The 54,174-nt window shown below is 63.9% G+C and carries 62 protein-coding genes, 2 tRNA genes and 2 pseudogenes (1 of these 66 only partly in view); 28 read left to right on the forward strand and 38 right to left on the reverse strand.

All coding sequences use genetic code 11. The annotated features are described in order from the left end of the window. Positions 1-48 precede the first annotated feature (48 nt). Both N5C28_RS22710 and N5C28_RS22715 read left to right on the forward strand, forming a co-directional pair. A complete protein-coding gene (locus N5C28_RS22710) occupies positions 49-249 on the forward strand; it encodes a hypothetical protein (protein ID WP_279825648.1) in 201 nt (66 codons plus the stop codon). Further along, positions 242-538: a LasR-specific antiactivator QslA gene (locus N5C28_RS22715; protein ID WP_279825650.1), complete on the forward strand. Its 297-nt coding sequence runs from the start codon at positions 242-244 to the stop codon at positions 536-538. The genes N5C28_RS22710 and N5C28_RS22715 overlap by 8 nt, the downstream gene beginning before the upstream one ends. Positions 539-655: 117 nt before the next feature. Here the strand turns inward: N5C28_RS22715 and N5C28_RS22720 are convergent, their stop codons facing one another. Further along, positions 656-2,182 (reverse strand): MFS transporter, encoded by a 1,527-nt coding sequence (locus N5C28_RS22720; RefSeq protein WP_279825651.1) that lies wholly within the window; start codon positions 2,180-2,182, stop codon positions 656-658. Positions 2,183-2,438: 256 nt separating this feature from the next. Here N5C28_RS22720 and N5C28_RS22725 point away from each other — a divergent pair, with 256 nt between their 5' ends. Then, on the forward strand, positions 2,439-2,735 hold the full coding sequence (locus N5C28_RS22725; protein ID WP_279825652.1) for a LasR-specific antiactivator QslA: 297 nt from the start codon (positions 2,439-2,441) through the stop codon (positions 2,733-2,735). A 57-nt stretch (positions 2,736-2,792) separates the two neighbouring features. Here the strand turns inward: N5C28_RS22725 and N5C28_RS22730 are convergent, their stop codons facing one another. Continuing rightward, positions 2,793-3,656, reverse strand: coding sequence for a LysR family transcriptional regulator (locus N5C28_RS22730; protein WP_279825653.1), 864 nt, complete (start codon positions 3,654-3,656; stop codon positions 2,793-2,795). Between the two features lie 116 nt (positions 3,657-3,772). Between N5C28_RS22730 and N5C28_RS22735 the strand changes: the two genes are divergently transcribed. Genes N5C28_RS22735 through N5C28_RS22745 form a run of 3 tightly spaced genes read left to right on the forward strand, consistent with a single transcriptional unit; the run spans position 3,773 to position 5,944 of the window. Next, positions 3,773-4,195 (forward strand): VOC family protein, encoded by a 423-nt coding sequence (locus N5C28_RS22735; protein WP_279825655.1) that lies wholly within the window; start codon positions 3,773-3,775, stop codon positions 4,193-4,195. A gap of 19 nt (positions 4,196-4,214) precedes the next feature. Further along, positions 4,215-5,222, forward strand: coding sequence for a homoserine dehydrogenase (locus N5C28_RS22740; protein ID WP_279825657.1), 1,008 nt, complete (start codon positions 4,215-4,217; stop codon positions 5,220-5,222). A gap of 17 nt (positions 5,223-5,239) precedes the next feature. Next, entirely contained in the window at positions 5,240-5,944 is a 705-nt protein-coding gene (locus tag N5C28_RS22745) for a glutamine amidotransferase (RefSeq protein ID WP_279825658.1), read from the forward strand. A gap of 130 nt (positions 5,945-6,074) precedes the next feature. Here the strand turns inward: N5C28_RS22745 and N5C28_RS22750 are convergent, their stop codons facing one another. Beyond that, positions 6,075-6,857 (reverse strand): MetQ/NlpA family ABC transporter substrate-binding protein, encoded by a 783-nt coding sequence (locus N5C28_RS22750; RefSeq protein WP_279825659.1) that lies wholly within the window; start codon positions 6,855-6,857, stop codon positions 6,075-6,077. A gap of 332 nt (positions 6,858-7,189) precedes the next feature. On the opposite strand from N5C28_RS22750, the gene N5C28_RS22755 reads away from it, so the two are divergent. Beyond that, a tRNA-Ser gene (locus N5C28_RS22755) sits at positions 7,190-7,279 on the forward strand. 88 nt (positions 7,280-7,367) lie between these two features. Here N5C28_RS22755 and N5C28_RS22760 read toward each other — a convergent pair. The 7 genes and pseudogenes from N5C28_RS22760 to dapA all read right to left on the reverse strand — a co-directional run bounded on the left by N5C28_RS22760 (position 7,368) and on the right by dapA (position 12,315). Further along, a pseudogene (locus N5C28_RS22760) lies at positions 7,368-7,651 on the reverse strand (type II toxin-antitoxin system RelE/ParE family toxin). Beyond that, entirely contained in the window at positions 7,648-7,926 is a 279-nt protein-coding gene (locus tag N5C28_RS22765) for an antitoxin of toxin-antitoxin stability system (RefSeq protein WP_279825660.1), read from the reverse strand. The pseudogene N5C28_RS22760 and the gene N5C28_RS22765 overlap by 4 nt, the downstream one beginning before the upstream one ends. 389 nt (positions 7,927-8,315) lie before the next feature. Next, a complete protein-coding gene (locus tag N5C28_RS22770) occupies positions 8,316-8,780 on the reverse strand; it encodes a hypothetical protein (protein WP_279825661.1) in 465 nt (154 codons plus the stop codon). A gap of 96 nt (positions 8,781-8,876) precedes the next feature. Further along, positions 8,877-9,218: a VOC family protein gene (locus N5C28_RS22775; RefSeq protein ID WP_279825663.1), complete on the reverse strand. Its 342-nt coding sequence runs from the start codon at positions 9,216-9,218 to the stop codon at positions 8,877-8,879. 135 nt (positions 9,219-9,353) lie between these two features. Beyond that, the gene (locus N5C28_RS22780; protein ID WP_279825664.1) at positions 9,354-10,223 is read right to left on the reverse strand and encodes a phosphoribosylaminoimidazolesuccinocarboxamide synthase; all 870 of its coding nucleotides are present in this window, start codon (positions 10,221-10,223) and stop codon (positions 9,354-9,356) included. A gap of 83 nt (positions 10,224-10,306) precedes the next feature. After that, entirely contained in the window at positions 10,307-11,419 is a 1,113-nt protein-coding gene (gene bamC / locus N5C28_RS22785) for an outer membrane protein assembly factor BamC (RefSeq protein ID WP_279825665.1), read from the reverse strand. Positions 11,420-11,436: 17 nt separating this feature from the next. Continuing rightward, entirely contained in the window at positions 11,437-12,315 is an 879-nt protein-coding gene (gene dapA, locus N5C28_RS22790; RefSeq protein WP_279825666.1) for a 4-hydroxy-tetrahydrodipicolinate synthase, read from the reverse strand. 226 nt (positions 12,316-12,541) lie between these two features. On the opposite strand from dapA, the gene N5C28_RS22795 reads away from it, so the two are divergent. After that, complete coding sequence (locus N5C28_RS22795; protein WP_279825667.1) at positions 12,542-13,099, forward strand: glycine cleavage system protein R; 558 nt, start codon at positions 12,542-12,544, stop codon at positions 13,097-13,099. Between the two features lie 10 nt (positions 13,100-13,109). Then, complete coding sequence (locus tag N5C28_RS22800; RefSeq protein WP_279825668.1) at positions 13,110-13,583, forward strand: peroxiredoxin; 474 nt, start codon at positions 13,110-13,112, stop codon at positions 13,581-13,583. Between the two features lie 45 nt (positions 13,584-13,628). On the opposite strand, the gene N5C28_RS22805 is transcribed toward N5C28_RS22800, so the two are convergent. Continuing rightward, entirely contained in the window at positions 13,629-14,696 is a 1,068-nt protein-coding gene (locus tag N5C28_RS22805) for an AI-2E family transporter (RefSeq protein ID WP_279825669.1), read from the reverse strand. Positions 14,697-14,739: 43 nt separating this feature from the next. Continuing rightward, positions 14,740-14,991 carry a sulfurtransferase TusA family protein gene (locus tag N5C28_RS22810; RefSeq protein WP_279825670.1) on the reverse strand — a complete coding sequence of 84 codons (252 nt, stop codon included), beginning with the start codon at positions 14,989-14,991 and terminating at the stop codon, positions 14,740-14,742. Positions 14,992-15,098: 107 nt separating this feature from the next. Here N5C28_RS22810 and N5C28_RS22815 point away from each other — a divergent pair, with 107 nt between their 5' ends. Further along, positions 15,099-16,532: a M48 family metalloprotease gene (locus N5C28_RS22815; protein ID WP_279825672.1), complete on the forward strand. Its 1,434-nt coding sequence runs from the start codon at positions 15,099-15,101 to the stop codon at positions 16,530-16,532. On the opposite strand, the gene N5C28_RS22820 is transcribed toward N5C28_RS22815, so the two are convergent. Together N5C28_RS22820 and nadA are read right to left on the reverse strand one after the other, a co-directional pair. Continuing rightward, a complete protein-coding gene (locus tag N5C28_RS22820; protein WP_279825674.1) occupies positions 16,510-16,698 on the reverse strand; it encodes a hypothetical protein in 189 nt (62 codons plus the stop codon). The two genes, N5C28_RS22815 and N5C28_RS22820, sit on opposite strands and share 23 nt — an antisense overlap. 255 nt (positions 16,699-16,953) lie before the next feature. Further along, positions 16,954-18,012: a quinolinate synthase NadA gene (gene nadA, locus N5C28_RS22825; RefSeq protein ID WP_279825676.1), complete on the reverse strand. Its 1,059-nt coding sequence runs from the start codon at positions 18,010-18,012 to the stop codon at positions 16,954-16,956. A 241-nt stretch (positions 18,013-18,253) separates the two neighbouring features. Here nadA and N5C28_RS22830 point away from each other — a divergent pair, with 241 nt between their 5' ends. The 4 genes from N5C28_RS22830 (at position 18,254) to N5C28_RS22845 (ending at position 24,664) form a co-directional block, all read left to right on the forward strand. After that, complete coding sequence (locus N5C28_RS22830; RefSeq protein ID WP_279825678.1) at positions 18,254-18,760, forward strand: RNA polymerase sigma factor; 507 nt, start codon at positions 18,254-18,256, stop codon at positions 18,758-18,760. Beyond that, on the forward strand, positions 18,757-19,698 hold the full coding sequence (locus N5C28_RS22835; RefSeq protein WP_279825680.1) for a FecR family protein: 942 nt from the start codon (positions 18,757-18,759) through the stop codon (positions 19,696-19,698). Before N5C28_RS22830 ends, N5C28_RS22835 begins: the two co-directional genes overlap by 4 nt. Before the next feature lie 128 nt (positions 19,699-19,826). After that, positions 19,827-22,253 (forward strand): TonB-dependent receptor, encoded by a 2,427-nt coding sequence (locus tag N5C28_RS22840; RefSeq protein ID WP_279825682.1) that lies wholly within the window; start codon positions 19,827-19,829, stop codon positions 22,251-22,253. Positions 22,254-22,441: 188 nt separating this feature from the next. Next, positions 22,442-24,664, forward strand: a complete 2,223-nt coding sequence (locus N5C28_RS22845; RefSeq protein ID WP_279825684.1) for an acylase — start codon at positions 22,442-22,444, stop codon at positions 24,662-24,664. A 138-nt stretch (positions 24,665-24,802) separates the two neighbouring features. Here the strand turns inward: N5C28_RS22845 and N5C28_RS22850 are convergent. The 15 genes from N5C28_RS22850 to aspS form a co-directional block, all read right to left on the reverse strand. After that, positions 24,803-24,878: transfer RNA gene (locus N5C28_RS22850), tRNA-Lys, on the reverse strand. Between the two features lie 58 nt (positions 24,879-24,936). Then, a complete protein-coding gene (gene queC / locus N5C28_RS22855; RefSeq protein ID WP_279825686.1) occupies positions 24,937-25,611 on the reverse strand; it encodes a 7-cyano-7-deazaguanine synthase QueC in 675 nt (224 codons plus the stop codon). Between the two features lies 1 nt (position 25,612). Beyond that, positions 25,613-26,260, reverse strand: a complete 648-nt coding sequence (gene queE, locus N5C28_RS22860) for a 7-carboxy-7-deazaguanine synthase QueE (RefSeq protein ID WP_279825688.1) — start codon at positions 26,258-26,260, stop codon at positions 25,613-25,615. A 121-nt stretch (positions 26,261-26,381) separates the two neighbouring features. Continuing rightward, positions 26,382-27,206: a tol-pal system protein YbgF gene (gene ybgF / locus N5C28_RS22865; protein WP_279825690.1), complete on the reverse strand. Its 825-nt coding sequence runs from the start codon at positions 27,204-27,206 to the stop codon at positions 26,382-26,384. A 6-nt stretch (positions 27,207-27,212) separates the two neighbouring features. After that, entirely contained in the window at positions 27,213-27,710 is a 498-nt protein-coding gene (pal, locus tag N5C28_RS22870; protein WP_279825692.1) for a peptidoglycan-associated lipoprotein Pal, read from the reverse strand. Between the two features lie 48 nt (positions 27,711-27,758). Further along, positions 27,759-29,057 carry a Tol-Pal system beta propeller repeat protein TolB gene (gene tolB, locus N5C28_RS22875; protein ID WP_279825694.1) on the reverse strand — a complete coding sequence of 433 codons (1,299 nt, stop codon included), beginning with the start codon at positions 29,055-29,057 and terminating at the stop codon, positions 27,759-27,761. Next, complete coding sequence (tolA, locus tag N5C28_RS22880) at positions 29,054-30,007, reverse strand: cell envelope integrity protein TolA (protein ID WP_279825696.1); 954 nt, start codon at positions 30,005-30,007, stop codon at positions 29,054-29,056. Before tolA ends, tolB begins: the two co-directional genes overlap by 4 nt. Beyond that, a complete protein-coding gene (gene tolR / locus N5C28_RS22885; RefSeq protein ID WP_279825697.1) occupies positions 30,007-30,459 on the reverse strand; it encodes a protein TolR in 453 nt (150 codons plus the stop codon). The genes tolA and tolR overlap by 1 nt, the downstream gene beginning before the upstream one ends. A gap of 32 nt (positions 30,460-30,491) precedes the next feature. Next, positions 30,492-31,187 carry a protein TolQ gene (gene tolQ / locus N5C28_RS22890; RefSeq protein WP_279825698.1) on the reverse strand — a complete coding sequence of 232 codons (696 nt, stop codon included), beginning with the start codon at positions 31,185-31,187 and terminating at the stop codon, positions 30,492-30,494. 2 nt (positions 31,188-31,189) lie between these two features. Beyond that, positions 31,190-31,642 (reverse strand): tol-pal system-associated acyl-CoA thioesterase, encoded by a 453-nt coding sequence (ybgC, locus tag N5C28_RS22895; protein WP_279825699.1) that lies wholly within the window; start codon positions 31,640-31,642, stop codon positions 31,190-31,192. A gap of 49 nt (positions 31,643-31,691) precedes the next feature. Beyond that, on the reverse strand, positions 31,692-32,747 hold the full coding sequence (gene ruvB, locus N5C28_RS22900; protein ID WP_279825700.1) for a Holliday junction branch migration DNA helicase RuvB: 1,056 nt from the start codon (positions 32,745-32,747) through the stop codon (positions 31,692-31,694). Positions 32,748-32,753: 6 nt separating this feature from the next. Continuing rightward, positions 32,754-33,359, reverse strand: a complete 606-nt coding sequence (gene ruvA, locus N5C28_RS22905; protein WP_279825701.1) for a Holliday junction branch migration protein RuvA — start codon at positions 33,357-33,359, stop codon at positions 32,754-32,756. 21 nt (positions 33,360-33,380) lie between these two features. Next, the gene (ruvC, locus tag N5C28_RS22910; RefSeq protein ID WP_279825702.1) at positions 33,381-33,905 is read right to left on the reverse strand and encodes a crossover junction endodeoxyribonuclease RuvC; all 525 of its coding nucleotides are present in this window, start codon (positions 33,903-33,905) and stop codon (positions 33,381-33,383) included. A 172-nt stretch (positions 33,906-34,077) separates the two neighbouring features. Beyond that, positions 34,078-34,827 (reverse strand): YebC/PmpR family DNA-binding transcriptional regulator, encoded by a 750-nt coding sequence (locus N5C28_RS22915; protein WP_279825703.1) that lies wholly within the window; start codon positions 34,825-34,827, stop codon positions 34,078-34,080. Between the two features lie 74 nt (positions 34,828-34,901). Then, a complete protein-coding gene (aspS, locus tag N5C28_RS22920; RefSeq protein WP_279825704.1) occupies positions 34,902-36,677 on the reverse strand; it encodes an aspartate--tRNA ligase in 1,776 nt (591 codons plus the stop codon). A gap of 411 nt (positions 36,678-37,088) precedes the next feature. On the opposite strand from aspS, the gene N5C28_RS22925 reads away from it, so the two are divergent. The 4 genes and pseudogenes from N5C28_RS22925 (at position 37,089) to N5C28_RS22940 (ending at position 39,491) form a co-directional block, all read left to right on the forward strand. Continuing rightward, positions 37,089-37,559, forward strand: a complete 471-nt coding sequence (locus N5C28_RS22925; protein WP_279825705.1) for a DNA starvation/stationary phase protection protein — start codon at positions 37,089-37,091, stop codon at positions 37,557-37,559. Between the two features lie 108 nt (positions 37,560-37,667). Then, complete coding sequence (locus tag N5C28_RS22930) at positions 37,668-38,735, forward strand: GGDEF domain-containing protein (protein ID WP_279825707.1); 1,068 nt, start codon at positions 37,668-37,670, stop codon at positions 38,733-38,735. Between the two features lie 153 nt (positions 38,736-38,888). Beyond that, positions 38,889-39,209, forward strand: a pseudogene (locus N5C28_RS22935) (cold shock domain-containing protein membrane protein); the annotation flags it as partial. A 24-nt stretch (positions 39,210-39,233) separates the two neighbouring features. Then, positions 39,234-39,491 (forward strand): cold-shock protein, encoded by a 258-nt coding sequence (locus N5C28_RS22940; protein ID WP_279825761.1) that lies wholly within the window; start codon positions 39,234-39,236, stop codon positions 39,489-39,491. Positions 39,492-39,544: 53 nt separating this feature from the next. Here N5C28_RS22940 and N5C28_RS22945 read toward each other — a convergent pair whose 3' ends face one another. Then, the gene (locus N5C28_RS22945) at positions 39,545-39,751 is read right to left on the reverse strand and encodes a SlyX family protein (protein WP_279825709.1); all 207 of its coding nucleotides are present in this window, start codon (positions 39,749-39,751) and stop codon (positions 39,545-39,547) included. Next, on the reverse strand, positions 39,752-40,180 hold the full coding sequence (locus N5C28_RS22950) for an HIT domain-containing protein (RefSeq protein ID WP_279825762.1): 429 nt from the start codon (positions 40,178-40,180) through the stop codon (positions 39,752-39,754). A gap of 674 nt (positions 40,181-40,854) precedes the next feature. Here N5C28_RS22950 and N5C28_RS22955 point away from each other — a divergent pair. Then, complete coding sequence (locus tag N5C28_RS22955) at positions 40,855-42,159, forward strand: OprD family porin (RefSeq protein ID WP_279825711.1); 1,305 nt, start codon at positions 40,855-40,857, stop codon at positions 42,157-42,159. 77 nt (positions 42,160-42,236) lie between these two features. Here N5C28_RS22955 and N5C28_RS22960 read toward each other — a convergent pair whose 3' ends face one another. Then, a complete protein-coding gene (locus N5C28_RS22960; RefSeq protein WP_279825763.1) occupies positions 42,237-42,644 on the reverse strand; it encodes a PaaI family thioesterase in 408 nt (135 codons plus the stop codon). Between the two features lie 107 nt (positions 42,645-42,751). Between N5C28_RS22960 and N5C28_RS22965 the strand changes: the two genes are divergently transcribed. Genes N5C28_RS22965 through N5C28_RS22975 form a run of 3 tightly spaced genes read left to right on the forward strand, consistent with a single transcriptional unit; the run spans position 42,752 to position 46,025 of the window. After that, positions 42,752-44,467, forward strand: a complete 1,716-nt coding sequence (locus N5C28_RS22965; protein WP_279825713.1) for a proline--tRNA ligase — start codon at positions 42,752-42,754, stop codon at positions 44,465-44,467. 26 nt (positions 44,468-44,493) lie between these two features. Continuing rightward, positions 44,494-45,447, forward strand: a complete 954-nt coding sequence (locus N5C28_RS22970; RefSeq protein ID WP_279825715.1) for a hypothetical protein — start codon at positions 44,494-44,496, stop codon at positions 45,445-45,447. A gap of 5 nt (positions 45,448-45,452) precedes the next feature. Next, positions 45,453-46,025: a lytic transglycosylase domain-containing protein gene (locus tag N5C28_RS22975; RefSeq protein WP_279825716.1), complete on the forward strand. Its 573-nt coding sequence runs from the start codon at positions 45,453-45,455 to the stop codon at positions 46,023-46,025. A gap of 9 nt (positions 46,026-46,034) precedes the next feature. Here N5C28_RS22975 and N5C28_RS22980 read toward each other — a convergent pair whose 3' ends face one another. Together N5C28_RS22980 and N5C28_RS22985 are read right to left on the reverse strand one after the other, a co-directional pair. Then, on the reverse strand, positions 46,035-46,310 hold the full coding sequence (locus N5C28_RS22980) for an acylphosphatase (protein WP_279825717.1): 276 nt from the start codon (positions 46,308-46,310) through the stop codon (positions 46,035-46,037). A 2-nt stretch (positions 46,311-46,312) separates the two neighbouring features. Further along, positions 46,313-46,795, reverse strand: a complete 483-nt coding sequence (locus N5C28_RS22985; protein ID WP_279825719.1) for a TlpA disulfide reductase family protein — start codon at positions 46,793-46,795, stop codon at positions 46,313-46,315. 30 nt (positions 46,796-46,825) lie between these two features. Between N5C28_RS22985 and N5C28_RS22990 the strand changes: the two genes are divergently transcribed. Together N5C28_RS22990 and N5C28_RS22995 are read left to right on the forward strand one after the other, a co-directional pair. Continuing rightward, positions 46,826-48,235 (forward strand): PilZ domain-containing protein, encoded by a 1,410-nt coding sequence (locus N5C28_RS22990; RefSeq protein WP_279825722.1) that lies wholly within the window; start codon positions 46,826-46,828, stop codon positions 48,233-48,235. 124 nt (positions 48,236-48,359) lie between these two features. Continuing rightward, entirely contained in the window at positions 48,360-48,752 is a 393-nt protein-coding gene (locus tag N5C28_RS22995) for a hypothetical protein (protein ID WP_279825723.1), read from the forward strand. Between the two features lie 52 nt (positions 48,753-48,804). On the opposite strand, the gene N5C28_RS23000 is transcribed toward N5C28_RS22995, so the two are convergent. Further along, positions 48,805-48,990, reverse strand: coding sequence for a hypothetical protein (locus N5C28_RS23000; RefSeq protein ID WP_279825724.1), 186 nt, complete (start codon positions 48,988-48,990; stop codon positions 48,805-48,807). Between the two features lie 154 nt (positions 48,991-49,144). Then, on the reverse strand, positions 49,145-50,365 hold the full coding sequence (locus tag N5C28_RS23005) for a virulence factor BrkB family protein (RefSeq protein WP_279825726.1): 1,221 nt from the start codon (positions 50,363-50,365) through the stop codon (positions 49,145-49,147). A gap of 122 nt (positions 50,366-50,487) precedes the next feature. Here N5C28_RS23005 and arsC point away from each other — a divergent pair, with 122 nt between their 5' ends. From arsC to N5C28_RS23025, 4 genes are read left to right on the forward strand one after another with little or no spacing between them, the layout of a single operon-like run. Continuing rightward, positions 50,488-50,841, forward strand: a complete 354-nt coding sequence (gene arsC, locus N5C28_RS23010) for an arsenate reductase (glutaredoxin) (RefSeq protein ID WP_279825728.1) — start codon at positions 50,488-50,490, stop codon at positions 50,839-50,841. Next, the gene (gene wrbA / locus N5C28_RS23015; RefSeq protein ID WP_279825729.1) at positions 50,838-51,443 is read left to right on the forward strand and encodes an NAD(P)H:quinone oxidoreductase; all 606 of its coding nucleotides are present in this window, start codon (positions 50,838-50,840) and stop codon (positions 51,441-51,443) included. Before arsC ends, wrbA begins: the two co-directional genes overlap by 4 nt. Then, positions 51,436-51,846, forward strand: coding sequence for a DUF2069 domain-containing protein (locus N5C28_RS23020; protein WP_279825731.1), 411 nt, complete (start codon positions 51,436-51,438; stop codon positions 51,844-51,846). The genes wrbA and N5C28_RS23020 overlap by 8 nt, the downstream gene beginning before the upstream one ends. Next, entirely contained in the window at positions 51,846-52,544 is a 699-nt protein-coding gene (locus N5C28_RS23025) for an alpha/beta fold hydrolase (RefSeq protein ID WP_279825733.1), read from the forward strand. Before N5C28_RS23020 ends, N5C28_RS23025 begins: the two co-directional genes overlap by 1 nt. Positions 52,545-52,555: 11 nt before the next feature. Here N5C28_RS23025 and hda read toward each other — a convergent pair whose 3' ends face one another. Both hda and N5C28_RS23035 read right to left on the reverse strand, forming a co-directional pair. After that, positions 52,556-53,260 carry a DnaA regulatory inactivator Hda gene (gene hda / locus N5C28_RS23030; protein ID WP_279825735.1) on the reverse strand — a complete coding sequence of 235 codons (705 nt, stop codon included), beginning with the start codon at positions 53,258-53,260 and terminating at the stop codon, positions 52,556-52,558. Continuing rightward, on the reverse strand, positions 53,257-54,174 hold the 3' portion of the coding sequence (locus N5C28_RS23035) for an AI-2E family transporter (RefSeq protein WP_279825737.1). Its footprint extends 174 nt past the window's final position; only the last 918 of its 1,092 coding nucleotides appear in the window; its start codon lies beyond the right edge, outside the window — the gene reads right to left on this strand; it ends in the stop codon at positions 53,257-53,259. The genes hda and N5C28_RS23035 overlap by 4 nt, the downstream gene beginning before the upstream one ends.

Here is a 54,174-nt window from a genome sequence, read left to right on the forward strand (position 1 = left end):
GCCCTGGGCTGCTGGCTGCTTTGTCGACTTCCGCCGTGGAGGTGCTGCATGGCCAAATCTGATCCCGTCGTTATCCCCTTCCCGGCTCCCGCCAGCTCGGCCTCGGCTGATCGCCCCATTCCCGATGCGTTACCCGAGTTGCCGCCCGACTTGTCGTCGGCGCAGCAGGAAGCCGGCAAAGCGCTGCTGCATGACTTGATCCTGCTCTACGGCCAGACCCAGGCCGCAAGGAGGAACGGCCATGAATGAGCGGCTGATGACCCACCTCCCCGCCCACGATGGGCACCCGGCTGCGGCATTCGGGCTGGGCGAGGATTGTCAGGAGAGTTTCGCCCGGGGCGTGCAGCAGGCGCAGGCCTGGCTGGATGCGAAAGACAGCGGTTGGCTGTGGGCCAATCTGTTGCTGGAGCGCCAGTTGTTCCCGCCGGGTGCGCAGCGCCATGCCTTCGAGCTGGGCTTTCTCAGCCGCGTGCACCAGCGCCTGTGTTCGCCGTTGGGTGGCGAGCACGTGGCGCGGCGCACGGCGTTGAGGTTGTAGCGGCTGGCGCCTGGAGGGCTTGCCTGCTGCGGTGCCAGCGGCGGGCAGGCCTTACGCCGTCGCTGGATCGATGCCCTCCCCCCGGCTGCCTGGCGAAAAATAAACCCCTCCCCTTTTCTAAGGGGCGCTCATTGTGCGTTCGTTGGCCGAGGACCTGCGGTAGTTTTTCAGCAGCACGAACACCACCAGTGCAAGCAGTCCCAACAACGCAGCACAGGTACTCAGCAAAACCGACGTGGTGGAGGAAAAGGCAACCTTCGCGCCCTCTATCAGCGCGGCAGCCTGGCCTGCCGGGAGTTCACTGGCCACCAGGTAGCTGTCACCAATCGACGTCACAGCGCGTGCAGCAAGCGTCGGCTCCAGGTCTGGAGGAAGCGAGAGCGAGCGACTGAAGACGCTGGACATGAACACGCCAAAAAAGGTGATGCCCAGACCGGATCCCAGCTCGTACGCCGAGGCCTCGAGTGAACCGGCAGCGGCCCCCTTGCTGGCGTCCACGGCGCCCATGATGGCGATGGACGAAGCGGTCAGCCCGATGCTCAGTGCCAGCCCGAGCAGTGCCAGCAGAAACGGAAGGACCAGGCCCGCCTCGAAGCCCACCAAGGGCAGCAGGGCCAGGGAGCCTGCCGACACGACCAGCGACAGGCTTGCCACCAGACGCAGACCGAGCCGGTTGGACAGAAGACCGGCCACCGGCCCGCCAACGGCGGCTGCCACCATGATGGGAATCATGAAAATACCGGCTTGAAGCGGCGTTCGGTCCAGCACGTATTGCAGTTCCATCGCCAGGGTCAGCTCGACGCCAGCCAGCGCGCCGGTCACGAACAACGCCATGACGATTCCGGCCAGGATGGCTGGATGTGCGAACAATCCCAGATCCAGCATGGGCACGGTCGATTGCAACTGCTTGCGCACAAACACCCCAAGCAGCCCCAGACCGAACAGCATGATCGCGGCGATGACCGGCAGCGATGCCGTCGCGCCAATCCCGGCCTTGACGCCATACACGACGGCGATGACGCCGATGATCAGCATAAGGGCCTGGCCTATCTTCCATTCGCCCGGGTTGATGGTTTCCACGCGGGGCAGCAGTACGCATGCGGCTGGAATAACCACCGCCATCAGCGGCACATTGATCAGGAACACCGACCCCCACCAGAAATGCTCCAGCAACGCACCGCCAACCAGTGGTCCCACGGCAGCGCCTGCTGCGCTGACCGTCCCCCATATGCCCAAGGCCATGGCCCGTTCCTGCTCATCTTCGAAGGTGCGACGGATGATCCCCAGCACGCAGGGCATGATCATCGCCCCACCCAGCGCGAGCAGCATGCGCGCACCGATCAGCATGGCGGGTGTCCGGGAAAACGCGGCCAACAGAGACGCCATGCCGAACACGGCCAAACCGATCAACAACACACGGCGATTACCCAGGCGGTCGGCCAGCGTCCCCATCGGCACCAGCAACCCGGCCATGAGCAACGGATACACATCGATGATCCACAGTACCTCGGTGCTGCTCGCTTTGAGCGCCTGGGTCAGCGACGGCACGGCAATATGCAGGATGGTCATGTCGATCACCACCGGCAGGAACGCCAACATGACGGCAGTGAGGATCAACCAACGGTTGTGGGGGGTGGAGGACATGGCCGCTATCTCAGTTTTAACGAGCGGCGCATGATTCACCAAAGGACCTAATGAGTCAACATTGACTCATTTGAGACAAATCAACCGAATAAAAACCAGTTTCTCGCAGGTGGCTCCCGGACAGATGACCGGCAATGGGCCGATTTATCATGCTTTAGCCGTCACCTGTCTTCGGCGCAGCAGGACGCCGGCAGAGCGCTGCTGCATGACTTGATCCTGCTTTACGGCCAGACCCAGGCCGCAAGGAGGAACGGCCATGAATGAGCGGCTGATTACCCACCTCCCCGCCCACGAAGGGCACCCGGCTGCGGCGTTCGGGCTGGGTGAGGATTGCCGGGAGAGTTTCGCCCGGGGCGTGCAGCAGGCGCAGGCCTGGCTGGATGCAAGCAATAGCGGTTGGCTGTGGGCCACGCTGATGCTGGAGCGCCAGCTGTTCCCACCGGGTGCCCAGCGCCACGCGTTCGAACTGGGCTTTCTCAGCCGCGTGCACCAGCGCCTGTGTTCGCCTCTGGGTGGCGGCCACATGGCGCAGCGTACGGCGTTGAGGTTGTAACGGTCGGCGCGTGAAAGGCCTGCCCCCTGCGGTTCCAGCGGCGGGCAGGCCTGTTCATCACGTGCCCGCCCCCTGCAAACACTCGATAAACCCCGCCGCCGCATGGGAGTGGCTGATCTTGCGGTGCAGCGCGCCGATTTCGCGGTGGGCCTGGGTGGGTTCGAGGGGGATGGCGCGGACGGTGGGTGGCAGCGGCAGGATGGTTTCGGTCAGCGGCACCACGGCCACACCCAGGCCGCTTTCGACCATCGCCACCATGGCCTGGATATCGTCGACCTCGATCCACTCCTGGACTGCCACTGACTCTTCGAGCAGGAAGCGCTCCACCTGGCGCCCGCCGAACGAGGAGCGGCTGTAGCGAATGAAGGGTTGCTCCAGCAGCACCTCTCGCCAGTCATTGCCGTCGATAGCCTGGCCGGCGAGCAGCACATAGGGCTCGCGCACCAGGGGCGTCCACATCAGGTCCCGGGGCGGTTCGAATGCCGGGCGGATGAGGATCGCCAGGTCCAGCTCACCGGCTTCGACCTGGTCCATAAGATGCAACGAAACGTCCGGCGACAGGTGCACCCGGCACTGCGGGAAGCGCTGGCGGAACGGCACCAGCGCGCGCGTAAGGAGGGTGGCCTGCACCGAGGCAATCGCGCCGATCTTCAGCGGCGTGTTCCACTCTTCGTCCTTCAGTGGGTCGCCGAGGGCGTCGAACTCGAGCACCAGCGCTTCGGCCCGGGCCAGGGTGCGCAGGCCGGCGGCATTCAGCGTCGCCGAGCGGCCGGTTCGCTCGAACAGGTCGAAGCCCAGGGTTTCTTCCAGGCGCCGCATGTGGCCGCTGACTGCCGCCTGGGTCAGGCCGATGCGCTCGCCCGCGGCGCGGAAGGTGCCATGGCGCGCCACGGCGATCAGGGTACGCAGTTCAGTGATCATGGCGACTGATAACGCTCCGTTTTACTCACGATCAGAACATATCGTTTTTCGTGATTCTTGTCGCCGACTAGGATGGACCTCGCTGACCCACTCCCGCCCCCAACGAGGAAGCCCCCATGACTGCGCTCTGCCCCTTCCACCTTGCATTTCCGGTTGACGATCTGGCGGCCGCCCGCGATTTTTACGGCAACCTGCTCGGTTGCAGCGAAGGCCGCAGTTCGGCGGACTGGATCGACTTCAATTTCTACGGTCACCAAATCGTCGCGCACCTGGCGCCCGATGAAGCGGGCGCGGTGCCGGTCAACGCGGTGGACGGCCATGGCGTGCCGGTGCGCCACTTCGGTGTCGTCCTGCCGATGCAGGACTGGCAGGCGGCCGCCGAGCGCCTGACCGAGGCGAACGTCGAGTTCATCATCAAGCCCTATATCCGTTTCAAGGGCGAACCGGGTGAACAGGCCACCATGTTTTTCAAAGACCCCAGCGGCAACGCGGTCGAGATGAAGGCCTTTGCCGACATCAACAACCTGTTCGCCAAGTAACCGCGCAAGGACAGAACCCATGCAAACGCTCAAGGTTGCTATCGCCGGCTTCGGCGGCGTGGGCCGCGCAACGGCACAGCTGCTGCTGTCGCGCCGCGAGCGCTATCGCCAGGTGTATGGCGTGGACGTGCGCCTGGTGGCGGTGTGCGGCTCGCGCACCGGCCTGGCCGATGCAGCCGGCCTGGAAGCGGACCGCCTGGATTCCCTCGAAGCGGGCCTGTCGGGGCCGGATTTCATCCAGGCCAGCGATGCCGAGGTGCTGATCGAGGCGGGGCCGAGCGACTTCCGCACGGGCGGGCCGGGCCTTGCCTACCTGCGCGAGGCGCTGGCGACCGGGCGGGACTGCATCGTCATTTCCAAGGGCGCACTGGTGCACAGCGGGCCGCACCTGCGCGACCTCGCCCAGGCGTCCGGGGCGCTGCTCAAGCTCAGTGGCGCGGCCGCCGCCGCCCTGCCGACGCTGGACTTGCTCGAACACAGCTTGGCCGGCTGCCAGGTGTTCAGCGTCGAGGGCATCCTCAATGCCACCACCAACTACCTGCTGGACGCCATGATCAACCAGGGCCTCGGTTTCGACGCCGCGTTGCGCGAGGCCCAGGCCGGCGGCTTTGCCGAAGCCGACCCGCGCAACGACACCGAGGGCTGGGACACCGCCTGCAAGCTGTTGCTGCTCGCCAACTTCGGCCTCGGCGCCGACCTGACGATGGACGACCTGGTGGTCGATGGCATCCAGTCGGTCACCGCCGAACGCATCGCCGCGTGGCGCGCCCAAGGGCTGGTGCCTAAGCTGGTGGGCAGCCTGACCCAGGTGGGTGGGGAGGTCTGCGCCAGCGTCGGCATCAAGACCTATCCCGCATCCGACCCCTTCGCCCAGGTGAACGGCAAGAACAAGGCGATCCGCATCACCACCGATGCCATGGGCGAAACGCTGGCGATCGGCTGCGGCGTGGAGCCGCTGGCCACGGCCGCCGCCGCGCTGAAAGACCTCGAACACATCCTATTGGCCAGGGCCGCTCGGCCCGCCTGACACCCGGAACACTGACCATGACCCAACGCACCCTGCTCGCCATCCGCCACGTCGGTTTCGAGGACCTCGGCAGCTTCGCGCAACCGCTGCGCGACGCTGGCTACCGCATCGATTACATCGAGGCCGCCGAACACGACATCAGCCAGCTCGACCCGCTGGGCCCCGACCTGCTGGTGGTACTCGGCGGGCCGATTGGCGTCTACGACCACGAGGCTTACCCGGTGGTCTCCGCCGAGACCGCCTTGCTGCGCGAGCGCCTGGCGGCCAACCGCCCGACCCTCGGCATCTGCCTCGGCGCGCAGCTGATGGCCGCCGCCCTCGACGCGCGGGTGTATCCCGGCCCGGCCAAGGAAATCGGCTGGTCGGTGCTCGACCTGGCCAGCAACGTCGAGCACCAGCCCCTCGCGGCGCTGCGCAACGTGCCCGTGCTGCACTGGCACGGCGACACTTTCGACCTGCCGGAAGGCTGCGCACGCCTCGCCTCCACTTCGATCTGCCGCAACCAGGCGTTCTCCCGCGGGCCGAACGTGCTCGGCCTGCAGTTCCACCCGGAGGCGCTGGGTGCGCGCTTCGAGCACTGGCTGCTGGGCCATGCCAGCGAACTGGCCACCTCAGGCATCGACCCGATCACCCTGCGCTACGACGCCAAGCGCTACGCCCAGGGCCTGGAACAGGCCAGCGCGACGCTGATCACCGAGTGGCTGGCACGGCTGGAACACTAAAGAGAGCAGGCAAAAAAACGCCGACGCGGCTGGGCCGGTCGGCGCGAAACTGCAAACCTGTTTGCACAGGTTCACCACCGTGGTCGTTGCTCACCAGGCCCCGGTGCGGAGCTGGTGAGGCTGAGGTCGATCAGAACGCCGGGACAACGGCGCCCGAATAGCGCTTCTCGATAAAGGCTTTCACTTCAGGACTGGTCAGCGCGGCGGACAGCTTCTTGATGGCATCGCTGTCCTGGTTGTCCGGGCGGGCCACCAGGTAGTTCACGTACGGGGAGTCACGGCCTTCGATGACCAGCGCGTCCTTACCCGGATCGAGCTTGGCTTCCAGGGCGTAGTTGGTGTTGATCAGCGCCAGGTCGACCTGATCCAGCACGCGCGGCAGGATGGCCGCTTCCAGCTCCTTGAACTTGAAGTTGTGCGGGTTCTCGGCGATGTCCTTCGGCGTCGCCTGGGCGTTGCTCGGGTCTTTGAGCTTCAGCAGACCGGCCTTCTGCAGCAGCAACAGAGCACGGCCGCTGTTGCTGCCCTCGTTCGGGATGGCGATGGTCGCGCCGTCCGGCAGCTCGCTCAGCGCCTTGTACTTGCTGGAGTAACCGCCGAAGGGCTCGACGTGCACGCCCTTGACGATCACCAGGTCAGTGCCGCGGCTGGAGTTGAAGGTGTCCAGGTAAGGCTTGGTCTGGAAGTAGTTGGCATCCAGCTGCTTCTGCTGCACCTGCAGGTTGGGTTGAACGTAATCGGTGAAGACTTTGACATCCAGATCGACCCCCTCCTTCGCCAGCTGCGGCTTGATCAGCTCGAGGATCTCCGCGTGCGGTACAGGCGTGGCGGCCACGACCAGCTTCTCGCCAGCCTGGGCGGCAGAAATCGAAAAGGCAGCCGCGAGGGCGGTCAACAGCAGTGCTTTCTTCATCGTATTGTTCTCGTGTTGGCGACTCTGGCTGGATCTTCAGCCATGAGCAGGGAGTAATGACCCGGCCTGGTGCAGCGGGGTGAGCGCGACATTACGGGGATTTTTTATTCCACAAAAATACTTAATTATTATTTTGTTATTTCTTTTAGAAATATAAAGTGAAGCGCATTAATCCGGAAAACCGGCGATACGCCAGCATCGCGCAGGTGCTACAGCCGGGGCGAACAGGGCAGGAAAAACGACGGGAACGCGCAAGCACCTGAAAGCATGCGAAAAAATTGCGAAACGGGCTTCGCCAAACGCACTTAGGCTGCTATCATGCGCGCCGCCACGGGAAGATGCCGGAGTGGCCGAACGGGACGGATTCGAAATCCGTTGTATCAGCGATGGTACCTAGGGTTCAAATCCCTATCTTCCCGCCATATCGCAAGACTGAAAGCCCCTGAAGCTCGTTGAGTTTCAGGGGCTTTTTGTTTCTATGGCGAACGAAGTGTCGAGGAAAGCCACCACTTAAGGCTGAAGGGACGGCCACATTCTGGCGACGTGCACCAAGGCCAGAATCCATACCGCATCGCTTTCTACCTGATAGACGAGCCGGTAGTTGTCGTGAGGAATCAGCTCGCGGGTACCGGGAGCCGTTCCCAATCTGCCCCTGTCGGGGAAGTCGGCCAGGGCGGCTGCCGCTGCGCTGAACCGCTCATCCATATGGACTGCAGCGCCGGGATTGGCAGCGCTTATGTATTCCCAGATATCCAGACGGTCCGCAGCGATTTAGGGGTCCAGATAACCTTCATTCGTGTCCCTGCGCCTTGGCACGGCGAGCGGCGAACTCGGCCTCTACGTCGTGATTTGAGCGGCCACGGCCGGCCTCGACCGACGCCCTGGCAGCATCAACCTTGTGCTGCACGAACTCGTCATGTGCCATGGCCTGCTGTTGCTGCCGGATGAAATCGCGCATGAGGTCTCGCATGACCTGGGAGGCTGGCAGGTGAACGGCCTGAGCGGCAGCCATGAAAGCCTCCCACAATTCAGGTTCCAGCTTCAGGTTGAAAACGGCTTCTTTGGCCACGGTGATCCCCTCGTGCCTCAACAGGTATTCACAATGCATATACGTTTATGCAGGAGAAGCCAAGCCAGGAGAACGGCAAACCACTGGAACCGCATGACAACTAACGAAGGAGTCAACCTACCGGCGGGCGCCTTCATCGCACGTCTGCCGCTCACTTTTGTGAACTCATTCGGTTACAAAAGGTTGGCACAGTGCCACCAGCGCGTTACCCTCCCCGGCCACTGGGTTAACGAAGTGTGAACCGGCAGGATGCTGACCCCAGTGTCTTCGTTAGCCCAGTGCTTCCCGCACCGGTATTTCAGTCTGCCGCCCCCTCCCCTACGACCACAAAGCCCCGATGCCTGAAACGGTGGCTGGCTGGCGCCTTTTCCTCTTGCTGTTTGTTCGCCTCAAAGCGCCCCGGCGTTCTTGAACACGCGGGCGATCTCGGGGTGCTGGGCGCGTTGGCGGGGCGGCATGGCGATGCTGAGGGCGTTGGCCAGGGTCCAGCGCTGGAGGTTGTCGGTTTCTTCGGTGAATGCCTGGTACAGGGCGGACCAGACCGCTTCGCCGCCATCCTTGACGGTCAGCGCGCGGATGATGCCCTCCCGTATCCGTGGGTGGTGGGGCTGGCGAAGGTGTTCGATCAGCATCGGGTAGGCGCGTTCATACGGGCCAGTGAAGGGGCTGTCGAGCCCGGGCCGCGGGGTGTTGTTGACGAAGTCCCAGACCGACTCGATGGCGTAGCCCAGGGCATTGGCTGCGGCCACGAGCGCCTGTTCATCCGCTGCCAGCGCCTCGGCGCTGACCTTGGTCACCTGTGGCCCCGTCTGTGACAGCAATGTATCCGCAGTGACGGGCTTGCGAGAGCTCATGGGTTGCGTACCTGCATAGTGAGACGGGGTTTCACACTAGCCCATCGGCAGGCGTCTGCACACGGCGGGTCCTCCAGCTGCGAGCGATATCCCGTTTCAACCTGTAATCAGTTGTCGAAACGCCAAGTGGTAGCCATTGCAATCGCGGATGCCGAATTCCCGCCCGCCATAGGGCATGACTTGCAGCGGCCAGGCCAGCGGTACGCGGTCCTTGAGGGCGGCGAACAGAGCATCCACATCCGGCACGCTGAAATAGAAGGTGCCGGTGAACCCAGGCTGGCCGTGCCACAGGTCCTGCTCGGTGAAGATCAGCACACCACCATACTGCTCGACCGTCAGGGTGTCCCCCGCCCGGGCCACGGTAAAGCCAAGCAGCGCTTGGTAGAAGTGGCGGGTGGCGTCGAGGTTGTCGCAACGCAGGAGCACGGTGAGCGCCATGGGCAGGCCTCGTTCATAGGTGGAGGGCCGCCGCCGGCGACCGTCGCCAGAGGCTAGCCCAGCCAGCCGGAAGGCGCATGCGCCACCAACGAAAAGAGGCGCCGAAGCGCCTCTTGGGATCGAGCGTGACCGCGATCAGGAGGTCAGCTTGGTCAGGGCTTCGCGGTACTTGTCGGCGGTCTTCTTCGCGACGTCAGCCGGTACGGCCGGGGCCGGCGGCTCCTTGTTCCAGCCGGTGGATTCCAGCCAGTCACGCACGAACTGCTTGTCGAAGCTCGGCGGGTTCTTGCCTTCAGCGTAGCTTTCGGCCGGCCAGAAGCGGCTGGAGTCCGGAGTCAGCACTTCGTCCATCAGGGTCAGGGTGCCGTCTTCGTCCAGGCCGAACTCGAACTTGGTGTCGGCGATGATGATGCCGCGGGTGGCCGCGTACTCGACGGCCGCGGTGTACAGGGCGATCGAGGTATCACGCACCTTGGCCGCCAGCTCGGCACCGATGATGGCTTCGCAGCGCTCGAAGGAGATGTTCTCGTCGTGGTCGCCAACGGCGGCTTTGGTCGACGGGGTGAAGATCGGCTGCGGCAGCTTGGAAGCTTCCTTCAGACCAGCCGGCAGCTGGATGCCGCAAACGGTGCCGCTCTTCTGGTATTCCTTCCAGCCGGAGCCGACGATGTAGCCGCGCACGATGGCCTCGACTGCCACCGGCTTGAGGCGCTTGGCGACCACGGCACGGCCCTCGACCAGGGGCAGCTCGGCGGCCGACACCACGTCCTCGACCTTGTCGCCGGTGAAATGGTTGGGCACCACGTCCGCCAGTTTGTCGAACCAGAAGTTGGAAATCGCGGTGAGGATCTTGCCCTTGTCCGGAATCGGTTCGGCGAGGATGACGTCGAAGGCCGAGAGGCGGTCGGTGGCGACCATCAGCATGCGCTTGTCGTCCACTTCGTAGAGGTCGCGGACTTTGCCCGAATAGATTTTCTTCAGGCTCAGGTTCGAGGGTGTGGTCATGTCGAGATTTCCGCCTTTAGGAAACGAAACAGGCGAAACCCGGTGGGGTTTCGCCTATTGGTGGTGCGGGTACGCAGCCGTGTTTAGCCGAGGTTTTCCTGGATCAGACCCAGAATCCGGCGCGCCACATCGGACGGTGCTACGGTGTTGAGGTCTTTTTCCACGGTCACCTGCACGCTGTCGCCAACCGGCGTCAGGCGTACCTGGTAGCGCTCGGCACGCGCTTCGATTTCTTCCTTGGTCGGTGCGCTGCCCCACAGACGGCTGAAGAAGCCAGGCTCTTCATCCTTGCGCTGGGCACTTTCGGCCAGGTTGACGTAGTACACGCCCAGGCTGCGGTTGATGTCGTCGATGCGTACATCGGCCATTTCCAGGGAGCGGCCGACGCCGGACCAGGCACGGTCGAAATCGGCGCCCAGGTTCAGCACCGGGTTGCCGTTGCCGTCTTCGGAGAGGCTGACGCGGCTCGGGGCGTCGTAGTCGCGGGCGGCCAGCAGGGACACGGAGCCGCCCTGCTCGGCGCTGCGGGCCAGGCTGGTCAGCAGCTCGTCGAGCAGCGCGGAATCAGCACCGGTGTTGACGCTGTTGGCGGTAAACGCGACATCGGCGGTGCTGCCGGCAGGACGCTCGGCGCTGACCACGAAGATTTCGCTGGTGTTGCGCTGCACGCCCGGCTCGATGCGCACCCGCACGCGGGTCTCGGCATCACCGGAAGTCTCGCCGCTCAGGCGGCGAGCCAGGGCGCTGGACAGTTCATCGGTACGCTGCCAGGCGGTGCTGAATTCACCGGTCTGCGGACGCTCGTCGGCGATGCGGAAACCGTTGTCTTCGAAGAACTGACGGGCGATAGGCCACACTTCGGCCGGTACGCGCTGCGCCACGACCCAGCGCGACTCGCCGCTGCGCTGCAGGCTGAATTCGCTGACGTTGGCGGTCACGGCCAGGGCCTGCGGACGCGGCACTTCGAACTCGCCCTCGACAGCGGTGCTGTCGGCGATGTGCTGCGGCACCGGCAGCAGCGGGTCGAGACGCTTGGAGTCGGCGTCAGGCGGCAATTGCATCGGTGCGGTTTGGCGAGCGTTCAGGTAGTCACCGCCGCGGTCGCGGAAGTAGCCATCTTCACCCCACAGCCAGCCGCAACCGCTGGTGCTGGAGATGATCAGAGCAAGTGCAGAGAGTCCGGCCAGTCGCTTCATGCGCAGTAATTCCTCGATTAAACCAATACGCCGGACTGGCGCAGGGCCTGACGCAGCGGTTCATGACAACGCGGGCTGAGCCAGGTCAGCGGCAGGCGGATGCCGTCGGGCATCTTGCCCATTTCGTGCAGGGCCCACTTCACCGGAATCGGGTTGGATTCGATGAACAGCGCCTTGTGCAGCGGCATCAGACGATCATTGATGGCGCGGGCGATGGCGGCTTCGCCACGCATGGCGGCGGCACACAGATCGCTCATGGCGCGCGGGGCGACGTTGGCGGTGACCGAGATGTTGCCCTTGCCACCGATCAGCATCAGTTCGACGGCGGTGGCGTCATCGCCGGAATACACCAGGAAGTCCTTGCTCACGCGGTCCAGGACTTCCTGGCCACGCTGCAGGTCGCCGGTGGCTTCCTTGATGCCGATGATGTTGTCGATCTTCGACAGGCGCTCGACGGTCTCCGGCAGCATGTCGCACACGGTGCGGCCCGGTACGTTGTAGAGGATCTGCGGGATCGCCACGGCTTCGGCGATGTGGCGGAAGTGCTGGTACAGGCCTTCCTGGGTCGGCTTGTTGTAGTACGGGGTGACCAGCAGGCAGGCGTCGGCGCCCACGTCCTTGGCGGCCCGGGTCAGCTCGACCGACTCGCGGGTGGAGTTGCCACCGGTACCGGCGATCACCGGAATGCGCCCGGCGACCTGGTCGACCACGCGGCGGATCACTTCGATGTGTTCGGACACGTCCAGGGTAGCGGACTCACCGGTGGTGCCGACCGCGACGATGGCATTGGTGCCCTCTTGCAGGTGGAAATCCACCAGTTTGCTCAGGCTGTCCCAGTCGAGACCACCCTGCGCATCCATGGGCGTGACCAGTGCCACCATACTGCCCGCAATCATGCAACCGCTCCTGCCGGAAAAAGAGAGCCGTAATGGTACTGGCGCCACCAGCCTTGCACAAGCGACGCACAAGGCTGCCGGGCAAGAGAACTTTCGTCGCGAATGCAGCAACATTCGCTGCATGAGGCGGTGGCCGGCATTCCCCTGCGCCCTGCTTTTCGCTACCCTTCCGGCTTTGGTCGGCCACGTCGAACCGCGCCGACCGTTCATCGTTTAGGAAGGCTGCATGTCCACCCCCCCAGTTCGCGAACAATTCCTCGTCATCAGTGCGCTCGGCCCCAACGCCATGGAGCTGACCAATGTCCTGTGCCGTGCCAGCCATGAGAACCGCTGCGCCGTGATCAGCACACGCCTGAGTCGCCATGGTGAGTTCAGCGCCCTGGTCCTGCAGATCTCCGGCAGCTGGGATGCCCTGGCCCGCCTGGAGTCGAGCCTGCCGGGCCTGGCGAAGAAGCACAGCTTCTCCGTCAACGTGATCCGCAGCGGCGCCTCGGAAGCCCGTCCGCAGGCCCTGCCGTACGTGGCGTACGTCAGCTCGGTGTACCGCCCCGACATTCTCAACGAGCTCTGCCAGTTCTTCATCGACCACCATGTCGAGCTGGAGAACCTGACCTGCGACACCTACCAGGCGCCCCAGACCGGCGGCACCATGCTCAACGCCACCCTGACCGTGACCCTGCCCGCCGGCACGCAGATCAGTTGGCTGCGCGACCAGTTCCTCGATTTCGCCGACGCCCTGAATCTGGATGCCCTGATCGAGCCCTGGCGCCCGCAAAATCCATAAGGAGCTGTTCATGGCCGTCACCCTCGACCAACCGGTTGCCGACTTCACCGCCGAGGCCACCAGTGGCCAGACCGTCTCGCTGTCCGCCCTCAAGGGCCAGCAGGTAGTGATCTATTTCTACCCCAAGGACAGCACCCCGGGCTGCACCACCGAAGGGCTGGATTTCCGCGCCCGCTACCCCGAGTTCCAGGCCGCCAACACCCAGGTGTTCGGCGTGTCGATGGACAGCCTGAAGAAGCATGAAAGCTTCAAGTGCAAGCAGGAGTTCCCCTTCGAGCTGATCAGCGACCCGGAGCACACCTTGTGCGACCAGTTCGGCGTGTATCAGCTGAAGAAGAACTACGGCAAGGAATACATGGGCATCGTGCGCAGCACCTTCCTGATCGACAAGGACGGCGTCCTGCGTCAGGAGTGGCGTAACCTCCGCGTGGCCGGCCATGTGGATGCGGTGCTGGCAGCCGCCCAGGCGCTGCACAAGGCCTGACCGCCACGTTCAAAAGAAAAGGCCGCCATCGCGGCCTTTTTCGTGTCAGGTGTTCGGCTCCGGCGGGGCCACCCGCGGCCAGGCATCGAGCAGCGCCTTGAACAGGTTCGCCAGGGGGATCGAGAAGAAGATACCCCAGAAACCCCACAGCCCGCCGAACAGCAGCGCAGCGCAGATGATCACGATAGGGTGCAGGTTGACCGCTTCGGAGAACAGCAGCGGGTTCAGCACATTGCCATCGAGGCCCTGGATCACCAGGTAGGCCAGCATCACGTACATGAACTGATCACCGAAGCCCCACTGGAACAGCGCGATCAGCGCCACCGGTACGGTCACCACCACGGTGCCGATGTAGGGCACCACCACCGACAGACCGACCAGCAGTGCCAGCAGCGCCGCGTAGTTCAGCCCCAGGAAGGCGAAGACGACGTAGGACACCACCGCGCAGATGATGATCTCGATGACCTTGCCACGGATGTAGTTGGCCAGTTGCTGGTTCATCTCCTCGGCCACCTGGGTGATCAGGGCGCGCTCGCGCGGCAGGTAGCCGCGCATCCAGTTGCCGATCAGCTCGCGGTCCTTGAGGAAGAAGAACACCAGGATCGGCACCAGCACCAGGTAGATCATCACCCCGATCAGCACCGGCAGGCTCGACAGCGACAGCGACAACACCCACTGGCCGATCTTGCCCGCCTCGCCCCGCACCGTGTCGATGGCCTGCACCACCTGCTGGTCGGTGATCAGGTTGGGGTAGCGCTCCGGCAGCAGGAGCAGCAACGACTGGCCCTCGCCGAGCATCCGCGGCAGCTCGTTGAACAGGTTGATCACCTGCTGCCAGAGCAGCGGCACCAGCACCAGCATGACCAGCACCAGCGCCCCGACGAACAGGGTGAACACCAGCCACACTGCCACGATGTGCGGAATGCGCAGGCGCACGAAGGCATTGACCACGCCCTGCATCAGGAAGGCCAGCACCACGCTGGTCAGCACCGGCGCCAACATGCCACCGAACGTCAGGATCACCGCGAACGCCAGGATCAGCAGCAGGGCCAGTACCACGGCCTGTTCATCGGAGAAGTAGCGGTGTAGCCAGTCGCGCAGCACCTTGAGCATCAGGCGTCCTTTCAGGTCGGTTCAGCGGGCAACACTACCCGCCTCAGGCCTTGCGCAACCAGTAGCGGTAGACACCTGCGTCGGCCTCTTCGTGTAACAGGGCGTGTCCCGCCAGCGAGGCGAAGGCACGGAAATCACGCTGCGAACCGGCGTCCGTGGCGGTGACCTTGAGCACCGCGCCGCTGGCCAGTTTGTTCAGTTCCAGCTTGGCCTTGAGCAGGGGTAGCGGGCAGTTCAGGCCGCTGGCATCCACCTCGGCATCGCACTCGTCCAGCCAGGCTTGCGTATCAGTCATTCGATCACTCCCAAGTAGGCCCCTAGGATACCCAAGGCACCGCAACCCTGGCCAGGCAAGCGCCTGCCCGGCTACAGTAGCGGCTTTGTACGCCACGAGCCCTGTACATGAATGTTCTGCGCCCTACCCTGCTGACGCTCGCCTGCCTGATGCCCCTGCCCAGCCTGGCCAGTGACCTGCCGTCACTCGGCGACGCCAGCTCGGCGCTCGTCTCCCCGCAGCAGGAATACCAGATGGGGCGCGCCTGGCTGAGCCTGGTGCGCGGCCAGGTCGACCAGTTGTCCGACCCGCAGCTCAAGGACTTCGTCGAGACCAGCGTCTACCGCCTCGGCGAGACCAGCCAGGTGCAGGACCGTCGCCTCGAATTCGTGCTGCTCAACAGCCCGCAGATCAACGCCTTCGCCGCGCCCGGCGGGATCATCGGGGTCAACGGCGGGCTGTTCCTCTATGCCCAGACCGAAGCCGAGTACGCCTCGGTCATGGCCCACGAACTGGCGCACTTGTCGCAACGTCACTTCGCCCGCGGCCTGGAAGCCCAGCAACGCATGCAACTGCCGATCATGGCGGCGATGCTGGCCGGTATCGTCGCCGCGGCAGCAGGCGCCGGTGACGCTGGCATCGCTGCCATCGCCTCGACCCAGGCGGCGGCCATCCAGGAGCAGCGCCGCTTCTCCCGACAGAACGAGCAGGAGGCCGACCGCATCGGCCTGATCAACCTGGAGAAAGCCGGCTACGATCCCCGCGCCATGCCCAGCATGTTCGAGCGCCTGATGCGCCAGTACCGCTACGACCGCATGCCGCCGGAATTCCTGCTGACCCACCCGGTGTCCGAATCGCGTATCGCCGACACCCGCAACCGTGCCGAGCAGTACGAGGCCGGCGGTGTGACCGACAGCCTGCGCTACCAGCTGATGCGCGCCCGCGTGCAGTTGATCTACGAAGACACCCCCGGCGTGGCCGCCAAGCGCTTCCGCGCCATGCTCGATGAGAACCCCAAGCTGGACGCGGCACGCTATGGGCTGGCGATTGCCCAGAGCAAGAGCGGCCAGCATGAGCAGGCGCGGGAAAACCTGCGCATCCTGCTGGAAAAGACCCCGGACGACGTGGTCTACAACCTGGCACAGGTGGAGTCGGACATGGCCACCAATCGCCTGGGCGAGGCCCAGTCCCGGCTGGATCGCATGCTCAATCTGTACCCGGGCAACTACCCCCTGCGCCAGGCACGCATCGACCTGCTGATGAAGCAGGGGCGTATCGAACAGGCCGAGCGCGCCCTGGACGAATTGCTGAAAAGCCGGCCGAAAGACCCGGACGTCTGGTACCTGGTGGCCGAGGTGCGTGGCCTGAGCGGCAACACCATCGGCCTGCACCAGGCCCGTGCCGAGTTCTTCTCCCTGGTCGGCGATTACAAGCAGGCCATCGAGCAGCTCGACTTCGCCAAACGCCGCGCCACCAACAACTTCCAGCTGGCCTCGCGAATCGACGCCCGCCAGCGCGAGCTGATCGAAGACCAGCGCATCATCGAGCAGATGCTGCGTTGAGCAGCTGCGCAGCAACCAAAAAAGCCCGGCACACGCCGTAATGCTGTTCATATGAGAAATGCCGTTTTCCTTTCTCCAGGAAAGCGGCATTTTTCTGGGTCTGTATCTGGGGTGCAGGAGCGTCGCCCTCGGCGCGAAACGATTGCAGCCAGTCAACGGAATCCATGTCGTGGCCGCCATTCGCCGCGGGACGCGGCTCCTACAGGCGCCTGGTTGGCGAACCACTTGCGCGACCTGCTCCCCTCTCCCGGCGTTCTTTCAAGTGAACAGCATTACGACACAAGCCGGCTTTTTCCATCCTGACTCCCCCAGTAGCCTGGGTCGAGCGAAGCGATACCCGGGGCGTTCGCACCACGCCCGTCCTGAATGCAAAACGCCCGCTGCATCACTGCACCGGGCGTTTCAAGGACACAGCTGCCGATCAGGCGTTGCCGGACAGTTTCATCCGCGCAGCCTGGGTGAAATCCAGCATGCGCTTGAGCGGGCGAATGGCCTTGGGGATCAGCGACGGGTCGACGAAGATCTCGTTGCTGCCCTGGCGAAGGCACTCGAGGGTGCGCTCCAGGGTGTTCATGGCCATCCACGGGCAGTGTGCGCAACTGCGGCAGGCCGCGCCGTTGCCAGCGGTGGGCGCTTCGACGAAGACCTTGTCCGGGCACAGCTGCTGCATCTTGTAGAAGATGCCGCGGTCGGTGGCGACGATGAAGGTCTTGTTCGGCAGGGTCTGGGCCGCGGCGATCAGCTGGCTGGTGGAGCCCACGGCGTCCGCCAGGTCGATGACCGCGGTCGGCGACTCGGGGTGCACCAGTACGGCTGCGTCCGGGTACAGCGCCTTCATGTCTTCGAGCTGCTTGGCCTTGAACTCCTCGTGGACGATGCAGGCACCGTCCCACAGCAGCATGTCGGCACCGGTCTTGTTCTGGATGTAGCGGCCCAGGTGCTGGTCCGGCGCCCAGATGATGCTCTCGCCGTTGTCCATCAGGTGCTCGACGATCTCCACCGCGCAACTGGAGGTCACCACCCAGTCGGCACGTGCCTTGACCGCCGCCGAGGTGTTGGCATACACCACCACGGTGCGCTGCGGGTGCTGGTCGCAGAAGGCGGAGAACTCGTCCACCGGGCAGCCCAGGTCCAGCGAGCAGGTCGCTTCCAGCGTCGGCATCAGCACGCGCTTTTCCGGGTTGAGGATCTTGGCGGTCTCGCCCATGAACTTGACCCCGGCCACCAGCACGGTCTGTGCCGGGTGCTGATTGCCGAAGCGGGCCATTTCCAGGGAGTCGGACACGCAACCGCCGGTTTCTTCGGCCAGGGCCTGCAGCACCGGGTCGCAGTAGTAGTGCGCGACCAGCACCGCGTTCTGCTTCTTCAGCTCGGCGGCAATCTCGGCGCGGTAAAAAGCTTCCTGCTCGGGAGTCAGCGGCTTGGGCTGCTTGGCATCCAGGTGCGCTTGAACCAGAAGGCGTTCGGAAATCTGCGTCATGTCATCAGGTCTTGTCGAAAGTCTATCGGCACGGCTGGTCGAGCATCGCTGCCCGGCCCGCTCACGGCTCTCCGCAGTCGGGCGCTTTCAGTACGCCCTGTTCTCTAATGGCGGAATTGTACGCGGATCGCCTGCGACGCCGCTATCCGAACCGCAGCCCGCAAGACCGGCGCAACGCGCCAATTGAAAACCATTATCACTTGATATATGTTCGTCGCACTTCGTCCACCCGCCCTCCAGCATGACCACTCCCTCCGATCCCCAGTCCGCCGATGGCCAGTTCCAGCGCCACTCCAGCGAGCTGCTGCGCTTCCTCACCCGACAGGTCAAGTGCGCAGAGCTGGCAGCGGACCTGCGCCAGGAAACCTGGCTGCGCTTCCGGCGCCGCGATCCGGAGCAGGAGATCGGCAACCTGCGTGCATTCCTCTACCGCATCGCGCGCAACCTGGTCATCGACCACCGCCGCCAGCAGGAAACCCGCCCCATGCAGGAGGAGATGACCACCGAGCTGGTCAGCGAACACCCGGGGCCAGAACGGGTCGCCAGCGATGGCCAGCGCCTGGAGCAATTGCAGGCGCTTCTCCAGCAGTTGCCACCGCACCTGCGCCAGGCCCTGCTGTGGAACCGCCTGGACGGTTTGACCCAGCGCGAGATCGGCGAACGCCTGGGTGTCTCGGAAAGTATGGCCGGACGCTATATCCTCAAGGCCCTCGAACACTGCCAGCAGCATATGGATAGCGCACCGTGAGCCATTCCCCTCTTCTCGCCCAAGCCCGCGAATGGCAGGTTCTGCTGAACTCCGGGCGCGCCACGGCGGCCGACCGGGAAAACCTCGACGCCTGGCGCAACGCGGCGCCGGAGCACGAGCAGGCCATGCGCCAGGTGGAAGACCTGTGGGCCCTGCTTGGCCAGGTCCAGCGCCCCGCCGAGCCCGCTGTTGTCACGCCCATCGCCAGCCGCCGCCGAGGCCTGGCGCGCTGGAGCGTACCGCTGGCCAGCGCTGCGCTGTTGCTGCTGGCGCTCTGGCTGCCGCAGGGCACCTGGGTCGGGCTGTACGCCGACATGCACACAGCACCGGGCGAGCGCCGCGAGGTGCAGCTGGAAGACGGCTCGACCTTGACCCTCAACGGCGACACCGCGCTGGACTGGCGCGTTTCTGGCGACCGCCGTGAAGTGCACCTGTACCACGGCGAGGCGGATTTCCAGGTCGCCGCGGACAGCACACGGCCGTTCCTGGTGAGCGCCGGCGCGATGCGCATTCGGGTCACCGGCACCCGCTTCGACGTCAACCACAGCGGCGACCGCGTGGACCTCGCCGTCACCCACGGCCACGTCCAGGTGGGCACAGCGCAGCAACCGAACGCCCTCGCCGTGCAGGCAGGCCAGCAAGTGCAATGGCGCGATGGCGACCTGCAGGCGGTGCAACCGCTCGATGCGCAGCAGCGCCTGGCCTGGCAACGGGGCAAGCTGGTGTTCCGCGACCGCCCGCTGGCCGAGGTGTTCGACGAGCTCGAGCGCAGCCAGGGCGACCGAGTGGTATTCCTCGACGACCAGGCCCGACGCCTGCAGGTGACTGGCGTGTTCCCTCTGGATGACCCGGACGCCGTACTGCGTGCGGTGGCCGACACCCTGCCGGTGCGGCTGGTCCGGCTGCCGGGGCTGATCCTGGTGAGCGCGCGCGACTAGCCGGCACCGCTTTTTTTCATTCAACGAAAATATTTTTGCGGCCGCGGTTCAGAAATGCGCAGCGCTTTCGTCTTCTGTCTGCAAATGCGAATACGTCGCATGAAATCAGCAGAGAACAGGAAACCAGCATGCGGTCGATCTCCTTCCTCATCCCGCCCTTCGCCGCTCTTCCCCTCGCCCTTGCCACCACGAGCGCCCTGGGTATCGAACTCGACGTCCCGGCCCAGAACCTCGACGCCGCGCTGACCTACTTCGCCGAACAGGCCGACGTGCGCCTGCTCTACGACGCCTCCCTGACCCGTGGCGTGGGCACCGCCCCCGCGCTCAAGGGCGATTACTCGGTGTCCGAAGGGCTGCAACGCCTGCTGCAGGGCAGCGGCCTGACGTACCGCATGGGCACCGACGGCACCATCACCCTGGTGCCGGTCGCCGAGGAACAGGGGGCGCTGGAGCTCGGCGCGACCACCGTCAGCGGCCAGTACAGCGGCCGCAATGACCTGCCCAGCGAATACGCCGGTGGCCAGGTGGCCCGCGGCGCCCGCATTGGCATGCTGGGCAACCAGGACATGCAGGATGTGCCGTTCAGCTTTTCCAGCTACACCAACGAGCTGATCGAGAACCGCCAGGCGCAGACCGTCGGCGAGGTGCTGCGCAGCGACCCCGCGGTGCGCCAGTCCTACGGCTTCGGCAACTTCTCCCAGGTGTTCGTCATCCGCGGCTTCGCCCTGGCCGGCGACGACATCGCGTTCAACGGCCTGTACGGCGTGCTGCCGCGGCAGATCATCTCCACCGAAGCGGTGGAACGCGTGGAAGTGTTCAAGGGCGCCAGCTCCTTTCTCAACGGCGTATCGCCTGGCGGCAGCGGCATCGGCGGTAACGTCAACATCGTGCCCAAGCGCGCCGAGGACGACCCGACCCGCCGCGTGACCCTGGACTACGCCAGCGACAGCCGCGTCGGCGGGCATATCGACCTGGGCCAGCGCTTCGGCGAAGACAACCGCTTCGGCGTGCGGGTCAACATGGCCAAGCGCGACGGCGAAAGCGCCGTGGACGGCGAACACCAACACTTCAGCCTGTTCACCGTCGGCCTGGACTACCGGGGCGACCGCCTGCGCCTGTCCGGCGACTTCGGCTACCAGAAGCAGCGCATCAACGAAGGGCGCTCGGTGGTGTACCTGCCGACGCCGATCCCGGCCGGCCTGACCAAGGTCCCCAAGGTGCCAGACGCCAATGACAACTACGCCCAGCCCTGGTCCTGGTCGCAGCTGGAAGACACCTACGGCATGCTCAACGCCGAGTACGACCTGAGCGATGCCTGGACCGGCTATCTGTCCGTCGGCAGCAAGTACACCCGTGAGAATGGTGTCTACTCCTCGCTCTATGTGAGTTCGCTGGACGGCACCGCCACGGTCGGACGCCTCTACGCACCGCGTGACGAAGAAAGCGACAGCGTCAGCAGCGGACTGCGCGGCAACTTCGCCACCGGCCCGGTAACCCACCAGTTCAACCTCGGCCTGACCGGCAACTGGCGCGAATTCTTCAGCGCCAACGAATCCACGACGGCCGGCAACCGCCTGCCGGGGAACCTTTACAACCCCTTCCCCAGCCCCGAACCCAGGCCGACGATTGCCGGCGATATCCACCACCCGCGCAAGACCGGCTCCACGACCTCGCGGAGCATGGCGGTGTCGGACACCCTGGGCTTCTTCGATGACCGCGCCCTGTTGACCCTGGGCGTGCGTCGCCAACTGGTCTCCAGCAACTCCTGGGCAACGGCCACGCAGGCCCGCACGGCCAACTACGATGCCGGCGTCACCACCCCGGTCTACGGCCTGGTGATCAAGGCCACGGACAACCTGTCGCTCTACGCCAACCGCATCGAAGGCCTTTCCCCCGGCCAGGTCAGCACCGCGGCGAACAACCGAGGTACGGTGCTGCCGCCCTACCGCACCAAGCAGGTGGAGGCCGGCGTGAAGCTGGACTACGGCACCTTCGGCGCCCAACTCGCCGTGTACCAGCTGGAGCAGCCTCAGGTCATTACCGTCAACAACGTGATGGCGGCGGATGCCGAGCAGCGCAACCGCGGCATCGAGTTCAGTGTGTTCGGCGAGCCGATCGACGGGCTGCGCCTGCTGGCCGGCGGCACCCTGCTGGACAGCGAGCTGTCGGGAACGGTGGGCACCGTTGGCACCGGCGCCAGCGCCCGCCAGGTGCGCGGCCTCAACGACGGCAACCGTGCCGTGGGTGTGCCGGAGTTCCAATACAACCTCAGTGCCGACTGGGATGTACCCGGCGTGCAGGGCCTGGCGGTCAACGCCTTGCTGCAGCGCACCGGTGGCCAGTACTACGATTCGGGCAACACCCTGAGCATCCCCGCCTGGACCCGCGTCGACCTGGGTGCGCGCTACGCCTTCAAGATGGACGAGCGTGACATCACCCTGCGCGCCGGCCTGGAGAACGTGGCCAACAAGGATTACTGGGAATCGGCCTACGGCGGCTACCTGACCCAGGGCAGTCCCCGTACGCTGAAAGTCTCGGCGACCGTGGACTTCTGATCGCGGCAGCGCATGCACGAAAACGGCGAACCAGGTGTTCGCCGTTCTTTTATCTCCCCCCACCGGTGACCGACATGGCCTCACAGACAAACCACTCTGGCGTGCAGATGACATCCAACCGCGGGGCCCCACGTGCGCGGCGGGCAGCGTTCGCCACGCTATGGATGGCTGCCCTGCTGGCGCCACCGGTGATCGCGACAGAGGACGCCGGGGTGGAGATCCGCTGGACCGCATTCGGCGTTCCCCATATCCGCGCCAGCGACGAATACGGGCTGGGCTATGGCGTCGGCTACGCCTATGCCCGGGACAACCTGTGCCTGCTGGCGGACGAAGTGCTGACCGTTCGCGGCGAACGTGCACGCTTCCTGGGCCGTGACGCCAAGTCCTCCAGCGGCCTGGACAACGTTCGCTCGGATTTCTTCTTCCGCTGGCTGAACGACGACGCCCGCATTGCGCGTTACCTGGATCGCCAGCCGCCGCAAGCCCGGCAACTGCTCGCCGGCTACGCCGCAGGTTTCAACCGCTACCTGGCATCGGACGGCGCGGAACGCTGCCGCGGCAGCGCCTGGCTGCGCCCTCTGCAGGAAACCGACATGGTGCGGCTGGTGCAGCGCCTGCAGGTCGGCGCGGGGATTGGCCGTTTCGCCGATGCGATGCTCGCGGCCGTGCCGCCGAGCGGTCAGGCAGCTAAACCCGCCTCTGCCCAGGCCTTCGACAGCACGCGCGACAAGAATTTCGCTCAGGAACAAGGCAGCAATGCCATCGCCGTGGGCGGGCAACGCACGGAGAACGGCAAGGGCCGACTGCTGGCCAACCCGCATTTCCCCTGGGTCGGCGCCCTGCGCTTCTACCAGATGCACCTGACCATTCCCGGCAAGCTGGACGTCATGGGCGCCTCGCTGGCGGGCATGCCCGTGGTGAACATCGGTTTCAACCAGCACCTGGCCTGGACCCACACCGTCGACAGCTCGAGCCACTTCACCCTGCATCGCCTGACCCTGAACCCCGATGACCCGCTGCACTACCAGTTCGACGGACAGCGCCAGGCCCTGAGCAGAACCACCTTGAGCATCGAGGTGCTGGAGGCCGACGGGCAACTGTCGACGCAACGCAAGGACGTCTATCTTTCGCGCTTCGGGCCGGTCGTCGTGCGGCCTGGGCTGCTCGACTGGAGCGAACGGCACGCCTATGCCCTGCAGGACGCCAACCTGGACAACACCCGGGCCCTGCAGCAGTGGCTGAGCATGAACCAGGCCCTCGACCTGGATGGCTTCAAGGCGTCGATTCAGGACACCCAGGGCATCCCCTGGGTGAATACCCTGGCCGTCGATGACCGAGGCGATGCCCTGTACCTGAACGCCTCGGTGATACCCAACGTGTCGGTCAGACAGCTGCAGACCTGCGCCCTCCCCGAACTCATCGCCAAGGGGCTGCCTGGCCTGGATGGAAGCCGCAGCGCCTGCGACTGGCAGCAGGACGCGGCTGCCGCACAGCCGGGCCTGGTGCCGGGCCGGCATCTGCCGCAGCTGCAACGCCAAGACTTCGTGCAGAACGCCAACGACAGCGCCTGGATGAGCCACCCTGACGCGCCGCTGACCGGCTTTTCACCGCTGATCAGCCGCGAAGGACGGGCACTCAGCCCGCGCACCCGCTATGCCCTGGATCAGCTCCACCAGCGCGCCGAACAGCCGCTCAGCGAGGCCTTTCTGCAACGCCTGGTGACGGACAACCGGGTCTACCTGGCTGACCTGCTGCTGGAGGATGTATTGGCCTTCTGCGCGTCACGTCCGCAGCCCGACGACGTCAAGCGGAGCTGCGCGGCGCTGGCAGATTGGGACCGCCATGCCTCCCTGGAAAGCGGCCTCGGCATGTTGTACTTCCAGCACCTGGTCGCGGCGCTCACCCAGCTCGACAAGAGCTGGCGCGTTCCTTTCGACGCCACCGACCCGGTCAACACACCGCGGGGCCTTGCCTGGCAGCGCTCGGAGGTGGCGACCCAGCTGGAGCAGGCACTGGCCAAGGCGGCGGGCGCCGTGAAGGCCACCGGCCTGGCACAGGGCACGCGCTGGGGGCAGGTGCAGGGCGCACGCCAGGGTGACACCTGGATTCCCGTTCCCGGCGGCGATGGTCAGTTGGGTGTCTACAATGCGATCCAGAGTCAGCCCCGGGACGCGGGACGCCGGGAAGTGGTCGGCGGCACCAGCTACATCCAACTGGTCAGCTTCACCGACAACGGCCCGGTGGCCAGGGGGCTGCTCGCTCACTCGCAATCCAGCGATCCCGCCTCCCCGCATTACCGGGACCAGACAGTGCTGTTCTCACGACAGGAATGGCCGGTGCTGCCATTCACCCAGCAGCAGATCGAGGCGGATCCGAACCTGCAGACCCTGCGCCTCCGGGCACGGGAATGAGTACACCCGGCTCAGGGCCAGTGGCATAGGCAGGCTGGAAAAGAAAAACGACAGACACAAAAAACCCGCCTCTCGGCGGGTTCTTCGTTCGGTTGCAGATCCAGCTTAGCGTCGCTGTTTCTGCACCGGTATGTAGGTTGGTGGGTCGTGTAGGATTCGAACCTACGACCAATTGGTTAAAAGCCAACTGCTCTACCAACTGAGCTAACGACCCAACGCGAGGCGCATGATACTGATTTAATTCATAAAATCAACACTTCGCGAAAAACTTTTTAGCGATAGCGGGTCGGATCGGCCACACCCGTCGCCTGGAACCCGACCGCACGCAGGCGGCAGCTGTCACATTTGCCGCAGGCACGGCCCTCGTCATCGGCCTGGTAGCACGACACGGTCAGGGCGTAATCCACGCCATGACGCAGCCCGGCTTCGACGATCTGCGCCTTGGTCATGTTCTGCAGCGGTGCCTGGATACGGAACGGCTGACCCTCGACACCGGCCTTGGTAGCCAGGTTCGCCAGGCGCTCGAAGGCTTCGACGAACTCAGGCCGGCAATCCGGGTAGCCCGAGTAATCCACCGCGTTGACCCCGATGAAAATATCCTGGGCACCCAGCACTTCCGCCCACCCCAGGGCCAGCGACAGAAACACCGTGTTGCGCGCCGGCACGTAGGTGACCGGAATGCCTTCAGTGGGCGCCTCGGGCACGTCGATGGTGCTGTCAGTCAGGGCAGAGCCGCCCATGCCATTGAGATTGAGACCAATCACCTTGTGCTCGATCACGCCCAGTTGCCGCGCGACCTGTTCGGCGGCCTGCAGCTCGGCACGGTGACGCTGCCCGTAGTCGAAGCTCATGCTGTAGCAGGCATAGCCCTGCGCCTTGGCCAGGGCTACCACGGTGGCCGAATCCAGGCCGCCGGAAAGAAGGATGACCGCTTTCTTGTCGTTCATGTCAGTGTCCCGGCTCGTCGTTCCAGAGAATCTTGTGCAGTTGCAGTTGCAGGCGGACCGGCAGGTTGTCGGCAACGATCCAGTCCGCCAGGGCACGGGCGCTGACCTGCTGGTGGCTCGGCGAGAACAGCACCTCCCCCGCTCGCGCGTCCAGACGGTACTGGATCAGCTTGCTCACCGCCCAGTCGTAGTCCTCACGGGAGCAGATAACGAACTTGACCTGGTCGTTGGGCGTCAGGTGCTCGATGTTCTCGTAGCGGTTGCGCCCGAGCTCGGCCGAGCCGGGCGTCTTCAGGTCGAGTACCTTGCTCACCCGCGGGTCCACGGCCGACACGTCGAGGGCGCCGCTGGTTTCCAGCGAGACCTCGTAACCGGCATCGCACAGGCGCTTGAGCAACGGGATGCAGTTGGGTTGGGCCAGGGGCTCGCCACCGGTCACACAGACGTAGCGCGGCGAATAGCCGGCCACCTGCTCGACGATGGCGTCCAGGGAGGTGATCTCGCCGCCACTGAAGGCATAGGCGGTATCACAGTACTGACAGCGCAGGGGACAGCCGGTCAGGCGAACGAACACTGTCGGTAGACCGGCAGTGCGCGTCTCCCCCTGCAACGAGTAGAAAATCTCGGTAATGCGCAGGGTTTCTTGCATATGAGCCACGGGCGTGACGGCTAAACAGGCCATCCGCCTCCGTTGCGGGAAAAGGGGCGCAGAGTCTAACGAAAAAACCCGCGACAGGCGCGGGCTTTATTCTGCGAAGCGGTGTCAGCGGTCAGGGCAGACGCTGCAGGTCACGCTGGGCCAACTGGGCTGCGGAGGTACCGGGGTACTGCGCGATCACCTGCTGCAGGATGCCCTTGGCCTTGTCGGTATTGCCGAGGCGGGACTCCACATCGGCCAGCTTGAACAGCGAATCCGGCACCTTGGCGTGCTGCGGGTAGGCCTGGCTGACCTTGGCGAACGCCTGACCGGCGCCCTGCAGATCACCCTTGGCCAGGTTGACCTCACCCAGCCAGTACTGGGCATTGCCCGCGTACACGCTGTTCGGGTAACGGCGCAGGAAGGCACCGAATGCCTGGCTGGCCTTGTCGAAGTCCTTGGCCTTGATCAGGTCGAAGGCGGCTTCGTAGAAGAGTTTTTCCTTGGCGGGATCAGCCGGTTCTTCACCCGCTGGCGCCTGAGCCTGCCCCCCTGCCGGGGCCGGCGAACCACCGGCGGCATTTGCCGAGCCGGTAGCCTGAGAATTCTGGGTGGCCGCTGCACCTGCAGCACCACTGCCCAAACGTCGATCGAGGTCCTGATAACGCTCCAGGCCTTCCTGTTTCAGACGTTGGATTTCATTCTGCTGCTCTTCGAGCATGCCACGCAGCTGGGCAATTTCTTGCTGCATCTGCTGTAGCTGGCTGAACAGCATGCCTTGCGCGGTGGCAGGGGCTTGCGCCCCTCCCCCCGCGTAGGCGCCAGCCGTGCCATAACCAGCGGGTGGATAGCTACTGCTGCCGGAACCGGCATTGCCATCGACCACAGGAACCTCTGCAACAACCGAGAACGGCAGGCAGAGCGCCAGAACTGTTACGACACGGCGGCACATACGCATATCGAATTACTTACGCAGTTCGACGCGACGGTTCTGAGCCCAGGACTGCTCGTCGTTGCCAGTGGCAACCGGACGCTCTTCGCCGTAGGAAACCAGCTCCAGCTGAGCCGGGGAAACGCCCTGCAGCACCAGGTAGCGCTGAACGGCTTTCGCACGACGCTCGCCCAGAGCCATGTTGTACTCACGGGTACCGCGCTCGTCAGCGTGGCCTTCCAGAACGACGCGAGCGCCGTTGCCTTTCAGGTCCTTGGCGTGAACGTCCAGGGAGCGCATGGCTTCTGGCTTCAGGTCCGAGCTGTCGTATTCGAAGTAGAAAGTGGTGATAGCGCGCAGAGCCGCTTCTTCGCTCAGGCTGCCATCGACAGCACCGCTGTCAGCGCCGTAGCCAGCGTTCGGATCAACAGCGCCTTCGCCAGCAGCGTCGCCGCCTTTCGAGGAGCAACCAACAGCTACGGCCAGAGCCAGGCTCAGGGCAGCGAATTTGCCAAATTTCAACATTTCCATAATGTAACTCCTAATGAACCCCAGTGTATTAAGTGGTGTAGCGCCGCATCAGTTCAGGAAGGGGGACCAGGAAGGCTCTCGAACTTCGCCTTGAGCGGTAGGAAGAGGGAGCTTAACGCGACCATTGATGGACGCTAACATCAAGACTCCCCGCCCCTGCTGGCGGGTGGCGTAGATTAGCATGGTGCCATTGGGCGCAACAGTGGGCGACTCATCCAGACTTGTATCAGAAAGAATGCGCAGATTGCCCCGTTGCAGGTCCTGGGCCGCTACCTTGAACACGGTGTAACCATCCTGGCGATGGATCATCACCAGGGTCTTTTCATCAGCCGACAGTTTCGGGTTGGCGTTGTAGTTACCGACGAAGGTAACGCGCTCCACCGAACCGGAGCTGATGTTGGTTTTATAGATCTGAGGCTTGCCCGAACGGTCGGAGGTGAAATAGATGGTCTGGCCATCTTTACCCCAGAACGGTTCCGTATCGATGGAAGCCTGGTTGGTCACGCGGCGCAATTGGCGGGTGCCCATGTCCATGACGTAGATTTCCGGGTTGCCGTCGCGCGACAGCACGAACGCCAGGCGATTGCCGTCCGGCGACCAGGCCGGCGCACCGTTCAACCCTTCGAAATTGGTGATCTGCTCACGACGGCCGGTGTCGATGTGCTGGACGAAGATGCGCGGACGCTTCTGCTCGAACGACACGTAGGCGATGCGACGGCCATCGGGAGCGAAAGACGGCGACAGGATCGGCTCGCGCGACTGCAGCAGGGTCACTGCACGGGCGCCGTCGTAGTCGGAACGCTGCAGGGTGTAGCGGGTGTTGTTCACACCGAAGCGCTCGGCCGTCACGTACAGCAGGCGCGTGGAAAAGGCACCCTTCACGCCGGTCAGCTTCTCGAACGACTGGTCGGCGATGTGGTGCGACATGTCACGCAGCTGGTCGACGCCGCCGCCCACGTTGCCGGTCATGACCTGCTGCTCGGTGGCCACGTTGAACAGGGCGTACTGCACCTGCAGACGGCCACCGTTGGGCACGATGTTGCCCACCAGCACGTACTGGGCACCCAGGGCTTTCCAGTCGCGGTAGATGACTTCGCTGGCCTGGGTCGGCAGGCTGATCATGTTCTGGCGCGGGATGGGCTCGAACACGCCCGAGTTGCGCAGGTCATTGCCGATGATTTCCGACATGTCCTCGGGCAGCACGTTGCCGCCCTGCCAACCGAACGGCACGACAGCGATGGGCGTGGCACGGTCGGTACCGGTGCTGATCACCAGGGGATCAGCCGCCTGCACGCTGCCGACCATCATGGCCAGGCCCAGCAGGACGATACGCATCAGGGTATTCACAGACCTAAATCCTCCGGTTTAAACACGGCACGACGTTGCCGGTATAACTGATCAAATGTAGCGCGGTCCAGCTGTTGCATCTCGGCGATGCGTCCCACGTTGCGCACTGCCTGTACCGCGGAATTGTCGAACGGCGCATCACCACTGGAACGGCTGACGCTGGCGTTGGTGATGGTGCCGTCGGGCAGCATCTCGATCAGCACTTCCACGCTCATGCCGTTGCGCGCCGAGGGCGGACGACGCCATTGCTGGCTGACCAGCATGACGATCAGGTCGTCCAGGTTGCCTGCCACTTGGTCACCCACGGTATCGGCAAGCGCTTGCTGACGCCCCACGTCCTCGGACAACAGTTCGGCCAGTGCGGCAGCCTTCTTGTCCTCGACCGCCTTGCGCTGGGCCGCCTCTGCAGCAGCTTTTTTCTTCTTCGCCTCTTCCGCTTTTTTCTTTTCGGCTTCGGCAGCAGCCTTTTTCTTCTTCGCCTCTTCAGCGGCCTTCTTCTGGTCCTCGGCGGCTTTCTTCTTCGCTTCGTCTTCCGCAGCTTTTTTCTTGGCTACATCAGCCAGTCGCTTCTGTTCAGCAGCCTTTTTCTCGGCTTCAGCCTTTTTAGCCGCCTCCGCCTTCTGAGCCTCTGCTGCTTTCTTTTGTTCCGCTGCCTTGGCCGCTACTTTTTCCTGCTCGGCCTTTTTCTGCTCGAGCTGTTCCTGTTCGTAGACCGGTGCCGAGGTTTTCTTGGTTTCGCCGGCGATCTTCTGATTGGTCTGGGTCGTGGCCTGGCTTTGCGACTTCAACTGATACAGCGTGGCCTGCACGATCGGCTTGGCCGGCGGCAGCTCCGGTGCGAAAGCAAAGCTGACGAACAGCATGGCGAACATCAGGGCGTGCAGCCCCACGGCCCAGACCACAGGCCAGAAGAAGCTTTCCGAAGAAGAGCGCTCGCGTTGCTGCTGCATCAGGGCGCCTCGGTAATCAGCCCGACGTTACCCACGTCAGCCTGCTGCAAACCACCCATGGCCGACATCACGGTGCCGTAATCCACCGATTTGTCGCCCCTCACGAATACCTGGACCTGCTTACCCGTGCTGCGGCTCTGGTTGATGATGGCCGTGACCGCGCGGGTCATCTCTTCCAGGGTCAAGGCCTGATCCTGAACGGTATCGGTATCGACCTCGGTGCCCATGTTCCAGTAGTAGGACTTGTCGGCCTTGATCGAAATGGTCAGCACCTGCGAGTTGTTGTCCTGCGGCAGGGCTTCACTGCTCACCTTCGGCAGGTCGACCTTGACCCCCTGGTTGAGCATGGGCGCCGTCACCATGAAGATGACCAGCAGCACCAACATCACGTCGATGTAGGGCACCACGTTCATCTCGGCGACCGGCTTGCGTCTGTTGCGAATTCTGGCCATGGCTTAAAACCTGTGTAGTGAATGCCTAAGGCTTAGTCGTCGCTGGTGTGGACTTTGCGATGCAGGATCGCCTGGAACTCATCGGCAAAGGTGTAGTAGCGGGCGATGAGCATTTCACCGCGGGCCGAGAAGCGGTTGTAGGCGATAACGGCAGGAATCGCGGCGAACAGGCCGATCGCGGTGGCGATCAGGGCTTCGGCGATACCGGGGGCCACGGTGGCCAGGGTAGCCTGCTGGACCTGGGCCAGACCACGGAAGGAGTTCATGATCCCCCAGACGGTACCGAACAGGCCGATGTACGGGCTGGTGGAACCGACGGTGGCCAGAAATGGCAGGCTCTGCTCCAGCTTTTCTTCCTCGCGGGAGATCGCCACACGCATGGCACGCGCCACACCGTCCATCACTGCATCCGGGTCGACGCCCTGCTGCTGGCGCAGGCGGGAGAATTCCTTGAAGCCGGCACGGAAGATCTGCTCGAGCCCCGAATCCGGGTCCGGGTTGCTGCCGGCCTGACGGTACAGCTTGGACAGGTCGATGCCCGACCAGAAGCGGTCTTCAAAGTTGTCCAGGGCGCGTTTGGCGGCCCGCAGCAGGGTGCCGCGCTGGAAGATCATGACCCACGAAGTGACCGAAGCGGCCACCAGCGTCAACATCACCAGTTGCACCACCAGACTGGCGTTGCTGATCAGACTCCACATCGACATGTGGTCAACGGCGTTGGCTTCCACGCTTACTCTCCTGCTTTGGATGTACCCGCACCACCTTGCTCGACAAACGCTGCACGCAGCACCTGGGGCATGGCACGGGGTTTCAAATTGTCGGCGCCTACACAGGCCACCAGAAACTGCCCTTCACAGAGCAGCGCATCATCCGTAGCCCGCCTGACCTGTTGACGAAAGCGCAGGCTGGCACGGTTTAACTCGATCACTTCAGCACTCACCAGCAGTTCGTCGTCCAGACGGGCCGGCGCGTGGTAACGCGCCTCGCTCGAGTGCACGACGAACAACAGGCCCTCACCTGCCAGCGTCGACTGGGCGAAGCCCAGGTCGCGAAGCCGCTCGGTGCGAGCCCGTTCCATAAACTTGAGGTAGTTGACGTAGTAGACGATGCCACCGGCATCGGTATCTTCGTAATAAACACGACACCGATGGGCGAACGGCTGAACTCCGTTTTGCGCGCGCATACTCTAGTGCTAGCTCCTGAACTTGCCAATTGGCTGCAGCAAGTATTTTTTATTGGTCATCATCGTTGCCGAACAGGTCCGCCGTCGGCTTCTCACCCATGCGTTTCGGTACGTTCAGGCCGAAGTGCAGGTAGGCATGCCGGGTGACAACGCGCCCCCGCGGGGTGCGCATGATGTAGCCCTGCTGAATCAGGTAAGGCTCCAGTACATCCTCGATGGTGTGGCGCTCCTCGCTGATCGCCGCCGCCAGGCTGTCCACGCCGACCGGACCGCCATCGAACTTCTCGATCATGGTCAGCAGCAGGCGCCGATCCTGGTGGTCGAACCCGTGTTCGTCGACATCCAGCAGGTTGAGGGCCTTATCGGCCACCTGCCGGCTGATCTCCCCGGAACCGCGCACCTCGGCAAAATCGCGCACGCGGCGCAGCAGGCGGTTGGCGATCCGCGGCGTGCCCCGCGCCCGACGCGCGATTTCGAACGCGCCCGAGCCTTCGATCGGCAAACCGAGAATACCCGCCGAACGGCTGACGATGGTTGCCAGATCGTCCGTGTTATAGAACTCAAGACGCTGCACGATACCGAAGCGGTCACGCAGCGGGTTGGTCAGCATGCCGGCCCGGGTCGTCGCGCCCACCAGGGTGAACGGCGGCAGGTCCAGCTTGATCGAGCGGGCCGCCGGCCCTTCGCCGATCATGATGTCGAGCTGGAAATCCTCCATCGCCGGGTACAGCACTTCTTCGACGATGGGAGACAGGCGGTGGATCTCGTCGACGAACAGCACGTCGCCGGGCTCGAGGTTGGTCAGCAGCGCCGCCAGATCACCCGGGCGCTCTAGCACAGGCCCCGAGGTGCTCTTGATCGACACCCCCATTTCCTGGGCGATGATGTTGGCCAGTGTGGTCTTGCCCAGCCCCGGGGGGCCGAAGATCAGGGTGTGATCGAGGGCTTCGGCGCGCCCCTTGGCCGCCTGGATGAACAGCTCCATCTGTTCACGGACACTCGGCTGGCCGATGTACTCGGCCAGCTTCAGGGGGCGAATGGCCCGGTCTACCTGCTCTTCGCGGTCACGGGTGCTGGCGGTAATCAAGCGGTCGGCTTCGATCATCAGGTGTTACACCATCCCCTTGAGGGCACGACGAATCATATCTTCACTACTCAATCCATCTTCCTTGACCGCAGAAACGGCTCGACTGGCCTCTTGAGGCTTGTATCCCAAGGAAATCAACGCACTAACCGCGTCATTCTCCGCGCTTGAGACTCCGTTACCCCCCCGAGGTTCCACCACCAGGGTGGCCATGCCCGGCACGGACTCCCAGGCCTTGAAGCGGTCCTTGAGCTCGACCAGCAGGCGCTCGGCGGTTTTCTTGCCCACCCCGGGTATCTTCACCAGGGCGGCGGTGTCCTGGGCTTGCACGCAGCGCACCAGCTCATCGACCTCCAGCCCGGACATCAACGCCAGGGCCAGCTTGGGGCCCACGCCATTGAGGCGAATGAGCTCGCGGAACAGTTCACGCTCGCGCTTTTCATAAAAGCCGTACAGCAGATGAGCGTCTTCACGCACCACCAGATGAGTGTGCAGCGTCAGGGGCTCGCCCACTGCAGGCAAACGGTACAGGGTGGTCATGGGCACTTCCAGCTCATACCCCACACCATTCACATCCAGAATCAAATGCGGCGGCTGCTTTTCCGCCAAGGTGCCGCGCAAACGTCCAATCACCACTGCATTCCTTGAGTCACGTTATAAACGAAGGCGACCGCCGCGTCGTTTCGCAGCGGCCAGGCCATGGGGAACAAGACTTTGCCGATGATGGGCATGGCACAGGGCGATGGCCAGGGCATCCGAGGCGTCGATCTGCGGCTTCTGCACCAGCTTGAGCAGGTGCATGACCATCATCTGCACCTGCTCCTTGTCGGCACCGCCCGTCCCGGCAATCGCCTGCTTGACCTGGGTCGCGGTGTATTCGCTGATGTCCAGGCCGGCTTCGACGCCCGCCACGATGGCAGCGCCCCGTGCCTGCCCCAGCTTCAGCGCCGAATCGGCGTTGCGCGCCATGAACACCTGCTCGATGCCCATGGTGACCGGGCCGTATGTGGCGATCACCTCCCGCACACCGCGGAACACGATCTGCAGCCGCTCCGGCAATGGCCCGTTTCCGGTACGGATGCAGCCCGACGCCACGTATTCGCAAGTGCGCCCCGTGTCCCGCACCACGCCGTAGCCGGTGATGCGCGAGCCGGGGTCGATTCCAAGAATCAGCGTCATGCCTTGCCATCCACGTGCAAAACCGGAGGACACCGGCTCGACACTGTCTATTTATCCAGCCGCGAGTATAGGGGGCCGGCAGGATGCCGTCACCACCGGACGGCCATTAAAAAGCCGGAAGTCTCAGGGCGCGAGCCCGGAATACTTCCGGCTGGAGGGTACCGCTCAGGAGTCAGCCAAGCTGCTCCATGATCTCGTCGGCGACCTCGGCGTTGTGGTAGACGTTCTGCACGTCATCCAGGTCTTCGAGCATGTCGATCAGCTTGAAGACCTTCTGCGCGGTTTCCAGGTCGGCGATCGGTGCGCTGATCGAAGGGATCATGGCGATTTCCGCCTCTTCCGCCTTGAACCCCGCCGCGTTCAGCGCCTCGTTGACCGCATGGAACTCGGTGAAGCTGGTGGATACCAGGGCGGAGCCATCGTCGCCCATTTCCACGTCATCGGCGCCGGCTTCCAGCCCCGCTTCCATCAGCGCGTCTTCGTCGACGCCCGGCCCGAAGCTGATCTGCCCCTTGCGCTCGAACATGTAGGCCACCGAACCGTCGGTACCCAGGTTACCGCCGCATTTGGAAAAGGCATGACGCACTTCGGCCGCCGTGCGGTTGCGGTTGTCGGTCATCACTTCGACGATGATGGCCACGCCGCTCGGCGCGTAGCCTTCGTAGCTGAACTCGACGACGTTGTCGGCTTCGTTGTTGCCGGCGCCACGGGCGATGGCACGGTCGATCACGTCGCGGGACATGTTGTTGGTCAGCGCCTTGTCCACCGCCAGGCGCAGACGCGGGTTGTCCGCCGGGATCGGGCCGCCGTGCTTGGCAGCCACGGTCAGCTCACGGATGAGCTTGGTGAAGATCTTGCCGCGCTTGGCGTCCTGACGCCCCTTGCGGTGCTTGATGTTGGCCCATTTGGAATGACCGGCCATATTCCACTCCAGATTTTTCAGGTTTCACAATGAACAAGCCCAGGTTTCCCTGGGCTCGCACGACCGCGTGGCGTTTACTCAGCCTTCGGCTGCTCGCGCAGGCGAATGTGCAGCTCACGCAGCGACTTGCCATCCACCACACCCGGCGCCTGGGTCATGACACAGGCTGCGCTCTGGGTTTTCGGGAAGGCGATGACTTCGCGGATCGAGCTGGCGCCGGTCATCAGCATCACCAGACGGTCGAGGCCGAAGGCCAGGCCACCATGGGGCGGCGCGCCGTACTTCAGGGCGTCGAGGAGGAAGCCGAACTTCTCCTGCTGCTCGTCTTCGCTGATGCCCAACACGCGGAACACGGTCTGCTGCATGGCCTTGTCGTGGATACGGATCGAACCGCCACCCAGTTCGGTGCCATTGAGCACCAGGTCATAGGCACGGGACAGGGCCGCGGCCGGGTTGGCCTCCAGCTCTGCCGGCGAGCACTTCGGCGAGGTGAACGGGTGGTGCATGGCGGTCAGGCTGCCGTCATCGTTCTCTTCGAACATCGGGAAGTCGACGACCCACAGCGGCGCCCACTCGGCGGTCAGCAGATTCAGGTCATGGCCGAGCTTGATGCGCAGCGCACCCAGGGCATCGTTGACCACCTTGGCACGGTCGGCACCGAAGAACACGATGTCACCGTCGACGGCGCCAACGCGGTCGAGGATGGTGTTGAGGTTCGGCTCGGCGATGTTCTTGACGATCGGCGACTGCAGGCCTTCGACGCCCTTGGCGCGCTCGTTGACCTTGATGTAGGCCAGGCCCTTGGCGCCGTAGTTGCCGACGAACTTGGTGTAGTCGTCGATCTGCTTGCGCGGCATGCTCGCACCGCCCGGTACGCGCAGCGCGGCAACGCGGCCTTTCGGGTCGTTGGCCGGGCCGGAGAAGACCTTGAAGTCGACGTCCTTGAGTTGATCGGCAACGTCCACCAGCTCCATCGGGATACGCAGGTCCGGCTTGTCGGAACCGAAGCGACGCATGGCGTCAGCCAGGGTCATGTGCGGCAGCTCGGCGAATTCGACGCCCAGCACTTCCTTGAACAGGTTGCGGATCATGGTCTCGGTGAGGTGCATGATGTCCGCTTCGTCGAGGAAGCTGGTCTCGATGTCGATCTGGGTGAATTCCGGCTGGCGGTCGGCACGCAGGTCTTCGTCGCGGAAGCACTTGGCGATCTGGTAGTAACGGTCGAAGCCAGCCACCATCAGCAGTTGTTTGAACAGCTGCGGCGACTGCGGCAGGGCGAAGAAGCTGCCGGGGTGGGTGCGGCTCGGCACCAGGTAGTCGCGGGCACCTTCCGGGGTGGCGCGGGTCAGGATCGGCGTCTCGACGTCGAGGAAGCCGTTTTCATCCAGGTAGCGGCGGATGCTGCTGGTGATGCGCGAACGCAGCTTGAGCTTCTCGGCCATTTCCGGACGGCGCAGGTCGATGAACCGGTAGCGCAGGCGGGTTTCTTCACCGACGTCGGTGTATTCGTTGAGCGGGAACGGCGGGGTTTCGGCTTCGTTCAGGACTTCCAGCTCGTAGCCCAGCACTTCGATGGCACCGGATGCCATGTTCGCGTTTACCGCACCGGCCGGACGCAGGCGTACCTTGCCGGTGATCTTGACCACGTACTCGCTGCGCACGCGGTCGGCCTTGGCGAAGGTCTCGGCGCGATCCGGATCGAACACCACCTGGGCCAGGCCTTCACGGTCGCGAATGTCGAGGAAGATCACGCCACCGTGGTCACGACGACGGTGAACCCATCCGCAGAGGGTGATTTCCTGGCCGTCCAGGCTTTCGTTCAACTGGCCGCAATAGTGGCTGCGCATCATGGTGGTAATCGCTTCTCTCGAGTCTTGAATACGGTGGGTCGCCCAGGTGGCGACACGCTTGGCCGGCTGCATGCAGGCGGTGTTTCCGGCATTTCTGCCACGCCGCAGGGCCGCAACGGCAGGCGGCGCCTCGATAGGAGACAGCCCGCGCGCCACAGCAAAGCGACGGATTATATATGGTTAAGACGCGACGTGCAGCCGCCACCCTGCGTGCATTTCCCGCGGACCGAGACCGACTCGACGGTCCGGTGCCATCCCCATGCGCCATGACCACAACTGAACTTGCAGTCATGGATAGTCTCTATAAATCGCCTTCATTGATATAAGGCAGAGCCGGCGGCGACAGCGCCTGTGTTAGGCTCTGCCCATCACGGGCCGCCAACGCCCGAACCACCTGAGAGGAGAAATGGTATGGAAATCAACATCGGTATTGCCGAACAGGATCGCGCCGCCATCGCCGAGGGCCTGTCCCGCCTGCTCGCCGATACCTACACCCTCTACCTGAAAACCCACAACTTCCACTGGAACGTCACCGGGCCGATGTTTAACACCCTGCACCTGATGTTCGAGGGGCAGTACAACGAACTCGCCCTGGCCGTCGACCAGATTGCCGAGCGCATCCGCGCCCTGGGCTTCCCGGCACCTGGCACCTACGCCGCCTACGCACGCCTGTCCTCCATCAAGGAAGAAGAAGGCGTTCCGGCCGCTGCCGAGATGATCAAGCAGCTGGTCCAGGGCCAGGAAGCCGTTGCCCGCACCGCCCGCAGCATCTTCCCGCTGCTGGACAAAGTGAGCGACGAGCCCACCGCCGACCTGCTGACCCAGCGCATGCAGGTGCACGAGAAGACCGCCTGGATGCTGCGCAGCCTGCTCGATGCCTGATTCTGCCAGCGCGTAAAAAAGGCCCGATTCGTTCGGGCCTTTTGCTGGGCGGCCCACAGGGCCGTGTTCTATGCTTTGCCCATTCGCAACCCGCCGCCGTGACCCCGCATGAGCCAACCACCCAAAGCGCCAAGCATTCTGGAACTGTATCCCGAGGAAACCCGCGAAGCGGCTGCCCTCCTCAAGCAGGCGGTTCCGCTGATGATGCGTCACGACATCCCGCCGAACCCGGTGCATTACGCGCTCTGGTACACCTACAGCAAGGGCCAGGACGCCGAATTGAACCGGCGCATGGACAAGACCGTCAGCGACTTCGATGGTGTTCCGCCGGAAACGGCGGCCAAGCTGTTCCGCGAACACGTCATCCGCGGCGAACTGGACGAAGCCCGGGCCGGCCAGGAACAGGTCATCGACCTGGTCGATGACATCGAAACGGACGTCTCGCGCAGCGTCATCGGCAGCCGCAACTTCCAGGCGAGCCTGGAACAGGGCTTGGCCGCCCTGCAAGAGCCGATCATCGATGACCTGCCGAGCGTGCTCAACGACCTGCAACACAGCACCCAGCTCATGCAGGACCAGCAGGAAAAATTCCTGTACCGCCTGCGCGCTGCCCAGAGCGAAATCCAGCACCTGCGCAGCCAGCTCGAACGGGCACACATGGCCGCCACGGTCGACAGCCTGACCCAGGTGTTCAACCGCCACGCCTTCACGCGCCTGCTCGAACAGACCCTGAGTGCCGATCACAACGGCGTCGCCCTGATCATGCTGGACATTGATCACTTCAAGCAGTTCAACGACCAGTACGGCCACCCACTGGGTGATCGCGTGCTGCAGCACGTCGGCCAACTGCTGCGCGACCTCCTGCCCTCCCGCGCCATCGCGGCGCGCTACGGCGGTGAAGAGTTCTGCGTGATCCTGCGCGAGTGCTTTGACAGTGCCAACGCCCACGCCATCGCCGAACAGATACGCACGAAGATCCAGTCGCTGCGCATTCGCGCCCGCCGAACCGACCAGGTGCTGGACAGCATCAGCGCCTCCCTGGGATTCGCCATGGCCGAGGCCGGCGACACCCTGGAAAGCCTGCTGACCCGCGCCGACGACGCGCTTTATGAGGCCAAGCGCAACGGCCGCAACCAGGTGCACCCGGCCGTCACCACCGAAGCGCTCAGCGCCTGATTTGAGTACCCCCACTCTTTACGGTTAAATACGCCCCGTGCCCAGCCTTCACGCTCGGGCATAGGCGGCCTCTGCACGCATCACCAATGCCCTTCATCCTGGCAACGCATGTGCGGCCGCTCTTCCTGGCTAAATCAAGTGAGTTCATTGCATATGTTGAAAATCGTCCACCTGCTGACAGGCCTGGCAGCGCTATTGCTGTCTTTCGTGCCAAGCCTGCAATCAGCTGCTCCATCGTTCCTGCAACACCCCGATGCCCTGTGCCTCGCCCTGTTCGGGTTGCTCAACCTGATCCTCGCTCCGCAGCTGCCGATCTGGCATGCCGCATTGCGCCACCAACTGCAGAATCTGGTATCCGCCCTGCTGGTACTGGCCACCCTGCTGCAAGCCCTGATCCTGCTGGCGCCGCTGCCACTGATCGGTAGCCTGCCAGCCCTGCTGTTCAGCCTGCTGGCGGTCTTCGTGGCCGTGCTGCTGCACCTGGGAACCAACCTGCGCCTGCAATCCCGGCGCTCGGCACCCAGTGTCAGCACCACCGACCGCGAAACCGGCACGGTCAAGTGGTTCAATACCTCCAAGGGCTTCGGCTTCATCTCCCGCGACTCCGGCGACGACATCTTCGTGCACTTCCGGGCCATTCGCGGTGAAGGTCATCGCGTACTGGTAGAAGGTCAGCGCGTCGAGTTCTCGGTCATGCAACGCGACAAGGGCCTGCAGGCAGAGGACGTGATTGCCGCCCTCCCCGCCCGCCGCTAAGCGAGCGCCCATGAAAAAGCCCGCCTGGTGCGGGCTTTTTCATGCCTGTCTGTTCAGTAATGCGGCGGCGGGGCTTCGTCCTCGCTGATACCGAACTGCCCGCTGGCCTCTTCCTGACGCCGGGCCAGCTCCTTGATCTGCACCTGCAGGCGCTCGATCACGCGCTGCTGGGCGACCAGGGCATCGTTCAACGCCTGAATCGTGTCGTCCTGGAACGCCATGCGGCTTTCCAGTTCGGTGATCCGCTCTTCCAGCGCCATTTATTGTCCATCCTCGAACACGAAATCCTCGGTCAACACCAGGCGCAACTTCGCCCGGATCACCTCCACCGCCGCGGGCTCATAGGGCTGAGCGGGTTGCTTGCCCCAGACCGGCGCCGGCCAGGCAGCATCGGTGCGACGACGCACAATGACGTGCATGTGCAACTGACTGACCACATTGCCCAGCGTGGCGACGTTCATCTTGTCAGCGGCAAAGGTGTCCTTGAGGATTTCAGCCAGCTGCGTGGTCTCCTGCCACAGCAGACGCTGGTCCGCAGCGTCCAACTGAAACAGCTCACTCACCTCCTCGCGTCGCGGAACCAGGATGAACCAGGGGTACTGCGCATCGTTCATCAGCAACAACCGACACAGAGGAAAATCCCCCACGACCAGGGTGTCCTGCTGCAAACGGTAATCCAGAGCGAACATGCCTATTTCTCCAACGACGAACCAATCGAACATGCGGGCGCGATGCGCACCCTGCTCACGCAAGGATACCCGCCCACCCGAAACAGCGACAGCGCCGGCCGCGCACCATAAAGGCGCACCAAAACGCGAATGCCGCACCCGCCCTGCACCATTTTGTTTCCTCCCGTAATCAGCCCACCGCCTGCGTTACCGAACACAGCCCAGTCAGCGCTAGATCAAGGGCTTACGGACGGACCGAGCCAGAACCCGCAGTCGCGTGGCCGCAATTCTCGAAAACCTGCAGAACCCTTGAAAAATCTGGCCGCGGCCAGGAGCGGACGCTTAGCAACCACACTTTCCGCCTGCATTTTCACAGGGCCCGGGCATTTTGAGCACGACTTTTGCTTTCTGCTAGACCAGTGCCTGGAAGGCGCGCAATACATACAAAGAACGGTTGATCACAACCAGACATTCAGCATCCGTCGACACCGCTAAGCGCCGGTCAAATCTACAAAATTGCGACATGCTTCATCAGCTTTTGCGACACCGCCGTGAAGAAGCCGTAACGAATAGATGGCAACTATCGCCAACATTGGCTGCGTGCTATAAGTTAGCGCCGACACAAAAAGAAAGAGCTGTCCGCCATAACAATTAACTGGACAGCACAACTCTTCTAAACCAAAGGAGCAATCACGATGCAAGTGATGAAGTGGAGCGTAATCGCCCTGGCAGTCGCCGCGGGCAGCACCCAGATGGCAGTCGCCTCTAGCCAGTCCGAGTCCAAGGGCTTTCTCGAAGACAGCAGCTTCAACATCTTCAACCGCGTTCTGTATATGAACCGCGACTTCAAGAATGGCGCTGCGAACGGTGCAAGCACTTCTGCCGATCCGGCAGGCTATCGCGAAGAGACCGGCCTGGGCATTCGCCTGCTGTACGAATCCGGCTTCACCCAAGGTACCGTAGGCTTCGGTTTCGACGCTCACTCCCTGAGCAGCATCAAGCTCGACAGCGGTCGCGGCCGCTACGGCACTGGCCAATTCTCCCAGACCGATGACGGTCGTGGCGATGACACCCAGAGCGAAGTCGGTGGCGCTGTCAAGCTCCGCATTTCCGACACCGTTCTGAAGTATGGCAGTCAGTTCACCTCCAGCCCGGTATTCTCCACCGACGACAGCCGCATCCTGCCAGAAGTCGCCACCGGTACTTATCTGGTAAGTAACGAAATTGAAGGCCTGGAACTGAGCGCCGGTCGCTTCACTGCCATGAGCAGCCAGACCGGCACCAGCCGCGATGACATCAACGGCAAAGGCGAAGCTGGCCTGAAGTATGCCAACATCGTGGGTGCCTCCTATGCGTTCACCGATAGCCTGAGTGCAGCATTCCACGCCTCCGATGTAGAAGACTACTGGAAGAAATACTACGGCAACGTCAACTACAACCTGTCGCTTAGCGAAGAGCAGGCTCTGAACTTCGACGTCAACATCTACAAGACCGACTACGACAAGACCTACACCGGCACTGGTAGCGATGAAGACAACACCATCTGGAGTCTTGCAGTTGCCTACTCGCTGGGCGCCCACACCTTCACTCTGGCCCACCAACGCTCGAGCGGTGATCGTGGTTATGAGTATGGTGTAGACGGCGGCGGCACTGTCTGGCTGGCCAACTCCGTACAATACTCCGACTTCTTTGGTAAAGACGAGCGCTCCTGGCAGGCTCGCTACGACCTGAACATGGCCGAGTATGGCGTACCGGGCCTAAGCTTCATGACTCGCTACATCTACGGCGATAACATCGACGTTGCAGGTTTCGATGATGAAGGTAAAGAACACGAGTTCAACTTCGAAACCAAGTACGTCGTTCAGGATGGCGCCGCCAAAGACCTGTCGTTCCGCCTTCGTAGCGCCATCTGGCGTGCTAACAGTGCGTACAACTCGGTCAACGGCGCAGACAACAATGACCTGCGCCTGATCGTCGAATACCCGCTGGAAGTGCTGTAATCCTGCGGTAATTCGTCTGCAATAAAAAAGCCCGGCTTATGCCGGGCTTTTTCTTTTCTTACTGTTTTAATCGGGTATTACAGCGGCAATGCATAAGTGCCCGTTACATGGGCCACCAACTCATCTTCCGCACCCAACGAATACAACGACACTTCGCATACAGCCTGTCGCCGACTTAATCTCAGAATGGTGGCCTCTGCGAGTAAATCAACCGGCCTGGGTTTGACCAGGAAGTTGATATTCAGATTCGACGTCACCGCCATTTCCACGCGCCCCAACCGTCCCAGCACCACCGCGTACATCGCCGCATCGGCCAGCGCCATGATGGTCGGCCCCGAGAGCGTGCCGCCCGGGCGCACCAATTTGGTGTGGAACGGCACCCGCGCTAGCACGCCGCCTTCGTCCAGCCGGTCGATCCGCAGGTCGATGTCCTCGGCCATGGGCAATCCCGCACGGATCAGTGCTTCAACGTCGCTTGCCATCAATGTCGTCACCTTGCCTCCTCGCTCGCCTTGCGTTCTGTACGCAACACCACAGGCACCGTACAATGCCTGCCTATTAAAAGCCCTTGCAACGGACAGAACGGCCAAACATGCGTACCAGTCAGTTCCTGCTTTCCACCCTCAAAGAAACCCCTTCCGACGCGGTTGTCATCAGCCACCAGCTGATGCTGCGTGCCGGCATGATCCGCAAACTCGCCTCCGGCCTCTACACCTGGCTGCCGATGGGCCTGCGCGTGCTGCGCAAGGTCGAGCGCGTGGTGCGTGAAGAGATGGACGCGGCTGGCGCGCTGGAAGTGCTGATGCCAGGCATCCAGCCGGCCGAGCTGTGGCAGGAATCCGGGCGCTGGGAGCAATACGGCCCCGAGCTGCTGCGCATGAAAGACCGCCACGGTCGCGATTTCTGTGCCGGCCCGACCCACGAGGAAGTGATTACTGACCTCGCGCGCAACGAGCTGAACAGCTACAAGCAGCTGCCGATCAACATGTACCAGATCCAGACCAAGTTCCGTGACGAGATCCGTCCGCGCTTCGGCCTGATGCGCGGCCGCGAATTCATCATGAAGGACGCCTACTCCTTCCATGCCGACCAGGCGTCCCTGCAGGAAACCTACGACCGCATGCACCAGGCGTACTGCAACGTCTTCACCCGCCTGGGCCTGAACTTCCGCCCGGTGCAGGCCGACACCGGCTCCATCGGCGGCACCGGCTCCCATGAATTCCACGTATTGGCCGAATCCGGTGAAGACGATATCGCCTTCAGCGACAGCTCCGATTACGCCGCCAACATCGAGAAGGCCGAAGCCATCCCGCGTGAAGCAGCCCGTGCGGCGGCCACCGAGGCCATGCGCCTGATCGACACCCCGAACACCAAGACCATCGACGCCCTGGTGCAGGGTTTCGCCCTGGCCATCGAGAAAACCATCAAGACTCTGGTGGTCCATGGCGCCGAAAAAGGCACCCTGGTTGCCCTGATCGTGCGCGGCGACCACGAGCTGAACGAAATCAAGGCCGCCAACCTCGAGCAGGTCGCCAGCCCGCTGGTGTTCGCCTCCGAGGCCGAGATCCGCGCCGCCATCGGCGCCGGTCCTGGCTCCCTGGGCCCGGTCAACCTGCCGATCCCATGCATCGTCGACCGCTCCGTGGCGCTGATGAGCGACTTCGCCTCCGGTGCCAACATCGAAGACAAGCACTACTTCGGCGTGAACTGGGAGCGCGACCTGCCGCTGCCGGCCGTGGCCGACCTGCGCAACGTGCTGGCCGGTGACCCGAGCCCGGACGGCAAGGGCACCCTGGAAATCAAGCGCGGCATCGAAGTCGGGCACATCTTCCAGCTGGGCACCAAGTACAGCCAGGCCCTGAACTGCCAGGTGCTGGGCGAGAGCGGCAAGCCGGTCACCCTCACCATGGGCTGCTATGGCATTGGCGTGTCCCGCGTGGTGGCCGCTGCGATCGAGCAGAACAATGACGAGCGCGGGATTCTCTGGAACGATGCTTTGGCCCCCTTCCAGATCGCCCTGGTGCCGCTGCGCTACGAAACCGACGTGGTACGTGAGGCGACCGACAAGCTGTACGCCGAACTGACCGCCGCCGGCTTCGAAGTCCTGCTGGACGACCGTGACAAGAAGACCAGCCCGGGAATCAAATTCGCAGACATGGAATTGATCGGCATCCCGCACCGCATCGTCGTCAGCGACCGCGGCCTGGCCGACGGCAACTTGGAATACAAGAGCCGTCAGGAAACCGAGGCCCAGGCAGTTGCCGTCGCCGATATCCTGTCGTTCATCCAGGCCCGTATCCGTCGCTGATTTCAGCCTTCCAACCCAGAGCCGACATGTTCAAGCGAAACACCCTTCACCTCATTGGCGCCGCCCTGGGCGGCGTCCTGTTCCTCAGCGGCTGTGCCAACCACTTGCCGCAACGCAGCGAACACGAGGAGCGCATCGAGCGCAAACTGCTGGATCACAGCCTGCAGATCGATGTCGGTGAACCCCGCGTGCTGGAGCTGCCCCAGCGCCGCGTGCGGGTGCATGAACAGAAGACCTTCGAAGTGACGGTATTCGAAGTCACCCGCCATTACGACCGCTACACGCCCTACCAGCCCTGGCGTGAACTCTACGAAGTGCCCCTGGGCGCCGTGGCGATCGTCGGCGGTATCGGCGCCAACGTGCTCAACGTGGTGCTGCTGGGCAGCCTTCCCGACAGCGTGACCAAGGACTGGATCAGCTACGGCTTCGCCGGGATCAACCCGGCCATGAACGTCGAGTCCAACGGTCGCGCCCAGCAGAACCTCGCCAGCCTCCAGGAAAACCGCCAGGATGCGCGCATGGAGTACTCCAGCCTGCCCTGGGTGGAGCGCACCGTTCAGGTCAAGGCCGGCGAACAGACCCACGAACTGCTGACCGACCGCAACGGCGTGCTGCGCCTCAACCTGCTCGACAGTCCCTTTGCCGAGCAGGACATCAGCCGCATCGGCACCTTGCTGCTGAGCGTCGAAGACCCCGAGGGCTCGACCCGGGCCGACGCCACCCTGCTGGTCAGCCGTAGCCTGCGCGGCAAGCTGCAGGAGGCCCACGACCTGATCTACGACGACCTGGAAGACGACGACGTGGCCCAGTGGGTCCACCGGGTCAAACGCCTGTCGGAACTGGGCCTGGAAGAAGAAGCCAGCGAGCTGGAACAGAGCCTGATCGAGCTGACCCGCAACGATCCCGAATTGCAGGAAACCTTCCTGAAAGCCCTGATGCAGGATGCCGGGCGCCTGGTGGCCGACCCCGGCGAAGACTGATCCCCATGGGCTGGCACCTGGGGCTGCTGCTCGGCATGGCGCTGCTGTGCCTGCCCCTCCACGCCTCCATACGCCAGGCCCCCGAGCCCGAGCTGCGCAGCCTGCTGCAACGCACCGTGGCAGACGCCGACAGTTTCCAGGATCGCTTCGACGCCGAAGTCTGGCTGCTGGACATGTCCACCCGCCTGACCCGCTACATTCCCGATGCCGAAGAACGCCTCACGCTGCTGCGGCTGATCCACCGCGAAGCCAGCAAGGCAGACCTGAGGCCCGATTTGGTGGTGGCGCTGATCCACGCCGAGAGTCATTTCGATCGCTTCGCCGTGTCCTCGGCGGGCGCGCAGGGCATGATGCAGGTCATGCCGTTCTGGAAAGCGGAACTGGGGCGGCCACAGGACAACCTCACCGACAACGCGACCAACCTGCGCTACGGCTGCACCATCCTCGCGTTCTACCTGCGCAAGGAGAACGGCAACGTCAGCCGCGCCCTCGCCCGCTACAACGGCAGCCTGGGCAAGCACACCTACCCCGCCAAGGTCATGGGATTCTGGTACGACTACTGGTTCGTCAAACCCTGAGCGCGCGCCTCAGCGGCGGACGATGAACCCGGCGATGCCTTGCACCGCCTGCTCCGTCAGCGCTACGCAAGACACCTCAGCCGCGTCAGGCCCGTGCTCCAACCAGGTGGCCAGGGTTCGTACCGCCGCTTCGTCGCCTTCGATCAGCACCTCGACCCGGCCGTCGTCGAGATTACGCACCCAGCCATCCAGGCCAAGCGCCTCGGCCTCCGCGGCCGTGCTCTGGCGGAAGTATACGCCCTGCACCCGACCACTCACGTAGCCATGCAGGCAAAGACTGGCCATGTTCAGGGCGCCTCGCTGCGCAGCGCCTGCAGGCGCTCGGTCAGCCCGGCAGCGGTCTGCTCGCCCAGCAGGCGCTCACGCATGCGCCCCTTGTCATCGATGATGTAGGTCACCGGCAGCGCTTCGCTGCGGGGCAGTTCGTAACGCGCAGCCGGATCGTCCTCCAGCACCGTGAATTCGATGCCCATGTCCTGCGAAGCCTTGCTCAGTTCCTCACCGCGCAGGCCATCGAAATTGACCCCAAGCACACTGGCCGACTGATTCTTGAACTGTTTCTCCAGCGCGTTCAGCTCCGGAATCTCGGTGCGACACGGCGCACACCATTCGGCCCAGTAATTGATGACTAGCCACTGGCCATCCAACCGTTCAGCCGGTACCTTCTGTCCATGCTGATCGACGCCCACGTCCTCGGCGCAGCCGGCCAGGATCAGGCCGGCGCACACCCCCATGAACATCCGAATGACAGCCTGGAGTCGCGTTCCCATGCATTCGATCCTCGTACACGCAGGGTTGATATGACGTTAGATGCCTTGCGCCTGGAAGTGCCGGACATCCTCGAAGAAGACGCTGCGCCATTGGCCGATCTCAACGAGCAGCTCGGGCAGGCTCGCCAGCAGCCGCGCGAAGCGGCCCTGCAGCAGGTACTTGGCCTGCTGTTCCGGCTCAATCGCAGCGCCATGACCTTACTCGAAAGGCAGCGCGCCCTGCAAAGCTTCAGCGATGAATATCGCCACTATGCCATGGCCAGCAGCGATGGCGCGCCTCCGTCTTCCCTGCTCCTGCACCTGTGCGGCGAACTGGCCATCGGCTTCAAGCGCTTGCTGCTGCAGATCATCCAGGGCCGGCAGCCGTCACGCCCGCACCTGGCCTGGTGCCTGTACATGGCCCAGCACTTTCTCGCCCAGACGCTGCTGCGCCACTGCCAGCTGTACCAGGAGCCGCCAGCCGGCCTCTGGCGCGACAGCCACCTGCTGTACTGGCTCGGCGAGCACCAGGACTGCCTGGACGACCCGATCGCCGCAGCCTTCCAGCCAACGCCGGCAAGCACCTTGCGCGGCGTCTACCAGCAGATGCTGCTGCTCGCGCTGAGTAATCCCTTCCACCTGACCGAGGGCGAATGCGCGGTGCTGTTCTCGGCCTTGGCGCCGCTGAGCGGCCTCGCACGCCTGCTCCCGGTGGACGATGAAGAGGATAGCGACGGCCCACTGGTGGACCTGACCGAATCGCAGCCCTGCCTCGCGTACAACCAGCCGGTCGAAGGCAATCACGTTTACCTGCGGCGCTTCGAACTGGGCGCCCTGCTGGTCGCCCTGCACGAGCCCGCCCCCCTGCGCACTCCGGCCGAACGGCAACTGCTCGAACAGGTCCGCCAGCACTGGCTGGGCAAGCAGCAGCGGCGGCACCCGCGGGCCGAGCAGCGCCAGGACTGCGAGCTGGTGGCCGGCCTGACCGCGATCCACGCCCAGCTGCTGGAGCAGCGGCCCAGCCGCAAGCCGGCACAGATGATTGATGCCAGCCCAGGCGGCACGCGACTGCTGTGCCATGCCGATGAGGCAGCTCATCTGGCGGTCGGTCAACTGGTCCTGCTGCTGACCGGCAGCGACACCACGACCCTGGCCTTGGTGCGCTGGCGCCACCTCAACGGCGAAGGCCTGCACCTGGGCCTGCGCTACCTCAAGGGCCTGCCGCGTCCCGTGTGGCTGCGCCGTGCGCCCAGCGCGCAAACCCACCCAGGCGTCCTGCAAAGCACCCCGGACCCGGGCAATGGCTGGCACCACGGTCTGTGGCTGCCCGGCGGGCAGTTCAGCGAAGGTGAAAACCTGTGGCTGCAACTGGTCGGCGTGCACAACCAGACGGTCCTGCCGTTGCCCGCCGCCAACCTCAGCACCCCCTCGGTGGCGCGTCACCCGCTGCGCCTCGCATAAAACCAATTCTGCGAGGCGGGTCACGCCAATCGTCGGCCGAGTGCACAGTTTCGTCGGCAGTCACTTGCTTATAATTTGCGGCACTGGTGACTGACACGATTCGCTATTAGCCTGGAACTCGACCATGACTCAAGCCAACGACAAGTTGATCGGCCCGGTGCCATCGCGCACCGTCGATGCCGCCCACTTGATGGTCACGCCCTACGAAGGGCGCGTAGCCGAATTCAATATCGCCGCCTGGCTGCAGTTGCCGGGCCTGGCCAACCTGCCGGTGTCGCTGCTGGTCAGCTACCGCGACGGGGAAAAACGCCACGAAGTCTCGGTGGACCACGGCAAGGTGGGCCCACACAACAAGATCCTGCTCTCCGGCATCGCCCGCCTGCCGGTCAAACAGAAGATCGAAGACATGCAGGTTCGCCTGCGCTCTGCGGTGGCAGCGCCCAGTGTGTCGGTCGAGGAATTGTTCGTGCAGGCCGTGGAAGTGGCCCAGAACGACAGCCGCCAAGCCCTCGCCTGACGCCAAGCCGCTGCGAAGATCCCGCGCCTGTCGCGGGATTTTGCTATCTGGGCTATCGGGCGGACGACAGGCTGATGGTATCGACAGCAGAATCAGCTTCCGGCGCCTCGTCCACCTGCGGCACAAGGGATTCGGGCCAGCGGGCGAATTGCAGGCCGGTAATCCGATTCAAACGCTCCAGCGCCGCTTCCGGATCGCGCTGATGGAGATGAATCACCTTGCTCTTGGTTTCAGTCATACGCTGTCTTCACCCTTTGCCAAACCTGCATTGCTGGCAGTCTGATTGCACATTGCATGAGACGTGCCAGTGGTCCACGTCCCACTGGCGGCGCCGGCTCCAGCGCACGCGACCGACGAACGGTCATCGCCTTGCCGCAAAGTGACTTTTTTTGTCACTCCGCAGGTGCGTGCAGCCAGTCCGCCAGGCTGCCCTCGAATATCGCGGCCTGGGCTTCATGCAACTGCTCCAGCGCCGCCTTGAATGCCGGGTACCAGGGTTCGTCCAACTGCTCGGGCAATTGATCCAACTGTGGCAACGGCCAGGGCACTTCGTTCAACAGGCGGTGCAGGGAATAATGGCTGAGGTCGCGGCTCAGCACCCAGGCCCCGGCGGAGGTCGATGAAATCATTCGGGTCTTTTCCAGCACCGTCATCATTTCTTCCCACTCATGCTCCGGCACCAGCCACCCTCGGCGCTGCACATCCCGGTGGCGCACCTTCAGGCCCGACTGCTGCCGATCGTGAAACACCCGCAGAATACCCAGCAACACCAGCACCCGGGGCAGTGCGCGCTGCCGCCACTGGTGGGAAATGCCCAGGTTGCACACCAGCTCGGCCCCGAGCATCACGATCAGCCAGGACAGGTAGATCCACAGCAGGAACAACGGGAAGGTGGCAAATGCCCCGTAGATCAGCTGATAGCTGGGGAATAGCCGCACATACAGCCCGAACAGCGCCTTGGCCACCTCGAACAGTACGGCGGTGAACAGCGCCCCCAGCAGGGCATGCTTGAACGGCACCCGGGCGTTGGGCACCGTGGCGTAGAGCAGCGTGAAGGCCGCGACACTGAACAGCAACGGCATGTAGCTGAGCAGGGTTTTCGCCCCGAGCAATGCATCCGGCCCTGACAGCATCGACAGCGAGGCGATGTAGGTGCTGATGGCGAACCCGGCCCCCAGCAGCAGTGGCCCCAGGCTGAGGATCGCCCAGTACAGCAGGAAGCTGGACACGCCGCGGCGCGGCTGGCGCACGCGCCAGATGGTGTTGAAGGTCTTCTCGATGGTCACCAGCATCCAGAAGGCGGTCACCGCCAGTACGCCGACGCCGATCCACGTGAGCTGCCGGGCCTGGTTGGTAAAGGCGCGCAGGTATTCCTGCACCGTCTCGCCGGCCGAAGGCACGAAATTGTGGAAGATGAAGCTCTGGATCTGCTCGCCCGTGCCCTGAAAGGCCGGGATCGCCGAGAGCATGGCGAAGGTCACCGTCATCATCGGCACCACCGCGAACAGGGTGGTATAGGTCAGCGCGGCCGCGTTGTTGAGGCCGTCGTCATCGAAGAAGCGCAGCAGCAGAAAGCGCCAGAACAGTAACCAGTCTTTGAAACGCTGCCGCATGCCCTCTCCTTTAGCGGTGGCTCCAGTGGCCTCTACCAGACAGCAAAGACGCCAGGCTGTTCAGCCTCGGACCCCGACCCGGTTAGAATAGCCGCCACCTGACTCACGATGCGACCCTGCCAATGACCGATCTGACGCTTTATCACAACCCGCGTTGCTCGAAATCCCGCGCCGCCCTCCAGCTCTTGGAAGAGCGCGGCCTGACGCCCGACATCGTGCGCTACCTGGATACCCCCCTCAGCGCGGCCGAACTGCGTGATCTGCTCGGCAAGCTGGGCATTGGCGCCCGTGAATTGCTGCGCAGCGGCGAAGACGAATACGCGCTACTCGGCCTCGGCGCCACCGACCTGGACGATGCCCGTCTGATCGAGGCCATGGCCGCCCATCCCAAGCTTATCGAACGCCCGATCCTGGTGGTCGGCGACAAGGCGGTGATCGGCCGGCCGACGGAAAAACTGCTGGAGATCCTGCCGTGAGTGCGCCGTACATCCTGGTCCTGTATTACAGCCGCCACGGCGCCACTGCCGAGATGGCCCGCCACATCGCCCGGGGCGTCGAGCAGGCCGGCCTGGAAGCGCGCCTGCGCACCGTGCCTGCGGTCTCCACCGAATGCGCAGCCGTGGCTCCGGAGATCCCGGCCGAAGGCGCGCTCTACGCCACCCTGGACGACTTGAAGAACTGCGCTGGCCTGGCCCTCGGCAGCCCGACCCGCTTCGGCAACATGGCCGCGCCCCTGAAGTATTTCATCGACGGCACCAGCGGCCTGTGGATGACCGGCGAGTTGGTCGGCAAGCCCGCCGGCGTCTTCACCTCCACCGCCAGCCTGCACGGCGGCCAGGAAACCACCCTGCTGTCGATGATGCTGCCGCTGCTGCACCACGGCATGCTGATCACCGGCCTGCCCTACAGCGAATCGGCCCTGGTTGAGACCCGTGGCGGCGGCACGCCCTACGGTGCCAGTCATCACGCCGGTGCGGACGGCAAACGCGCCCTGGATGAACACGAAATCAGCCTGTGCCGCGCACTCGGCCAGCGCCTCGCCGTCACCGCACTGAAACTGGAGCCTGCCCGTGGCTAAAACCCCCATGCCCCTGCCATCGCTCGACTGGCTGAAACCGCGCCTGGCCATCAGCCGGGCGATCAGCCTGGTGAGTTTCGTGGCGCTGGTGCTCTTGTTGCTGGTGTGGAACCTGGTGTATGCCGAGCTGCCGGGCAACCTGCTGTGGGTCATCCTGGCCTTCCAACTGGTACCGCTCCTGCTGCTGGCGCCCGGCCTGGTGCTGGGCAACGCCCGGGCGCACGCCTGGACCTGCTTCGTGGTCAACCTGTACTTCATCCAGGGCGTGCTCGCCGCCTTCGACCCGTCCAAGGCGCTGTTCGGCTGGCTGGAAACCCTGCTCAGCTTCACCCTGTTCTGCGCCGCCCTGATGTACACGCGCTGGTGCTTCCAGCACGCCCGCAAACTGGCCGGGGAAGCCTGATGCGCCTGGTGCTGCTGCCGGGTTTGAACGGCAGCAGCCACCTGTTCCGCCCGTTGCTGGATGAACTGGACGGTATCCCCATCGAGGTGCTGGAACTGCCGGCAGAAGGCCCGCAGGACCACGACAGCCTCGCTGCGACCCTACACAGGCAACTGGGTGAGGAGCCCTTCGTTCTGCTCGGCGAGTCGTTTTCCGGTGCCATCGCCTACCGCATCGCCTTGCAGCAACCGCCAGGCCTGCGCGGCGTCATCTTCGCGGCCTCGTTTTTATCCCGCCCCTCGGCACTGCTGCCGCTGATTCAATACCTGCCCATCCCGCGTCCGCTCTCGACCCTTTCAGCGGCGCTGAAACTATTCTGCGTCGGCCGGGATGCCAGTGACGAGCTGCTGCAGCAACTCAAGCAGGAGATTCGGCTGATACCCGATGCACTATTGCGCGCCCGGCTGCAGAGCCTGGCCGAACTGCGAGCACCGCAGCAACGCCTGGCGCTGCCAGCCTTGCACCTCTGGCCCCGGCAGGACCGGCTGGTCTCGCACGAAGCCGCCCGCCAACTGGCCGAGCACTGCGACGATTTACGCCAAGTTCAGGTGGAAGGCCCGCACTTCATCCTGCAAACGCAGGCTGCGGTGTGTGCGCACGCCATCCGCGGCTTCATGGCCGAACTGCAGGGCGGAGAACAGGCACTGGATCAGCGGTAGGGCCGTGCGCCCTACCAGCCCAGGGTTTCCTTGAGGAAGGGAATGGTCAGCTTGCGCTGGGCCTGCAGCGAGGCCTGATCCAGGCGCTCCAGCAGTTCGAACAGGGCGCTCATGCTGCGTTCGCCGCGGGTCAGGATGAAACGACCGACCTCGTCGCTCATGTGCAGGCCGCGACGCGAGGCCCGCAATTGCAGCGCACGCAGCTTGTCCTCGTCGGACAGCTCGTGCAGCTGGAACACCAGTGCCAGGGTCAGGCGCGACTTGAGGTCAGGCAGGTTGACCGCCAGCTCCCGCGGCGAATGACTGGCCGCCAGCAGCAGGCGCCGACCGCTGTCGCGCAGGCGGTTGAACAGGTGGAACAGCGCCTCTTCCCACTGGGCATTGCCGACCACACCGTCCAGACCGTCCAGGCAGACCAGTTCGCACTGTTCGAGGTTATCCAGCAGCTCCGGGCCGTACTGCGACAGCTCGCGCAGCGGCAGGTAGACCGCCTGCTCGCCCCGCTGCTCGAAACGCAGGCACGCGGCCTGCAGCAGGTGGCTGCACCCGACGCCCTCGGCGCCCCACAGGTAGATCAGGCTTTCCGTCCAGCCGGCATCCGCTTCGCACAGGCGCTCGACATAGCCGAGCGCCGCGGCATTGGCGCCCGGGTAGTAGTTGGCAAAGGTGGCGTCGTCGCGCAGACGCACCCCTAAAGGCAATTGAATGGGTTTCATGCAGGGCTAGGCGGCTCGTCAGGCCCGCCTCCAGACTCTCCGTAAAGTGAGGAAAGTTTATAGAAATCATGCGCATGGCGCAGCAAAACCATGATCACCGCCGCCACCGGCAACGCCAGCAGCACACCGGTGAAGCCGAACAGCTGCCCACCGGCCATGATCGCGAAGATCACCGCCACCGGGTGCAGGCCGATGCGGTCGCCCACCAGCAGCGGGGTCAGCAGCATGCCTTCGAGCAATTGCCCGACCATGAACACCACGCAAATCCCCAGCAACGGGTAGAACTCGACGCCGAACTGGAACAGACCGGCGGTGATCGCGGCACCCAGACCGACCACCACGCCCAGGTACGGCACGATGCTGGCAAGGCCCGCCAGGATGCCGATCAACAGGCCCAGCTCCAGGCCGATCAGCATCAGGCCAACGGCGTACATGGCCCCCAGCGCCAGCATCACCAGCAACTGGCCGCGCAAGAACGCACCCAGCACCTCGTGGCACTCGCCGACCAGCTGCACCACGATGCCTTCACGGCTGCGCGGCAGCAGGCCACGCAGCTTGGTCATCATCACGTCCCAGTCGCGCATCAAGTAGAAGCTGACCACCGGGATCAGCAGCAGGTTGGCCAGCCAGGCCATCAGCGCCAGGCTCGAAGCGGTCACCTGCGAGAGGATGCCGCCGGCAATGTCGGTGGTCTTGCCCAGGTGCTCCGAGAACGCCGCCTTGAGCTGGTCAAAGCGCCAGAAACCCTCGCTCAGCCCCAGCTTGAGCTGCACCCAGGGCAGGACCTGGTGCTGGACCCAGTCGATCATCTGCGGCGCCAGCTCATAGAGGCGTACCAGCTGACGACCGAGCATCGGGATCAGTACCAGCAGCAAAATCGCCAGGACCAGGCTGAACAGGGTGAACACCACCAC

Source organism: Pseudomonas sp. GD03944 (assembly GCF_029839275.1).
Classification (GTDB): Bacteria; Pseudomonadota; Gammaproteobacteria; order Pseudomonadales; family Pseudomonadaceae; genus Aquipseudomonas.

Bases quoted from the DNA above. Each gene is read 5' to 3' on its own strand.
- hda (WP_279825735.1), bottom strand. From the start codon at position 53,260: ATGAAACCCATTCAATTGCCTTTAGGGGTGCGTCTGCGCGACGACGCC.
- ybgF (WP_279825690.1), bottom strand. From the start codon at position 27,206: ATGCGTATGTGCCGCCGTGTCGTAACAGTTCTGGCGCTCTGCCTGCCG.
- ruvB (WP_279825700.1), bottom strand. From the start codon at position 32,747: ATGATCGAAGCCGACCGCTTGATTACCGCCAGCACCCGTGACCGCGAA.
- tolR (WP_279825697.1), bottom strand. From the start codon at position 30,459: ATGGCCAGAATTCGCAACAGACGCAAGCCGGTCGCCGAGATGAACGTG.
- N5C28_RS22815 (WP_279825672.1), top strand. From the start codon at position 15,099: ATGAATGTTCTGCGCCCTACCCTGCTGACGCTCGCCTGCCTGATGCCC.
- N5C28_RS22985 (WP_279825719.1), bottom strand. From the start codon at position 46,795: ATGGGAACGCGACTCCAGGCTGTCATTCGGATGTTCATGGGGGTGTGC.
- N5C28_RS22955 (WP_279825711.1), top strand. From the start codon at position 40,855: ATGCAAGTGATGAAGTGGAGCGTAATCGCCCTGGCAGTCGCCGCGGGC.
- N5C28_RS22975 (WP_279825716.1), top strand. From the start codon at position 45,453: ATGGGCTGGCACCTGGGGCTGCTGCTCGGCATGGCGCTGCTGTGCCTG.
- ruvC (WP_279825702.1), bottom strand. From the start codon at position 33,905: ATGACGCTGATTCTTGGAATCGACCCCGGCTCGCGCATCACCGGCTAC.
- ybgC (WP_279825699.1), bottom strand. From the start codon at position 31,642: ATGCGCGCGCAAAACGGAGTTCAGCCGTTCGCCCATCGGTGTCGTGTT.
- N5C28_RS22715 (WP_279825650.1), top strand. From the start codon at position 242: ATGAATGAGCGGCTGATGACCCACCTCCCCGCCCACGATGGGCACCCG.
- N5C28_RS22795 (WP_279825667.1), top strand. From the start codon at position 12,542: ATGTCCACCCCCCCAGTTCGCGAACAATTCCTCGTCATCAGTGCGCTC.
- N5C28_RS22930 (WP_279825707.1), top strand. From the start codon at position 37,668: ATGAGCCAACCACCCAAAGCGCCAAGCATTCTGGAACTGTATCCCGAG.
- N5C28_RS22945 (WP_279825709.1), bottom strand. From the start codon at position 39,751: ATGGCGCTGGAAGAGCGGATCACCGAACTGGAAAGCCGCATGGCGTTC.
- dapA (WP_279825666.1), bottom strand. From the start codon at position 12,315: ATGATTGCGGGCAGTATGGTGGCACTGGTCACGCCCATGGATGCGCAG.
- N5C28_RS22745 (WP_279825658.1), top strand. From the start codon at position 5,240: ATGACCCAACGCACCCTGCTCGCCATCCGCCACGTCGGTTTCGAGGAC.
- N5C28_RS22740 (WP_279825657.1), top strand. From the start codon at position 4,215: ATGCAAACGCTCAAGGTTGCTATCGCCGGCTTCGGCGGCGTGGGCCGC.
- N5C28_RS22775 (WP_279825663.1), bottom strand. From the start codon at position 9,218: ATGGCGCTCACCGTGCTCCTGCGTTGCGACAACCTCGACGCCACCCGC.
- N5C28_RS22925 (WP_279825705.1), top strand. From the start codon at position 37,089: ATGGAAATCAACATCGGTATTGCCGAACAGGATCGCGCCGCCATCGCC.
- N5C28_RS22810 (WP_279825670.1), bottom strand. From the start codon at position 14,991: ATGACTGATACGCAAGCCTGGCTGGACGAGTGCGATGCCGAGGTGGAT.
- N5C28_RS22995 (WP_279825723.1), top strand. From the start codon at position 48,360: ATGACTCAAGCCAACGACAAGTTGATCGGCCCGGTGCCATCGCGCACC.
- N5C28_RS22730 (WP_279825653.1), bottom strand. From the start codon at position 3,656: ATGATCACTGAACTGCGTACCCTGATCGCCGTGGCGCGCCATGGCACC.
- nadA (WP_279825676.1), bottom strand. From the start codon at position 18,012: ATGACGCAGATTTCCGAACGCCTTCTGGTTCAAGCGCACCTGGATGCC.
- N5C28_RS22780 (WP_279825664.1), bottom strand. From the start codon at position 10,223: ATGACCACACCCTCGAACCTGAGCCTGAAGAAAATCTATTCGGGCAAA.
- N5C28_RS22805 (WP_279825669.1), bottom strand. From the start codon at position 14,696: ATGCTCAAGGTGCTGCGCGACTGGCTACACCGCTACTTCTCCGATGAA.
- N5C28_RS22710 (WP_279825648.1), top strand. From the start codon at position 49: ATGGCCAAATCTGATCCCGTCGTTATCCCCTTCCCGGCTCCCGCCAGC.
- pal (WP_279825692.1), bottom strand. From the start codon at position 27,710: ATGGAAATGTTGAAATTTGGCAAATTCGCTGCCCTGAGCCTGGCTCTG.
- queE (WP_279825688.1), bottom strand. From the start codon at position 26,260: ATGCAAGAAACCCTGCGCATTACCGAGATTTTCTACTCGTTGCAGGGG.
- queC (WP_279825686.1), bottom strand. From the start codon at position 25,611: ATGAACGACAAGAAAGCGGTCATCCTTCTTTCCGGCGGCCTGGATTCG.
- tolA (WP_279825696.1), bottom strand. From the start codon at position 30,007: ATGCAGCAGCAACGCGAGCGCTCTTCTTCGGAAAGCTTCTTCTGGCCT.
- bamC (WP_279825665.1), bottom strand. From the start codon at position 11,419: ATGAAGCGACTGGCCGGACTCTCTGCACTTGCTCTGATCATCTCCAGC.
- N5C28_RS23005 (WP_279825726.1), bottom strand. From the start codon at position 50,365: ATGCGGCAGCGTTTCAAAGACTGGTTACTGTTCTGGCGCTTTCTGCTG.
- N5C28_RS22720 (WP_279825651.1), bottom strand. From the start codon at position 2,182: ATGTCCTCCACCCCCCACAACCGTTGGTTGATCCTCACTGCCGTCATG.
- aspS (WP_279825704.1), bottom strand. From the start codon at position 36,677: ATGATGCGCAGCCACTATTGCGGCCAGTTGAACGAAAGCCTGGACGGC.
- N5C28_RS22820 (WP_279825674.1), bottom strand. From the start codon at position 16,698: ATGGATTCCGTTGACTGGCTGCAATCGTTTCGCGCCGAGGGCGACGCT.
- N5C28_RS22830 (WP_279825678.1), top strand. From the start codon at position 18,254: ATGACCACTCCCTCCGATCCCCAGTCCGCCGATGGCCAGTTCCAGCGC.
- N5C28_RS22725 (WP_279825652.1), top strand. From the start codon at position 2,439: ATGAATGAGCGGCTGATTACCCACCTCCCCGCCCACGAAGGGCACCCG.
- N5C28_RS22980 (WP_279825717.1), bottom strand. From the start codon at position 46,310: ATGGCCAGTCTTTGCCTGCATGGCTACGTGAGTGGTCGGGTGCAGGGC.
- N5C28_RS22840 (WP_279825682.1), top strand. From the start codon at position 19,827: ATGCGGTCGATCTCCTTCCTCATCCCGCCCTTCGCCGCTCTTCCCCTC.
- N5C28_RS22965 (WP_279825713.1), top strand. From the start codon at position 42,752: ATGCGTACCAGTCAGTTCCTGCTTTCCACCCTCAAAGAAACCCCTTCC.
- N5C28_RS22800 (WP_279825668.1), top strand. From the start codon at position 13,110: ATGGCCGTCACCCTCGACCAACCGGTTGCCGACTTCACCGCCGAGGCC.
- arsC (WP_279825728.1), top strand. From the start codon at position 50,488: ATGACCGATCTGACGCTTTATCACAACCCGCGTTGCTCGAAATCCCGC.
- N5C28_RS22915 (WP_279825703.1), bottom strand. From the start codon at position 34,827: ATGGCCGGTCATTCCAAATGGGCCAACATCAAGCACCGCAAGGGGCGT.
- N5C28_RS23025 (WP_279825733.1), top strand. From the start codon at position 51,846: ATGCGCCTGGTGCTGCTGCCGGGTTTGAACGGCAGCAGCCACCTGTTC.
- N5C28_RS22950 (WP_279825762.1), bottom strand. From the start codon at position 40,180: ATGTTCGCTCTGGATTACCGTTTGCAGCAGGACACCCTGGTCGTGGGG.
- N5C28_RS22770 (WP_279825661.1), bottom strand. From the start codon at position 8,780: ATGAGCTCTCGCAAGCCCGTCACTGCGGATACATTGCTGTCACAGACG.
- N5C28_RS22970 (WP_279825715.1), top strand. From the start codon at position 44,494: ATGTTCAAGCGAAACACCCTTCACCTCATTGGCGCCGCCCTGGGCGGC.
- N5C28_RS22750 (WP_279825659.1), bottom strand. From the start codon at position 6,857: ATGAAGAAAGCACTGCTGTTGACCGCCCTCGCGGCTGCCTTTTCGATT.
- N5C28_RS22990 (WP_279825722.1), top strand. From the start codon at position 46,826: ATGACGTTAGATGCCTTGCGCCTGGAAGTGCCGGACATCCTCGAAGAA.
- N5C28_RS22735 (WP_279825655.1), top strand. From the start codon at position 3,773: ATGACTGCGCTCTGCCCCTTCCACCTTGCATTTCCGGTTGACGATCTG.
- N5C28_RS23000 (WP_279825724.1), bottom strand. From the start codon at position 48,990: ATGACTGAAACCAAGAGCAAGGTGATTCATCTCCATCAGCGCGATCCG.